This is a genomic window from Dyadobacter psychrotolerans, from assembly GCF_004349265.1.
Taxonomy (GTDB): Bacteria; Bacteroidota; Bacteroidia; order Cytophagales; family Spirosomataceae; genus Dyadobacter; species Dyadobacter psychrotolerans.
Genome location: NZ_SMFL01000002.1, coordinates 519,044 through 576,714, shown reverse-complemented (window position 1 = coordinate 576,714; position 57,671 = coordinate 519,044). Strand labels below are relative to the sequence as shown.

The following is a 57,671-nucleotide window of genomic DNA, read 5'->3' as shown; positions in this document are numbered from 1 at the left end:
AAAATTTACGCTGTCCTGGCTAGTTTTGCTTTGATCATGCTCATTATCATTGTATTGCTTGTTAACAATACGATCAAACTTGCCATTTATTCGCAGCGTTTCCTGATTCGCAGTATGCAGCTGGTGGGTGCTACAAACGGATTTATACAAAAACCCTACATTCTCAGAGGTGCTATTCAGGGACTTACCGGGGGCATTGTAGCCGGAGGGTTATTAATTGCATTACAGCAGGTGGCAGTCAGGAATGTAGAAGGATTGGCTGTTTTGCAGGAATATAATAAAATAGCGATACTCGTTGGTATAGTAGTAATACTGGGAATTGCGATTGGCATTGCTAGTACCTATCAGTCTCTTGCGCGCTACCTTCGTATGGCACTTGACGATCTTTATTAAGTCATAAATCAGAATTTAACACAAAAAATATGAATAACAACAGGAACAACCTTCCGTTTACGACCACCAACTATGTGACCATGCTGATTGGTCTTGCAGTCATTTTGGGAGGATTTTTAATTATGACCTTCGATACCGAAGAATTCGGCTTTGGCACCCTGGGTTTAACTGTTGGACCGCTGATCGTTGTGGTCGGTTTTGTGATTGAATTTTGGGCTATCTTCCGTAAACCGGCTAATTCATGAGTATTTGGCAGGCCATTATTTTAGCGATCGTTGAAGGCATAACAGAGTTTTTACCAGTATCTTCTACCGGCCACATGATTATCGCTTCCTCGTTCATGGGGATCAGTCATCTGGAGTTTACCAAAATGTTCACCGTAAATATACAGTTCGGTGCTATCCTTTCAGTTGTTGTGCTTTACTGGAAGCGCTTTTTTCAGTCCACAGATTTTTATTTCAAATTATTCGTTGCGTTTCTTCCGGCGGCTGTCCTTGGATTTTTACTCAACGACTTGATTGACGCCATGCTGGAAAATGTTGTGGTTGTTGCCATTTCACTTTTAGTAGGTGGTATTATTCTTGTTTTTATCGATCGCATTGCAAACGACACAACTGGCGACAGAGAAATTTCTTACTTTGATGCTTTGAAAATCGGCTTTTTTCAGTGTATTGCGATGATCCCGGGTGTTTCCCGTTCGGCATCCACCATTATTGGAGGCATGCTTCAGGGTTTGTCGCGTAAACAGGCTGCTGAATTTTCCTTCTTTCTTGCCGTGCCAACAATGGCAGCAGCAGGAGGTTATAAATTACTTAAGACTTACGATACAATTCAGTCGGAAGACATTAAGATATTGTTGCTGGGAAATCTGGTTGCGTTTGTTGTTGCCATGCTTGCAATCCGGTTCTTTATAAGTTTCCTTACAAAATACGGGTTTAAGGTTTTCGGTTATTACAGAATTATTCTGGGATTGGTACTGCTGGGTTTGCTGGCATCCGGTTACAAGCTGGACATCGTCTGACCGACCTTATAAATAGAATTTAATACGAATTCAAACCACAGAGCCCGCGTTCTGTGGTTTATCTTTTTCTTTAAAATAAATTTGGACTGTTGCTGAATAATCAGCTTCTGATTCATTTATCAAAATTATAAATTTGAATAACGAAACAATTATTCCGGACGAAGGCGAAGTCATTTTGATTAACAAACCCTTACGATGGACTTCTTTTGATGTTGCCAACAAACTCAAAAGAGGCTGTAAGTTTAGTAAAATCGGTCACGCCGGTACGCTCGATCCGCTGGCAACCGGTCTACTTATTTTGTGTACCGGCAAGAAAACGAAGCAAATCGATTCTTATCAGGCTCAGGAAAAAGAGTATACCGGAACATTTGTTCTTGGCAAAACCACGCCTTCAATTGATTTGGAAACAGAATTTGACGCTGAATTTCCCGTCGATCACATTAACGCTGAAATTCTGGAAAAAACAAGACAACAGTTTCTGGGACAAATTGAGCAGATCCCTCCTATTTATTCAGCGGTGAAGGTTGACGGTGAGCGGCTTTATAAAAAAGCCCGTCGCGGAGAAACTGCTGAGATCAAAAAAAGAACCGTAGAAATTTCACTTTTCGAAATAGATTCTTCCAATTTCCCATCAATTGATTTTAAGATTGTTTGTTCAAAAGGAACATATATTCGTAGTATTGTACGTGATTTTGGTCAGCTGGCACAAAGTGGTGCTTACCTGAGCGCGCTGTGCAGGACACGGATCGGTTCATTTGAACTGAGCAATGCCTGGGAGCTTACCGATTTCATTTATCAGAAAAGGATTGAATTGAAGTTACCTGTTGAGGAATGAATATCTACCATAGTCTGGATGCCTTTGAAAAATTAGATTTTGCCGTTGTAACCAGCGGAACTTTTGATGGGGTACACATCGGACATAAAAAAATACTTTCCCGGCTCAGGGAGATCAGCCAACTTTCAGGCGGAGAAACAGTTGTACTAACTTTTTGGCCTCATCCGCGAACCGTTGTTTCCGAAGACAGCCAGTCATTACAGCTACTTTCTACGATTGAGGAAAAGATAGAACTTTTTGCCCAGCTTGGTATAGATCATCTTGCCATTATTCCCTTCACAAGGTCTTTCTCGGAATTGTCTTCCGAAGATTTTATCCATCAAATACTGGTAGATAAAATTGGCACAAAAAAACTGGTGATCGGCTATGACCACCGTTTCGGAAAAAACCGGGAAGGAAGTTTTGAATTTTTAAAACAAAACTGTTCGCAGTATGGCTTTGAGGTGGAAGAAATCCCGCGTCAGGATATTGAAGATATGGCAATCAGCTCTTCCCGTATTCGTAAGGCGTTGGTGACTGGGCAAATTCACGAGGCGAATGAACTGCTGGGCAGGCAATATAACATTTCAGGGACGGTGGTTAAAGGAAAACAGCTTGGCAGGACAATAGGTTTTCCAACGGCCAACGTTCATCCGGATGAATCCTACAAACTAATTCCGCAGAACGGGGTTTACGTTATAAAGGCAACTTATAAGGATGAAACATTTAAAGGAATGCTCAACATTGGTGTCAGACCGACCGTAGATGGTACTTCCAAAACGATTGAAGCGCATTTGTTTGATTTTGATAAGGAAATATACGGAGAAGAACTTCAACTGGAATTGCTGCATTACCTGCGTCCCGAACAAAAATTTGACGGACTGCCATCTTTAATGGCGCGAATCAAACTGGATAGAGAAGAGGCTCTGGCTTTTTTTTCTAAAACAGAATAGCATATTTTGTAAAAATAAAAGCCGTGACAATCAGATAAAACTGAAAATCACGGCTTTTTCTTTTTTATGTAGAATTATTGTTTCACAAACCTGAACACATGCGTTTCATCAGCTCCTGATATACGGATCAGGTAAATTCCTGATTTGATGTTCGGCAGCGCGCGGTCAGCGCTTTTATTGATTTCAGATAACGAACCTTTGCCTGAAAGAAGCTTGACGCCATCCTGGCTTAGGATTTCATACTTCAAACTTTTTGCGGTTGCCATTCTTCCTGCAAGTTTCAGCGTCACATGATCTGTAACCGGATTAGGATAAACAGTAAGTTCGCGGTCAGCTTCGCCATTCAGTTTAACGGTAACAACTCTTGAATTGGTCGTTGTTCCATCCAGATCCAATTGTTTCAGACGGTAGTAAGACAAACCTTCCAAAGGCGCCGCATCCAGAAAACTATAAGTTTTTACCGTACTGGTATTTCCTGCACCATCGATAACCGCAAGATCTTCAAATGATACCGCATCCGCAGAACGTTGCACAGTAAAGTGACTGTTATTGATTTCAGAAGCCGTTTTCCAATTCAGCTGTATCTGTTTGTTCACTTCTTTGGCGGTGAAAGAAATCAGGTTTACTGGAAGAGCACCGGAGAAATTTACGCCGATTAATATCGGATCGTGGTCTGATGAACGGAATGGGCTTGATGCATCCGTGTAGGTAGTGTTGGTATATTGTAAAAGTGTAGGCTCATTAGAATTGATATTCCACTTTTGCACTGCCACTTTATCAGTCATAGAGGATGAAATGACCGCGTGGTCTAATGAACCCAGCGCTCCGTTGAAAAGGTAGGAATGTGCTGTTGAGGTACTGGCTACGACAAGTCCGCTTGCACGCAACAGATCCAGTGGATCCTCTTCAAAATAGGCATTGTAGTCACCGACACTTACTATACGGTCAGATCCGCTGGTTGTTACCAGTGCATTTATAAAAGTAACAAGTGCAGATGCCTGAGCTTTACGGGTTGCATTGTAAAAACCCTGACCGTCGCCATTATCTGCATCAGCACCCGTGCCTCCACTTCCTTTTGACTTAAAGTGATTTACTATAAAATTGAACTTTTCACTGGCAGTGGTAGTGAAAGTTTGTGCCAGAAACGGACGTTGTCCCGTAACCCCGGTTAAAGCCGCTGCGCCTTCGGGGAAAATGGTTGCATTCTTGTAAATAATTGCGCATTTGATTTCGTCGGTATTGCCGGTCTGGATTGATGAACCATCCTTTACAATTGAATAGGTATTCGCACCCATTTTAGCATTAAGACCATTAACCAAATCCTGAATTGCAGATAGTGTTCCTACACCATCATTCTCAATTTCCAGCAATCCAACAACATCCGCATTGATTTGAGAAATGGCTTCGATGATCTTACTACGCTGAATTGCAAAAGCCGCGGCCGTAGTTGCTCCTCTTGAAGTTGGAAAACCTCCACCCGATCCGTTTCCATTGAAATAATTAAGCACATTAAAACTTGCCAGTTTGATGGTGGCATTTGTAAATGTCGGCACTGTCGGACGAGGTGCACTAACAACTACCGGAGCATCCCCACCTGGTAATGGCTGAATACGATACTTCAGGAAGCCGTAGCCCATAATTCCTTTTAGAGAAGAAATGGAGCTATTGATCCGGATTGTTTTCAAAACGGGATCTAAGTAAGGAGTCGGTGAAGGATTTGACAATCCTGAACCGTCGTCCAAGACGATAACCTTGTTGGCATTAGCCGTTTCATATGCTGTTACCGCGGCTGCGTTTGAATTTCCCGGACTTGTTTCAAAATTGGTTCCTGTTTCCGGATTATCATTTGGATCCACAATTTGTGTGGCAGTGTAAACACTTCCTGACATAGAAAGTCCCAATTCACCATACTGTGCCAGAGAAAAATTATCCGATACCACAAGATCAGAAGTAAATTGCACGCGCATAGCTTCATATTTCTCCGCAGCAGCAATAGAATAGTTTGCATTATCGATTGACGAAAATGAAGGTGCTGGATTTCCGGACGAAATGATTGAAATGGCAGGAGCTATTATCGCCGCCTGGTTGAAAGAGGGGGAAGTATTGCTCTCATCGACGGTACCAGTAACCAAAACTTTATCACCAATTGCAACTGTTGGATTTGCCTGCGATACAAATATCCCTTCGGATGTATTTAAGTCTCCGTCCCAGTCTGCATCTTCTTCCTGAATGTAAAAACCTGGCGGGTCTAGAGTGCCATAAACTCCGGTTACAATGGCTTCTACCGTAAAACTTCCGGACGTTGCCATAGATCCTGTTCCCTGAATCGCACTAATTTTTGTAGTTGGGAACGCGGTAACACCATTTGCTGAAAGCGTAACTGATCCTGGTGTTGAACCACCACCACTAAAACTTAATAAGCCATTTACCGCACCGATTGCAGAAGGATTTACAACTACATAAACTGTGAAATTAGTCGATGTTGTTGGCAGCTCTGATTGTGTAAAGGTCAAGGAAGTACCAAAAGCCCCCGCTGCCGTTTTCGATATAGAAAAAGGTGATGCTGTGCTTATCGTTACATCCTCGTTGGTCAAATTATTGTATGTTAATATCAATGGTTTGACTCCAGAATTCAGGTTTACATATTGATTGGCAAAGTCCAGAGCAGCGGATCCGGAAAATAATCCGTCTGACGGTTCTCTGTTCGAAGTCGAATTCTGTGGATTTACTGCTGTCTGAACTACAAAATCCTGACCATTGTCGTTACTATCCCACCCATTTCCTTTCAGATAATCGCTTCCTGATGGGCCTAATAATGCCGCAGTTGAGGTAGCACTCACTTTTCTTTCTACCGAAGTGGCGTTGGCAGGCGTACCAGTAGGTCCCGTTCCCTCATAGGAAACCGTGGAACCATACCCTACAAAGTCAATAATAGTCGTTCCCGTTGGTTTGGCTCCGGATAAAGCGGCTGTGCATTGGCAAAGAATGACTTTTCCTGAACCTGCACCCATCATACTCGTTCCCGTCGCATCGGGCGTAGGAAGTGATGCCATCGTTGTTCCGGCACCAGCGGCCTGTTGAATAAGGTAATACCCTTTCGCCTTAATTTCACCAGACAATGCAACCGGGGCCCAACTGGTACCAGCAGCACTTGTGAATTGTACAGACCAATTATTTAGACTAATTGCTGTTGACGTTGGATTGTATAGTTCTATAAAATCATTTTTGAACGGAGCACCACCATTTCCACCCCCACCATAAACTTCACTGATCACCACATGATCAGCAGTTTGAGCTCGTACCTGAATCGGTGCATGGCATAATCCAAGCAATCCCACACATAAAAAAAGTAATTTTTGTTTCATTCGAAAAATCGAGTTTGTTAGATAAAAAATTTTGTAAAACTAAAACATACCCGGCCACCAGGCATTAACCCAGTATTAAGAATGGTATGGTCTGAAGAAGTTGTTGAGTATTTGCCTTAAAAAGTTGGAGAGGTTTGGCAAGCTTAACCCGGAGGTTAAGCCGGTGTTAAATAAGGAGACTCATAAAAGTTCAACACCGGTTGATTCAATAAATTTGGATTGCAGAAACCTTCTATCTTGTCATAGTTATTAGTTTAAGTGATATTTAATTACAGATATTTATCTACAAGATATGGCATTTGTTTTATTAAAATTAAGACTGAAATCAAAATACTTTCAGTTCCTTATATTGTAAATTTTTATCCTTAAAAAGCCATATTTTAACAAAAAAGACATATCTTAAAGGTACAGGATATTCCTGTGCTGGTATGTTTTTTTGATGAGCCGTATTAAAGAATCAACAATGAACCGTATAAAAATTTCTGCCCTTTCTCTGGTACTCATAATTTTAAATAGCATCTTTTCTTTCGCTCAGCGGAAGCCTATTTTGCTTAAAAATGTTACTCTGGTCGACGGAAGCGGCACAGCATCCCGGCAAGGGCTGGATATTCTTATTAAAAACGACCGCATTGCCCAAATTGGAAATGGAATATCCGGGAACGCCTTCACAACCATCAACTTATCCGGCAAAACAGTAATGCCCTCTCTCATCTCAGCTCATACCCATGTGGGAACATTGAAGGGCAACACCTCTAATGCGGAAAACTACACCCGAGGTAATGTTCTGAGGCAGCTAAAACAATATCAGGATTACGGAATTAATTCGGTTCTCGTGATGGGCACCGACAGACCAATGCTTTTCGAAACAGGATTGCGTGACTCAACTGTTGCAGGTCTGTTGCCCGGTGCACGACTTTTTTCAGCCGGTTATGGTTTTAATACTCCGGACCCGTCTCCCGGATCATGGATGAACCTGCTGTTCCGACCTGAAACCGCCGATGAAGTACCGGCAATGATTGAAATGCTCGCATTGAACAAACCAACTGTAGTTAAAATGTGGGTGGACGATCATGGTGCCAAGTCCGGGAAAATGAAGCCTGAGATTTATCAGGCAATTATCCGCGAAGCCCACAAAAGAAACATCAGGGTTGCAGCGCATTTATTTTATGTAGACGACGCCCTGGCACTTACTCAGGCCGGTCTGGATGTTATGGCACACAGCATTCGCGACAGAGAAGTTACTGATGAATTATTAAAGGAAATGAAAGCGAAAAATGTCATCTACATTCCTACGCTTTCACTCGATCACTATGCATATATTTATGCCGATAACCCGGCCTGGATTCAGGATGATTTTTTCAAATCTTCGCTTGAACCAGGTGTTTGGGAAATGATTACTGATAAAACTTATCAGGACAAAATCAGGAATGCTCCTGAGTACACAAAAAATAAAGAAGCAGCAAAAGTTGCCATGATCAACCTGAAAAAAATTGCTGATGCAGGAATTACTGTTGCACTGGGAACAGACTCCGGAGCATTCCCAATCCGCCCACAAGGATTTTCTGAACATTATGATCTGGAACTGATGGTTCAGTCAGGTATAAGCCCGGTTAAGGCGATTCGTGCGGGAACGGCAAACGCTGCGAAAGCACTTGGCATTGATGCTGATTTTGGAACGATCGTGGTTGGTAAAAAAGCGGATTTCGTTATTTTGGAAGCGAACCCGGAAAGCAACATTAAGAATACCAGAAAAATACATTCAGTCTGGAAGGATGGTAAAGAGGTGAGTAAAGGAATTTTAAACACCAGCAAAAAATGACTCCCGAATTGCATCACTTTGAAGATGATGGGATTATTCCGAATAATAAATTGCCACTGCTGATCTATCGGCATGCGTTTTCTGCGCGAAAAGAGGAAGGTGCACTTTGGCTGGAAAAACGATTTGCCGGTCAAAACTGGTCTAATTTCTGGCTAAACGGAATTTACAACTACCATCATTACCACAGCATCACACACGAAGTACTGGGCGTCTATGCCGGTAGTGCTTCTGTCCAGTTTGGTGGTGAAAGTGGAACAATCATAACCATTGACGCGGGAGATATTATCATTATCCCGGCTGGTGTGGGGCATAAAAATATTTTTTCTTCTGAGGACTTTGCCGTTGCCGGAGCTTACCCGGAAGGTCATTCTTATGACGTACTTAAAGGTGAAGCAGGTGAAAGACCTTTTGCAGACCAGAGAATTGCAGCCGTTCCAATTCCCGAATCGGATCCGTTGCTGGGAAAAAATAAAGGATTGTCAAAAATATGGTCTTAGATTTGAGGACCAATAATAACATAACAATGAAAATTGAATTTACCCGGCTGGATCACATCATGCTGTGCATTCCGGAAGGAAAGGAAGAAGAAGCCAGGAATTTTTATGGAAAGGTTCTAGGCCTGACAGAATTGAACGATCTGGGTTACACTATTCCGAACAACGCCATTTGGTTTCAGATTGGTGACATCCAGCTTCATATTCGTTCTGCAAATTTAACGGAGCAAGTTTCTCAGCGACATCCGGCCTTTGAAATTACAAATCTTGCAGCGGCAGAATTGGTTCTGGTATCGCACGGAATTTCTGTTAAACATGAAAGTGTAATCCCTGGCAGGAAGCGATTTTCATTTTGGGATCCATTTGGTAATCGTATCGAATTGATCGAATATTCGAATGATTAAGTCATATGTGCCGATACTTCAACGTATAAAAGTGGTCTGACTTTCTTTTGGATATTAAGTAAGAAGGTCAGGGAAGACCGTTGGCTAAACGAAAACATATATTCCGATCCTGAATCAATCAAAAAATCGTAAATGGAAAAAGTAATTCTAAATTTGCAATTGGATTCATCGCAGGCACAATACCATTTATGTTAAAAAACTTTTTAAGATTTATTATTATCATCACACTACTAGCCGGAGTTACAGAACTTATGTTAAGGTTTGGATTCGGCTTTTGCAATGCTCCCCTTTATATAAATGACCCGGATTTTGAATATATCTATGCACCAAATCAGGAAGTTACCCGATTTGGGCACCTGGTTAGAACCAATAGTTTGTCAATGCGTAGCGATGAGGTTTCTTCTTCGGATACCACAGTAATTCTTTTGGTAGGTGATTCGGTAATAAACGGCGGAAGCCTCACCGACCACGATAGCATCGGTTCGACCATGCTGGAAAAACGGTTTCTCAAAACCTTTGGCAGAAAAATCCGGATATTAAATATTTCAGCCGGCTCCTGGGGACCGGACAACATTGCCGCTTATCTTAAAAAATACGGTCTTTTTAAAGCGAAACTTATATGCCTTGTGACAAGTAGCCACGATGCACATGATATTATGTCCGGAGATAGTCCTGTTGGTAAAGATCCAACGATGCCGGACAAACAATATAAAGTTGCACTGGTGGAATTATGGGAAAAATACCACCTTATTTTTTGGTATCACCTGCTAATTATGATGGAGTCTTTTTCTGAACCTGATCAAAAGCTGGAGGAAGTAAAGGAAAAACTGGTTGCGTCTCTGCCGGAATCCGTCCGAAAAGATTCAATTAAAAAAATGGAGCTCAACGACGCAGGAATTCACAAACCAGGAGTAGGCTTTAATCCGGGCTATCAGCAGCTTTATGATATGGCGAAAGCGGATTCTATTCCATTTTTCATCTACCTGCATCCTGAAATATCGGAAGTGGAGCTAGGCCATTTCAATGACCAGGGACAGGAAATATTAGCTTTTGCAAAGGAAAGAAATATCAGGCTTATCAATGAATTTGATTTAGGAATAGATTTAAAATATTATCGCATAAAAGACGTGATTCACTACAACAACCAGGGACAGGTATTTCTTGCAAACAATCTGTATCCGCTTTTCTCTGAGTATCTAAAAAATAGGAATTGATGCGCATTCTTGTCGTTCACAACCAATTATGGGCTCATTATAAGTCAAAGCTGTTTAGTGAAATCAATAGCTGCCTGATCAGAAAATACCCGGACGCTGAATTTTTAGTTGCTCAAATTGCCTTGTACGAAGCGGCAAGAAGCGGCATGCGGGATCAGGACAATTTTGTTTACGAATATCCTTATAAGGTTTTGTTTGATACAAGTCTTGACAAAGTTGGTTTTAAAGATAGATTATTTGAACTGATCAAAACATTCGATCAGTTTAAGCCCACTGTTTTAAATGTAACCGGCTATTTCGATTGGGCTCAGGTTCTTTTAATGATATATGCCAAAACAAAAGGTGTAAAAATTGTACTGTCATCCGAATCATCCTCAGGGGATCATGGCCGCTCAGCGCTAAAAGAAAAAATCAAAAGCCGTATTGTTGGCATGGCTGACGCTTTCTTTTGTTTTGGAAAAACCTCTGTTGATTATATGATCAGCCTGGGCGTGAATCCTTCCAAAATTGCAGTGGACAACGCTGCTGTTATTGATGAGGATGTCGTAAAACTGAATTTTGAAGAATCAAAACGCTTATTTCAAAGCGAAATAGCCAGAAATAAAACCTTTGTTTTTGTAGGAAGACTGGCTGAGGAAAAGAATCTAAAAATGTTGTTATGTGCTTTTACAAATCTGCAAATCCAAGAACCGGATGCGAAATCCTGGAACTTGCTGTTTGTTGGCGATGGTCCTGAAAAACAGAATTTGGAAAAACTTGCACTAGACAGTCCTTTTCCAGACAATATCAGTTTTACAGGTGGTTTGCCATGGCACAGAGTACCAGCCTGGCTCGCCAGAAGCAGCGTTCTTGTGCTTCCGAGTAAGTCCGAACCCTGGGGGCTGGTTGTAAACGAAGCCATGGTCTGCAGCATGCCTGTGATCGTTTCTGAAAAATGCGGCTGTGTGCAGGATCTTGTTCAGGATGGAGGAAATGGTTTCACATTCAATCCTGACAAACAACATGACCTGGAAAAGGTATTACTGTTTTATATTCAAAATCAGGAGCAGATTGAAATCATGGGGGCGAAATCGGCAAATCTGATCAAACGGTTTTCTTCTAAAAAAGTAGCAGAAGAAATGGTCAGTTGCTATAACAAACTGTAATTGAGAGTTGTCTATTAGTAAAAGCGCACTATGTGCAGAAGAATATAAATATGCGAATTTTAAATATTTGCGCCTATACCTGGGCAATTGGCGGGCCTGCAAGAATTATTTATGACCACACAACCGAAGTACTTGCCCAGGGCCATCAGGTAGATATCCTGAGCCCGATGACTCCCGGCGAAAAAAGCTATCCGTTGCCCGCCGGAGCCCGGCTGATTGAATGTCCCAGATCAACGCCCATCAGCAACTACTACCGGGAATTTTCAATTGCAATGTATCGCTATCTGAAAGCGCATATTCAGGAGTATGATGTGATTCATATGCATGGTATATGGCATTTTGGAAGTCTTGCACCGTTTTTATTACCCAACCATGCCGTATTGGTGATAACCATCCACGGTCTGCTCGATCACTGGGCAGTGAACCACAGCAAATGGAAAAAACAGCTGGTTACACTTCTTTACCAAAAGCGACTATTAGGAAAAGCGGATCTGATTCAAATTAACAATACAGATGAAGAACAGGACGTAATCCGTTATCTGGGCTACCGGCCAAAGAATATGGTGATTGTTCCAAATGGAATGAAGGCGTCTGAATATGCCAACCTTCCGGAAAAAGGAATTTTCCGGAGTAAATATGGGATAGCAACTGATAAAAGGATGATCCTGTTTATGGGCAGGCTGAATATCAAGAAAGGTCTGGACCTGTTGCTGCCTGCATTTTTAAAAATTCATGAGCAGGTCCCGGAAGCTGTACTGGTGCTTGCCGGCCCTGACGACGGTTATCAAACACAGACAGAAAATTTTATCAAAGCGCACTGTCTTGAAAATAAAATCAAACTGGTCGGCATGCTTACGGATACAGTAAAAAAGGAAGCACTCTCCGATGCGGACATGTTCGCACTTCCCTCCTACTCGGAAGGCTTTTCAATAGCTGTTCTGGAAGCTATGACCTCAAAAGTACCAACACTTGTTTCCGACCGCGTAGGCTTTGGCGATTATATCAAACGATACGAAGCGGCCTATCTGGCACCTCTGACTGTTGAAGGTGTTGCGGAAGGACTTCTTAAAATATTGCAAGATCAAAATTACGCCGAAACCAGGGTAAAAAGCGCTTATAGAATGGTGACGGAAAACTTTGACATTAAGGTAGTTGCCAATCAATTATTGGAAGAATACAAGAAAGTAAAGAAAATCTGATTACCTTTGCGGCACGATAAAACGCGCTTCTAACAAAATAAAACCAGTATATAAGTTTGTATGATTGATCTGTCCGTCATCATTTTAACGCACAATGAGTCTCAGCACATTGAACGATGCATTAAAAGCCTTCAGCAGGTTACGGATAAAATCTTCATTGTTGATTCCTTCTCGACCGATAACACGGTTTCACTAGCAGCCTCTCTTGGAGCTATAGTTGTTCAAAATCCCTGGGTTTCTTATGCTTTTCAGTTTAATCATGGCATCCGTAGCAATCCGTTTCAGACTAAATGGCTGATGCGTATGGATGCAGATGAATATATTACTGCTGAATTAGCACAGGAACTTACCTCTTCCTTATCAGCCATACCTGAGCAGGTTACGGGCCTCTATGTGAAACGCCGCGTTTTCTTTATGAATCAATGGATCAGACGTGGTGGATATTATCCAATATGGCTTCTTCGGATATGGAGGAATGGCCTGGGTATTTGTGAAGAGCTATGGATGGATGAGCATATTAAAGTAAGCAGGGGTGAAACTGCGCAGCTTCAAAACGACATTGTTGACCATAACCTCAATAACCTGACCTGGTGGACGCAAAAGCATAATAATTACGCAATAAGGGAGGTAATCGATTTATTGAATATAAAATATAACTTTGGAAATACGCCGACGGTTGAACCCGATTTTTGGGGAAACCAGGAACAGCGAACACGTTATCTGAAAATCAAATACGCGAATCTGCCCCTGTTCACCAGGCCGTTTCTGTATTTTCTTTTTAGATATTTTATAAAATTAGGCTTTTTGGACGGTAAAAAAGGCCTTGTCTGGCACTTTTTACAAGGGTTTTGGTATCGGTTTCTGGTTGATGCCAAAATATTCGAAGTTTACCAAAAGGCCGGGAAGAATAAGCAGGATATCGTATCTCATTTTAGGACAGAATATGGAAAAGACCTTGCAAGCCCGCACCAATCTGTCCGCCTATAACAACAGCTGGTACAAACCAGGAAGCAGAGGAAAACAACTACTTTGGTATATCAGCTCCAGGCTGTTTATTAATACCTATTTGCCATTTCCAATGTTTGTAAAAAGATCTGTATTAAAAGCCTTTGGGGCACAGCTGGGAGTTAATGTTGTGATAAAACCAAAGGTGAATATCAAATACCCATGGTATCTGAAAATTGGAGATAACACCTGGATTGGCGAAAAAGTGTGGATAGATAACCTCACTTTGGTGACTTTACGGACAAATGTCTGTCTATCTCAGGGTTGTTTTTTGTTAACAGGAAATCATAATTACACAAAAAGTACTTTTGATTTAACGGTTAAAGAGATTGTCATTGAAGATGGAGCATGGATAGGAGCGCAGGCGACCGTTTGCCCGGGAGTTACAGTTGGCTCACATGCAGTGCTTACCGTTAATTCTGTTGCAACCGGCAATCTGGAACCTTACGCTATTTACCAGGGCAATCCGGCGAAGTTTGTTAAAATACGAAATTTGAATCAGTGAAAGTAACTATAATAACAGTTGTCTACAACGGCCGGAATACGATCTCATCATGTATAGATTCGGTTCTGATGCAGGATTACGACAATATTGAGTACATTATCATTGATGGAAAATCTTCTGACGGAACGATTGAAGTGATCCGGTCATATGAAAACAGGATTTTTCGGTTAATCAGCGAACCGGACAAAGGTATTTATGATGCGATGAATAAAGGCCTTGACCTCGCTACGGGAGATGTTATCGGGTTGTTGAATGCAGACGATTTTTATGAAAGCAAAACGGTGATTTCCAGCATCGTGGAAACTTTCAAAGCAACAGGAGCAGATGGTGTATTCGGAGATTTGCAGTACGTAGATGCGGCTGACCAATCAAAGGTGACCAGAAATTGGGTAGCCGGAATTTATAAAAAAGGTAGTTTTTTACACGGATGGATGCCTCCGCATCCAACTTTATTTTTGAAAAAATCGGTTTATAAAAACTTCGGTTTTTTCAGACTGGATATAGGAAGTGCAGCGGATTATGAACTGATGCTCCGATTTATTCATAAAGCAGGTATAAAAATTGCATATGTTCCTCGGATTTTAGTCAAAATGAGAGCAGGCGGTGTTAGTAACAGTTCTATTGCAAACAGGCTGGCAGCAAATCGAAATGACCGTAAAGCATGGACAGTCAACGGACTAAATCCTCATTTTTACACGCTGTGGTTAAAACCGCTGAGAAAGATATTACAATTTCTGTAAAGCTGTTAACAACTTTCAGTTTTTAAAATAATAAATAATTGATAACCAGTTAAATAATTTTCAATTGGTTTGAAATTACATCAAGTTTGAATTATAATAATGGTACGTTTCCTTTTAAAATGTCCTCTTTTCATCATCAATTAAAATGGATCTAAAACTACCTATGCAAATATTAAGTGACGGAAATTTCAACAGCATTGTACACCATGATGTGTATCAATGTATACTTTCGTTTTTGATTGCGTGTTTCTTGTCAATTATTTCGATTCCGGTCATTATTAACCTCTCTAACCTGTTACACCTTACCGCTAAACCAGGTTTCAGAAGTTCTCATGAGGCAGAAACACCTACCCTTGGTGGAATTGCGATCTTTGCCGCTACACTGATTGCTTATTTTCTTTGGCCGCATTCGGAAAATGTTTTGGATTCCAACACCATCAATCTTTCGATGACGGGAATTATCATTCTGTTTTTCCTGGGGCTTAAAGACGATATCCTTGCTGTAGATCCAACCAAAAAACTGATCATTCAAATATTCGCTTCGCTGATTCTTGTGGCGATGGGAAACTTCAAGGTCGATAATTTTTACGGAATATTTGGAATCAACTCAGTTCCGGATATTGTCAGCATCCCTCTTACTGTATTTATTTTTATCGCCATTATTAACGCAATCAATCTGATCGATGGTATTGACGGCCTTGCTGGTGGTATCAGCCTGATTGCCGGTATTGGCTTTGGAATCTGGTTCATCTTCAATGATCACTTTTCTTTTGGTTGTCTGGCTTTTGCGATGTCGGGATCACTGCTTGGATTTCTTCGCTTCAACTTCTCAAAAACAAGCAAGATCTTCATGGGCGACACAGGTTCATTGATCGTGGGCTATTTGCTTTCGATATTTGCAGTAGAATTCCTTTCTTTGAACGTGAGCTACCTGCACGACCCAAATGCCTATTTCAATGCACCAATCATCGTAATGGTTCTGCTAATTGTACCAATATTTGACACACTGAGGGTATTTATTGTGCGAATTGTGAAAGGCGGATCTCCTTTCATTGCAGATCGCAATCACATGCACCACATTCTTATCGACAATGGCTTAAACCACTTCTGGGCATCTTTTACACTTTGGATGGTAACCATTTTAAATACAACACTATTCTTTGCTTTTCACGGAGATATCACCAATACGGCTTCCATGTACATTTATATTGGCATGTTTGGTGCGTATATGATTTTTGCCTACTACATGAAAAAACGCGTCGCAGTACGGAATGAGAAAAAAAAACTGGCTGAAACTCATTCATTTACAAAAGAGAATATCTCCTCCGCACAAAAAGTTCTTCGTGACCTTTAAATACAAATGTCAAATTTGAGATAATTTGGCCAGTTTGTTAATGCCGTTGTATTGAATGTTTGTACCTTAGTGCGAACAATTGTCCAACAGGTATGAACAAAAAGATCAGAAAAGAAGACGCTCTTTATTACCACTCCAAAGGAAGACCCGGGAAAATACAGGTTATTCCAACCAAAGAGACAAACACGCAGAGGGATCTTTCCCTTGCCTATTCACCAGGTGTAGCTGAACCTTGTCTCGAAATCGCTGCAAATGTAGAAAATGCTTATTTATATACTGCAAAAGGAAACCTGGTTGCTGTCATCAGTAACGGTACTGCTGTTTTGGGCTTAGGCGATATTGGTCCGGAAGCTTCTAAACCGGTTATGGAAGGTAAAGGCTTGCTTTTCAAAATATATTCTGATATTGATGTTTTTGATATCGAACTGAACACAAAAGATGTCGACGAATTCGTAAGAACGGTCAAAATTCTTGAACCAACATTTGGTGGAATAAACCTGGAAGACATTAAAGCTCCCGAGTGTTTCGAAATTGAAGCACGTCTCAAAAAAGAGCTCAATATTCCTGTGATGCATGATGATCAGCACGGAACAGCTATCATCAGTGCAGCTGCCATGCTTAACGCTTTGGTACTGGTTAAAAAGAATATCGGAGATATCCGTGTGGTTGTTTCAGGCGCCGGTGCTTCGGCTGTGTCTTGTACAAAGTTGTACTTATCGCTTGGAGTTGATCCTCAGAAAGTAGCAATGTTTGACACAAAAGGCCATGTAAACAATGCCCGTACGGATTTGAACGAAATGAAGCGCCAGTTTGCAACGGATGTTGCTTACGGCTCTTTGGAAGAAGCAATGGTAGGTGCTGACCTATTCCTAGGTTTGTCAACTGCCGATATCGTATCAAAAGAAATGGTTATTTCGATGGCTAAAGACCCTATCGTTTTGGCGATGGCGAATCCTAACCCTGAGATTCCTTATCCTGATGCTGTTGCGGCCAGAGAAGATGTGATCATGGCCACGGGTCGTTCTGACTATCCTAACCAGGTTAACAACGTTTTAGGTTTTCCATACATTTTTAGAGGTGCTTTGGATGTAAGAGCAACTGAAATCAATGAAGAAATGAAACTGGCAGCCGTTCATGCTTTGGCAGAACTTGCCAGAAAACCTGTGCCGGACATTGTTAATCTTGCTTACAATGAAACCAATATTGTCTTCGGGCAAAATTATATCATTCCAAAACCGGTGGATCCACGCCTACTTACTACAGTAGCTCCGGCTGTTGCGAAGGCTGCTATTGCTACCGGTGTTGCAAGAAAGATTATTACCGACTGGGACGCTTACGAACAGGAGCTGTCTAATCGTTTGGGACGCAATGAACAGCTTTCGCGTGTTATCCTGAACAAGGCAAAAATTGATCCGAAAAGGGTTGTCTTCGCCGATGCAGAAAACATTCAGGTTTTAAGAGCTGCGCAGCAGGTGCGTGATGAAGGAATTGCAATACCCATTTTACTTGGAAATAAGGAAACAATTCAGAAGCTGATTTCTGAAAGCAAACTGGATCTAGGAGATGTTTCAATCGTTGATCCCCGTGCAGAAGAAAATGAGGCAATCATTGATGTGTACGCGAACAAACTTTACGAAAAAAGACAACGTAAAGGTTTAACTCCAATCGAAGCGCGCAGAACGATCTACTTTAAAAGTTATTTCGGTTCTATGATGGTCGAAAACGGCGATGCAGATGCGTTCATTTCCGGCTTAACGAGAACATATCCTGACACCATTCGTCCGGCACTTCATGTCATCGGAAAACAGGATGATGTAAATAAAGTGGCTGGGATGTACATTTTGCTTACTCCAAAAGGGCCGTTGTTTTTCTCGGATACAACTGTAAATCTAGATCCGACTGTTGACGAAATTGTAGAGATTACTGAGCTTACTGCCAGAACGATCGAACAGTTTAATATTCAGCCGCGTATTGCTTTGGTTACTTATGCAAACTACGGAAGCGCAGGAGGAAAAGATGCGGAAAAAATGAGCGCTGCAACTGCAATTCTTAAAAAGCGGAATCCAAACATGATTGTTGAAGGTGAAATGCAGGCTCATCTTGCGTTTAATACTTCTTTATTAAAAGAAAATCACCCGTTTAGTGCCCTAGTTGACGGTGGTGCAAATACTTTGATCTTTCCGAATTTGTCGGCAAGTAATATCGCTTACAACTTATTAAAAGAAGCGGCTGAACTGGAAACAATCGGGCCTATCCTTTTAGGTATGAAAAAACCTGTTCACGTTTTGCAATTGGGAAGTTCAGTGCGCGAAATCGTAAATATGGTAGCTATTGCTGTTGTGGAAGCGCAAATGAAACATTAATTTGAGTTTCTGTTGAAAGGTTTAAGTGAGCCGGTAACCTGCCGCACCAACCTTCTAGTCAGATTCGGTTTACTTCAAAGCCGTTCGCACACTGCGGGCGGCTTTGAATGTTTTAGGGCTATCTGCAAATTATTAAGATAAATAATCATTAATGCACGAATCTGTCCGACATTTCATCGATTGTTAGTAGATTTGATCAAATAAAATTCGTTACGCTTTATGAAAAAGATCTGCCTCGTTCTGTTATTCTGCCTGATGAAATTCTCAATTTATGCACAAGACTATTCCGACAAAATAACCCTGGTGATTCACGGTGGTGCAGGAACAATTACAAGAGCCAATATGACAGCCGATCAGGAAAAAGCCTATAGGGCAGTTTTAAATACAGCTTTGCAAAATGGATACGCCGTCTTAAAGAAAGGTGGCACAAGTATCCAGGCTGTTCAGGCAGCTATAATGGTCATGGAAGACTCTCCTCTTTTCAACGCGGGTAAAGGTGCGGTTTTTACAAACGAAGGCAAAAATGAACTGGACGCCTCAATCATGGAGGGAAAAACATTGAAAGCAGGAGCTATCGCCGGAGTGACTACCATAAAAAATCCGATTAGGGCTGCGATAGCAGTAATGGAAAAATCGCCGCATGTGCTTATGGCTGGAAAAGGAGCTGACCTTTTTGCCAAAGAACAAGGCCTGGAAATCGTCGACCCATCCTATTTTTATACCGAAGCCAGATATAAAGCATTACTTAAAGCGAAAGAAGAAGAAAAGATCGAGCTTGACCACACTGACGACACTAAAAAGGAAATTGAAAAAAGCCCCAAAACCGGATACACTAAACAGGAAAATTTAATTTTTACGGAGGGTAAAAAATTCGGGACTGTTGGATGCGTAGCCCTGGATAAGTTCGGAAACCTGGCAGCGGGTACTTCAACGGGCGGAATGACCAACAAAAGATACGGCCGTGTAGGTGACGCCCCAATCATTGGAGCAGGAACATACGCAAACAATGCAACCTGTGCAGTATCTGCAACAGGTCATGGCGAATTCTTTATCAGATCCGTGGTAGCTTATGACATATCCGCCTTAATGGAATACAAAGGGCTATCCGTCAAAGATGCAGCTGATGAAGTTGTCATGAAAAAACTGGTAGAACGCGGGGGTGAAGGGGGCATTATTGCACTGGACAGAAATGGCAACATTGCCATGCCTTTCAACAGCGAAGGCATGTACCGGGGTTTTATAAAAGCAAACGGTACGAGCGAAATTCTGATCTATAAAGATGAGATAAGAAAATAGTAACTGTTGGTTATTTATTGTTGATTTCTTAAGCAGGAAACATACAAACTATGCCGGATTGATCGTTTTGATCTTATATTAATCAATGGATCAATTTCTGCTGTAATGAAATATATTTATAAAATTTCCCTTTTCTTAATTGCAGTTTTGTTTAGCCATTTTTCTCAGGCTACCCATCTTCAGGGAGGAGAAATCCGGGTTGCCCACGCCGGAGGACAAACTTATAAAATTTCCGTTCTGATTTATTTTGACATGATAAATGGCCCCGGCGCGACTGTTGCGCAGAACAATGTGCAAGTTTGTATGGGTGATGGAAAAGTTGTGACTTTTGAAAGATCATCATTCGAAGCATTGCCGGAAGGGAAAGGAATCTACGTAGGTAAATATGAAGGAAACTATACCTATGCTTCTTTTGGAACTTACCAGATTTCCGCCGCCTTGGAAAACCGTAATTCGGGAGTTTTGAATTTACAGAACGGAGATCGATATCCCATGTTTATCTGGACTGTGTTAACTACTGAAGTGCCAAACTCTACACCGGTTCTTCCCTACCTTCAGTTTCAGGCGGGTGTTCGTCAAATATTCACTGTTGACTTAAAACCTACAGATACCGAAGCAGACAGTGTAAGTTTCCGTCTGCAGAAACTGAGCAAGCCTTCGCCCGGAACCTGCGGGGTTCGCAGTATCGATCAGGAATTCATATATCCCAATGATGTAAGCAAATCAGGAACTTTTAAAATTGATCAGACAACAAGAAAACTAATCTGGAAAGCCCCTGAAAAAATAGGAAGTTATCTGTTTGCTGTTGTGGCGGATGAATGGAGAAACGGGATTAAAATTTCTGAAACCTACCGGGAGGGAACCATCAATGTGATAGACAAGCCGGGAGAAACTGTTGAAATTCCTCCTTATGAAGAGGCTGAAAGTAGTGCTGGTACAGGTCCCAAGCCAAATCCCGATTCCGAAAAAATTTCTATTGCAATTCAGGCATATCCTGTCCCAACCGATGATTTTATCAATGTGAAAGTACAGAGTAAAAACCGGTCGATCATTACCTTGCAGCTGATTGATTTGCAGGGCAGGATTTTACAGCAGATCAGTTCACGCTCGGCCGAAATTCTTTTCCAGGAACAATTTGATGTACGTGATTATGCGAGCGGAATCTACTTGATCAGAGCAGAAAATGATACTGAATCTGTAACGCAAAAAATTATTCGATAACAAACGATCGCCGGATGTTTCAGTAAAACATCCGGCTCTTTATTTCTCCGGCTTTTACTGCCATCTTATTTTTCCCGTGCAATACCCATCTTCCGGTAATAATACCAATTTATTATTCAGATTAAACACCTGTTTTATAGGCTATTACTATCCATTTGTTTTGATATCTGTATTACAGTTAATGATGTTTTAATGGTAACATCAAAAAATTGGCGTCTTAGAGTATATAGGCATCAAATCCTCCTTTACAGGTCAGAAGCGCTAAACAAAACGGGTAGAACTTTAAGTTTCATATAAAAAAATAACACCGAAAATTGAATTTCGGTGTCACCAATTTATCATAGGTTAATTATAATTCGGTAAAACGGCTGGTCAATGATCAGTCGTTTTCTTTTAATTAACGAAGGTGATAAATATTTCTTACAGTTGGATAACTGTAATGTGAAATCTTGCAAAAATAAAGTTGGAAAAAGGTTAAATTAAGGTGCCAGCTGTACTGCTGTTATTTTGTCCTGAAACAATCGGCTTCTTAAAAGCATTTCCTTAATCATATCAGCATGCGTGTATGTGATCATATGACCAGCATTTTCAAGAAAAATGTATTGTGATCTTTTACTTCTGATATGTTTCTTAGCAAATTCAATATTTGAAGGATCAGCTATCCAATCATTGCCTCCCTGGATCACAGTTGTACGAACATCAAGATTCTGCCACATAGGCAACAGTTTTCTGAGCTCATCCGCATGACTGTATTTCTCAGCTGTTGCTGTATTAAATTCCCCAGGTAAAAAAAGCTGCACAAGCGCGTTCCTACCCCACTTCGAAAACCAATAAAACTTTTCTTTTTCCGGATCTATAACCGGAGATACCATAATCAGCTCTTTAATTTTTTCCTGAGCCATGGAAACAAATTTGGCAGCAATAGGTGCGCCATACGATCTGCCAAGCACAATTATTTTTTGACTGGAATGATTTAACGCAAGTACGGGTAACAGAGCACTTGCCTGTAATTCAATAGAAGTAACAGATCTGCGTTTTTTAAGCCTTGATTTCCCATAGCCTACCCGATCCACTGAAACGATGTGAAATTGCTTCTGCAAATCGGGATCATCCATAATATTCATATATCCCCATAAAGAGCCTGGGGCACCATGAATTAGTAAAAGCATCGGCAATGTGTCGGCACCTACACTGGCCACACATAATGAAAGTGTGTCGTTTCTGATAATCTTCATTTGCGGCTTGACTTCCTTCGACGCATAGTGCTTCCTTACCTGCTTTGCCGAAATGATATATCTGGAAAAACAGGAAGAGAGAGAAACTGATAAAATCAGGATGAATAAAGCGGAACGAAAAAATCTCATAACGGACATAGGAACAAACATAACGTTGCAGCGGTACCAAAGCCATTTACTTCTAACCTCAATATACTATAAAAAGCAGTGAACTAAATTTGATGGATTTATTTTTTCCAACAATTGCTAAAAATTCAACATTTCTCTGCTTTTATTTGTTAAACAATAAAAAACAGTGCCAGTTACCACCGGTTCCTTTCAGGAGGACATTGAAAAAGGGAATAAATGACAGTTAATACGCAAAACGCATTTTTGGAACGCCTTGTTCAGCAGAATGAGATGTATAAATACAAACTGCCCTCCCGCCAGGATCCCGGCAAATTTGTTCAGCAGCTCATTAATTTTCTTTTCCCCATCAGCAAAGATTGTCAGCAAAATGAACAGCCAAAGGATATTTCAATTGCTTATGCAGACCTTCGAAAAAAACTGGGCTGTATGCTGGAACCGTTGATGCCACAAATGGAGGCTGGTAAGGAAGACCTGCTGGATTGCGTTTTTGATCAGATACCGGCGATTTATGAAATGCTTTTAAACGACGCAAGATCTATTACTGATAACGATCCGGCGTCTGTAAGCATAGAAGAAGTTATTGCTTTGTACCCTGGTTTTATGGCCATTGCTACCTACCGTATCGCACACGTTATGGCATTAGCTAAAATCCCGCTTTTACCCAGAATGCTCACTGAGTTTGCACATAGTCAGACCGGAATTGATATTCATCCCAATGCGGTCATCGGACATTCATTTTTTATTGACCACGGAACGGGAATTGTAATTGGAGAAACAACGCATATTGGCAACAACGTCAAACTTTATCAGGGCGTAACGCTGGGCGCAACACATGTTTCCAAATCGCTGGCATCAAGAAAAAGACATCCTACGATTGAAGATAATGTAGTGGTGTATGCCAATGCCACTATTTTAGGAGGTGATACTGTTATTGGCCACGACTCTATTATTGGCGGAAATGCCTGGATTGTAAGAAGCGTACCCCCACATTCTCAGGTCTACCACCAGAGCAAAGTAGAAGTACGCCAGCAAATGACACCTGCGGTTACAGAAGGCTCTTTATAAACCTTCTTACGCTATCCATGTAAACGGATTCAGCCTGCGCCAGTGCATAACGAGGCTGGGTTGTCATGGTAATGGATATAAAACCGTAGGTTAAACACCACCATTCATAGTATGTTTTGGTTACAAGCTCTCCCGCTTTTGGCCGAACTCTTGCAATCATTTCCCAAACAGGATTCCCTTTGATGTTCATCGTATGGGAATATACTTTTTTCGAATCGCAGTAAGCTCCTTCGATGTTGAACATCACCTGGAATACTTCCGGATTTTCAACAGCAAAATTCCAGATCGCCTGAGCTACTGCTGCCAGCTGTTTTTCGGCGTTTCCAAAATGACTTTTTATCTTTACAAACTCAGCCTGCAGAAAGTCAAATCCTTCGATCCGGATTGCTTCCAGAAGCTTGTCTTTACTTTCAAAATACTCGTATAATATCGGCGGGCTATATTCAATAACCTCCGCAATTTTTCGAATAGAAACGGCAGTCCAGCCGTCTTCCCGGGCGATTTCTTTGGCTGTTTTGACGATGTCGGATCGCACCTGTATTTTCAGCCGCTCTCTTCGCTCTACTATTCCCATACTTTTATATCTTTATTTGTTGAGAATCAAGTTACATACTTTCAAATATAATCATATAGTCCTTACTGCTCAAGAGCTAAGTAACTCAGCAAGGTAAAATAAGGTTGATTTCCAAAGGAAAAATAAAGCAAAACAGCCTGGCGATTCTCCTGAGGCAGAAAACTGAATGTAATATTTATAAAAAATATTCTACCCGGGAGAATAAATTTATTCGTTTTTGCGACTGCCTGCTGCGTTTTTTTCCAACTTCTCTACCAGTTTATAATTGGCATCCTGCGCTCTGAACTTCGCCCGTGTATCTTCCGTAATTCGTAAATTATTCTGATACATATCCAGTCTTACAGATTTCTGATTATCATTCAGGTAATTTCTCAGCACTTGTCTTATTTGATTCTTCACATTTTCATCCAAGACCGGAAAGCAAATATCTATTCTGCGATGCAGGTTGCGAAACGTCCAGTCACAGGAAGAAAGAAATACCTCGTCATTACCGCGATTTCCAAAATGAAAAATCCGGGTATTTTCTATGTAACGGTCCACATGCCTGCTGACAACAATGTTATCGCTAAGCGAAGGCAAGCCGGAAATAAGACTACAGCTTTCACTGATAATTATGTGAACAGGTATTCCAGCCTGACCTGCCTGATATAATTTATCGATAAGAATATGGTCCTGTAACTGGTTAACCTTAATTGTAATAAATGCCTTTAAACCCGCATTAAAATTAGCTATTTCTCTGTCAATCAAATCCAAAAGTCTCTTTTGAAGATTGAACTGCGTAACCATCAAAAAATTAAAAGGGAGGTATTTGTACTTCTTTGGCTCGTCCTGTGTAAACAAATAACCGAATAACAATTCGAGTTCGTTGGTTAACTCACGATGGCTCGTCAGCAACGCATGGTCAACAATTTCCCGGCTTGTTAATCTGTAAAATCCCCCTGTGCCTAAAAATGCATAACGCTCCCACCCTTTCTGAATTTTACGTTTTACAAGCGCCATTTTCGCATGAACTTTTAACCCTGGTAAGCTCAGCACGATTTTAACACCGGCATCACGCATACTCTTGGACCAATGCAGATTTTCGTGTATATCAAGTTTACTATTCAGTTCGATGTAAGTTATCACACGCTTACCATTTCGCGCAGCACTTATTAAAGAATTGAGAATAAAAGAGTTAGGACTTATCTTGTAAAGTGAAACATGGATTTCCTTTACAAATGGATCTGTCGCTGCTTCATTAAAGAAACGCACAATAGGCTCAAAGGAACTGTAAGGCAAATGAAAAAGCTGATCCGCTTTCTGAATAGTCTCGAATATGGATACCTGATCTTCAAAGTCAGGGTTACGTAGCGATTTTTGAGCCGAATAATCGAATTTCCTGGCCAGTGCAGGAAAACGAGTCAGATCCTGCATAAAAAGATAGGGTCCTCTCTCATGAAATTCATTCATCGGAATGGCCGCTTTGCTAAAAAGATAGCTGCGCATTTCCAGAGGCATACCTGTTTGGTAAAAATATTGTGAAGGCTGCACAAAATTTCGCTTCTCCAGCTGTTTTAAAATGCGCTGTGAAATCTGGGAAGAATACTCATCTTCAATCATCAGCTCGGTATCCCTTTCAGCCCGGATCGCATAACTATCCAGAATGTCATAGCCCGGAAACAGGATCGATAGATTTTGCTGTATGATATCCTCAATAAATGCGACGTATTTTCTGCCTTCTATTTCCGGAAGTTCAAGGAAGCGACCGAACGGTTCGGAAGGTATGTTAACAGTCGCATACCAGTCTTCGGTATGACTTTCAGGACGATTTAGCTTTACCACCAGGTAAAGTTGCTTTGTTTCGAAAAACACAAGCTTCGAATTCCGCCTTCCATCCATAAAAATCGGCTGGAGGTGTCGGAAGAGTTTATTGATAAAAAACTTTCGGATAAAAGACAGATGTTCTGCGGCAAACTGCTCCTGGTAATACAAATGCACACCCTGGTCATGTAATGCGGGCAAAATACTGCCGGTCAGAATATCGTTAAATTCCCGAAGCTGATTTTCAAGAGTTTCGTAAACATGTTCGAGCAGCGACTGAGGATAGATATTGAGCTTCGACCTTATATCGCTGCTTACCTCGCCCATTGCCAACAAGTTTGGAATCCGAACCCGGTAAAACTCCTCAGTCTGATATGAATACAAACCGAGAAACCGCAATCTTTCCCTTAAAGGCACACTCTCGTCATTCGCCTCAAGCAACAAACGGTAATTATTGGAAAGCCAGCTTAGGTTTATATCAAAGTAAGGATAAGCAACGTCAATCATTTTTGCAGTCAAAAAAGATTAGAATTTCGACACAATATAAAGACATTTCGTGGGTAAGGGTATAACTTTGTAACATTAAAATAACGGCTTATGGTAATGTACCACCGTTTTATATGCGATTAAATCAGTAAATAATAACCTATGCGCTATCAATTATTAGGCCGTTCAGGGCTACGTGTTTCAGAATTATGTCTGGGAACGATGACTTTTGGAACAGACTGGGGATGGGGTGCCAACAAGCAGGAAAGCTTTAAAATTTTTGAAACTTATGCCGCCGCCGGAGGCAATTTCATAGATACGGCTAACAGATATACGGAGGGATCATCGGAGAAATTTGTTGGTGAATTCATTGAGAATGACCGTGATCACTGGGTATTGGCCACTAAATTTACGCTTAAAGACCGGAACGATGATTTAAATTTTGCAGGAAATCATCGTAAAAACATGATGCGTTCAGTCCTTGCCAGTTTGAAGAGACTAAATACAGAATATATCGACTTGTTGTGGGTTCATTTGTGGGACAACACAACACCCACGGAAGAGGTAATGAGAGGGCTAGACGACCTGGTTACCCGCGGTCTTGTGAATTATATCGGAATTTCTGATACGCCTGCCTGGATCGTTTCACAGGCTAACACCATTGCTGACTTCCGTGGCTGGAACGCCTTTGCAGCAATCCAGTTCGAATATTCATTGTTACAGCGTACTCCGGAAAGAGACCTGATTCCAATGGCCAGAGCACTCGATCTGGCTGTTACTCCATGGGGGACAATTGGCGGCGGCGCATTGACCGGAAAATATTTGCGTGAGGAATCCGGAAGAGTACCGGAAGATAGCCCCAGGAGAAATGAACATAGTAGTAAAATTGCCCAAACTGTGGTAGAAGTCGCTAATGAACTTGGCGTAACACCGGCTCAGGTTGCTGTGAATTGGTCAAGACAGCGTCAGCAGGTAATGATTCCGATTATCGGAGCATCAAAGGCTACACAGTTGCAGGATTCTTTAGGATGTCTGACATTCCGGATCCCTGATGAACTGCTGCTAAAACTAAATGAAGCGAGTAAAATCGAACTTGGTTTTCCTCACGAATTTTTAAAGTCCGACGGAGTGAAGGAAGAAGCCTTTGGCGGCATGTTCGAAAAACTGGATAACCACCGATTATAGATATTTTAAAATGACAGCAAACGAAAAATCTGCTGTCATTTTAAAGTTTATTTGGCCCACTGATCAGGACTCAGTCTCCATTTATTCAGACTTTCAAGCTGGGATTCTGTCACGTAATTATGTTCCAAAGCGGTTTCTATCAAAGCTCCGTAATTACAGATCGTACTTAGCTTCACATCTTTTTCACGGAAATTCTGTTCAGCAATTTCAAAGCCATAAGTAAAAATGGCCGCCATTCCTGCAACCTCAATTCCAGCCGAACGAAGAACATCAACCACTTTAAGAGAACTTCCGCCTGTTGAAATTAGATCTTCAACGATGATAACAGACTGACCTCTTTCCAAACGCCCTTCAATCTGGTTTCCCATACCATGTTTTTTCGGCTCAGGACGGACGTACGCAAAAGGCAGTTCGAGTATATCAGCCACCAATGCGCCCTGAGCAATGCCCCCGGTTGCAACACCAACCACAGCCTGAACATCCGGATACTGCTGACGAATCATTTCTGCAAGAATTTTCTTGATGTAAGTTCTCGTGTCGGGATAGGATAAAGCTACACGATTATCGCAGTAGATAGGTGACAACCATCCTGAACTCCACTGAAATGGCTCGTCGGGACTTAATTTAATTGCTTGTGCTTCCAGAAGTAATTCCGCTACACGTTTGCTGGTATCTTGATCGTTTGGCATTTTATTCTTCCTTATCTTCTTTTTTGTTGTTAATAATAAGCAGTTTATCAATCCGGCTTCGATCCATATCGACGACTTCAAATTCAAAATGTTTCCAGCTGAATTTCTCACCAACTTTTGGTATGTTTTCCAAAATGTGTAAAACAAATCCGCCGAGCGTGTTAAAGCCATCCAGAGAACGCCTTTCCGTTTCCGGCATGTTCAGACTAAAATATTGCAGAAAGTCATCAAATGGCAATTGCGCATCAACAAGGAAACTTCCGTCCTCTCTTTTTACAATCTCGGATGCTTCCTCAATGTCTTCCGAAATATCTCCTACCAATGCATCCATAATATCATGCATGGTAATTACACCCAGCAAACCGCCGTACTCGTCTACAATTATTCCAAAGTAAACACGCTGTTCTTTGAATTTTTCCAAAGCCTGATAAGCCCGGTTGCTCTCAGGCAGATAAACAGGTTCCCTAATGATTGCATTAATATTTGAAAGTTGCTCCTCAATATTGGTGGCTATCAGGTCTTTAACATAAATCAGACCCACTACATCATCCACGGTATCTCGGCAAACGGGATATATCGAGTGACGGGATTCGAAAATCTTGGCCTTGTTTTCTTCTATTGTATCTTCTATATCCAGCCAGACAATTTCCTGACGGTTGGTCATCAGCGAAGTAACTTTTCTGTCGCCTAACTGAAAAACGTTATGAACAATTTCCTGTTCAATTTCTTCAAAAACACCGCCGGATGTCCCTTCCTGAATCAAATTCTTTATCTCTTCCTCTGTAACCGAATTTTCGCTTTGTTTGATATTCAATATTTTAATGATCAAATCACTTGAAAAACCTAGCAAACTGATAAATGGTGCAGTAATCTTTGAAAGGAGGTTCATGGGTGTGGCCATAAACGTCGAAATGGCCTCAGGATTAGCCATTCCGATTCGCTTGGGTACCAGCTCTCCTAAAACCAGGGATAAGTACGTAATAAAAACCAGAACCGTTCCAACCGCAAGCGTATGGCTGTATGGCTTGAGAATAGCAAAGCCTGCAATGAACGCTTCAAAATCGGAAGTGATGTTGTCACCACTGTACATACCGGTCAACAATCCGATGAGCGTAATACCTATCTGGACCGTGGAAAGAAACCTTGTTGGAGAATTGGCCAGATGCAGAGCGGCCTTTGCGCTTGAGTCGCCGTTTCTTGCTGCTGCTTCCAGACGGGACTTTCTTGATGAAACAAGTGCGATCTCAGACATGGAAAAGATACCATTGAGAAGCACTAAAAGTAAAATGATTAGGAGTTCCAAGAACAGTTTATTTATTAATACCACAAATTTATCAATAATAATCACTGTCTAAACTAAACTCTTTACTTAATTTTGCCCGGGAATTAACATAATACCTTCTAAATGATTATTTTCTTTGACGATCGTCCTTTCAAAATTGTTAGGACAAATCAGCTTACTGAGGCTGAAACAGCACAGTTTGACCGTATTGTGGATTTAAGACTGACCAAACTTCAAAAGAGTATCCTGTCCGGCCATGTTCTTTTTCTCAATGCTACGGCAGCCACGGTTGTTCAGCTTATTGAGCAACTTGAGAAGGAAATGCCTGCCGACCTACTTTCTATAACGATGGCAACACGTGAAAAGTCAGAAGTGGAAGAAAAAATCAAAGGTATGTTTAAGGTAATAAAGGCAGCCGGCGGTGTGGTAATTAAGGATGGGAAATGGCTTTTTATGTTCCGCAGAAAAAAATGGGATCTGCCAAAAGGCAAACTTGACAAAGGCGAGAATTCCAAAGAGGCAGCTGTGCGGGAAATTCGGGAAGAAACTGGTGTCAAGGCGGTTATTCATGACAAAATTTGCACAACCTGGCATACATACAGTCTAAATAACAACAGGATTTTAAAACGTACAAAATGGTACGTTCTTGACTGCAAAGATGATTCGGCTATGGCTCCTCAGGCAGAAGAACAGATTGAAAAACTGAGCTGGCTGACCCAGTCAGAAGGCCAGTCTATTCTGGTTAATTCATTTAGTTCAATCCGTTACGTAGTCGAAAGTTTACAAAAAATGCAGGGCGTAAAGGAAAAATAATTACCTCTACCAATGTAAGCTACCGGAATAAATATATCTCAAAAGAAAAAACCAATGATCTGCAAAGACTTAGCTTTTAAGTTCATTGGTTTTTTCTTATTTCGAAAGTTGAAGACAACCGATGATGTTAGTTCGTAGCAGTTACCTACATTTCTTTGTTCAGTTTATTCAGTTCGGATAATGAGTAAGGCAAAAAGTCATCCACATCCTGCCCGTAACGATGTAAATCCCGGATTATACTTGAACTGATCGGAGCGAGATTCGGAGAGGTGATTAAAAATACGGTTTCTATCTCAGCGTACACGTAACGGTTCACCTGCGAGATCCCGTTTTCATATTCAAAATCAGTAGTATTTCTAAGCCCTCTGAGCAGAAAAGTGGCACCAAGCTGCCTGGCGGTGTGTGCTGTGAGGTCGTCATATGTAATTACCCGCACATTTTTTTCATCTTCGAACGTCCGCTCTATCAGCTCCTTCATCACTTCCAAAGGAAAATAACGTTTTTTCGTCGCATTATTTCCAATTCCGATTACCACTTCGTCGAAAAGCCTCAGCCCCCGTAAAATAATATCTTCATGTCCTTTTGTAAACGGATCAAAGGATCCCGGAAATAATGCAATACGCTTCATAAGAGCTGATTTAAAGGTCATTAGGCCACTTAATCCTGAAAATGGCAGTTAAGCAATTCAGGAAGATACAAGATATGTGTTGAAAAGACCAAAATATCTGTGTCCGGCAATCTCCGCACACTGCGGGCTATACTTTAAAGTAGTCGGGCTCTTGCCGATCTGAAGGTTTGGAAAAAATTTGGATAGTTCCGCAAACAAATCCGAGGACGGTGACACTTCTCCATATGCTAAAACCTTAACCTCTTCCTGATGAAAATTTAGCTGGTTGAGAGTGAATAGCATAATATACACCAACTCCTGCGGCTGTGTGAACCTGAATCGGTTACAGAGTATCAGCTGCTGACCTTCGCTGACGATTAACGTAAAATAATCTTTTTCAAAAAAGGCAGAAACAATTCTTATTTCCTGCTGCTCGGCATGACTGACAAGTGAGCCGATAATCAAAGGACTTGTCAGGTGATAAAATGTAATATTTGAATTTTGGAAATGATTGATCATCCAGTCGTACCAAAGCTTTGGAATACTGAAAACATTATAAGCATGCACAATCGGCAGTTCATGGTAAAGTACGCGTTCATCTGCCGGAACTGCGTCTCCCAGCGAAAATTTAAGATAATCACCTGCCGAATCACTGTCAAAAACCAGCTTGGGAATTAAGCTGAATGCATTTGAATTGACAGCAATTCTAACGTTTTTCCAGTGGTTTGATGACCAAAGCAAATGACCAGTAAAGATTTTTTTCAGCCGTTCAAAAACATCGCTTTGACTTAAAACCATATCAAAACTGTAATCTTCCAGCCAGATGCATTCCATGTTCTCGTCCCGGATAATACAGAACCTGATACGCCTTTCATCCACTTCAATGCAGAGTGTACAAAAAGGTATCGAATCGGAGTCAAATGAATTATCTCCTACCAAAAGCGTAGGTATTATTTCAATTGCCTGGTTATCAGCTTGCATCAGGTATTTCTATTTAACTTAATTTCTATTTTAAACAACACCACTCAATCTGAAGAGATCCTCCGGAGCACTGACCTTTCTGAATATGGCATGAACCGATTGATCCGGCAGTGCATTAATTTCTTTAAAACTTAAAAATCTTACTTCCTTAATAATCTGTTCCGATCCGGAAAATTCCGGATCTCTCCCTATTTCAAGCCCACCCTGCCAGGATAAAACATTAAAAAATAACTCGATTGCGTGTAAAGGTGGCCGAATGAATTCATGCATAAAAAGCATTCCGCCAACTTCGATAATTAAACCGGTTTCTTCTTTAAATTCTCTTTTTAAACATTCAGTCACACTTTCACCAAATTCTAACCCACCACCCGGCGGACTCCAGAATTCAGATCCGTAAAGAGCATGATTGATCAGCAATACTTTATCTTCTTTTATGCAGATGCCACACGCACGTACGCGTACTTTGTTTCCATACACCGCGGTTACGTTCTGCGCCGGAGTTTCCAATTGTCTGACCTTTTTTGGGGGGCAAAGATAGCCAACCCCGCACACATGACAAGCGGTTATTCACCGAACCCTCAAAAAGATTCAGTTTTACTTAAAAACACAAAATTTAAATTTATTTATAAGCCCGTTAACCCTAGGAATAAGGATTGCCCGATATGTAGCTTTCAAGCGATTTGATATGATCTTTTTGCTCTCTTATAATCGCTGAGACAATATCGTTAATTGAAATAATACCTACCAGTTCTCCATTTTGGTTTACAGGTAAATGCCGGATATGTTTGTCGGACATTATCTGCATACATTCTTCAATTTTTTGATCCGTTTCGACAGTAATCACTCGGCTTGTCATAACGTCCCGTATAAGTGTATCTCTGGAAGCCTTTCCTTTCAGGATTACTTTACGTGCATAATCACGTTCCGAGAAAATTCCGATCAGCAGCTCGTCTTCAAGAACCAGAACAGCACCGATGTTTTTTTCTGACATTAGCTCCAGTGCCTCATAGACTGTATTGTCCTGGGTGACGGAGTACAACGCATTGACAGGCTTGTTGCCCATTACTTGAAATACTTGCATAAAAGTTCAGGTTACTGGGTTGGAAAGGATAACTCAAAACCTAATATAGGAACTTAGTATATTAAAATGCAATTAATTCAAAGTATATTTTTGTAACCGTATCCAAACTTTGATATTCGGTTTCCTTGTCTTAGATTCGTTATCATGGAAACAAATCAACTTCTTCCTTCACAGCTTCTGGTCAAGCGGTTCCCTTTCAGACCCACCGAAGGGCAGCTGCGTTTCTTTCAGCAGACCAACGACTTTTTAATAGAGGAAAAAGGTCTGGAGCGTTACCGCGACTGTTTTTTATTAAAAGGATATGCCGGAACGGGGAAAACGACAATTATTAGTACCCTCATTAAAGTAATCAAAAATTACGGTTACAAATCTGTCCTGCTCGCACCAACCGGCCGTGCAGCGAAGGTTATGTCTAATTATTCGGATAAAATTGCACTGACCATACATAAGAAAATATATAAACAAACCTCGGATGCCTATTCGGGAAGTCTCAGCTTTCAGCGTCAGAAAAACTATCATGACAATACGCTATTTATTGTTGATGAGGCCTCAATGATAACAGACGAAGCCGAATTTGGTAACCGGAGTTTACTCGCTGATTTGATCGATTTTGTTTTTGAAAATCCGGGAAATAAATTGATGCTCGTCGGTGACGTAGCCCAGCTTCCACCTGTCGGACAGGAACTTAGCCCGGCTTTGGACAGGGAATATCTGGAAAAGAAATTTTACATGTCGGTCTTTCAGGAAGAACTGAAAGAAGTAATGCGTCAGGATGAGCAATCCGGGATACTTTTTAATGCGACGGAATTACGAAATCAGCTGGCTGAAAAGGAACCGGCGATAAAAATTACGACTAAGGCATTCCGCGACATGTTCCGCATGACCGGAGAAAAACTTGAAGAAGGATTAAGGTATGCCTACGATAAATTCGGTCAGGAAAATACTATCATTCTTACCCGTTCCAACAAGTCTGCGGTTCAGTATAATGAATATATCCGGCGAATGATCAATTTTTCGGAAGAAGAACTCGATGCTGGCGACAGACTAATGGTGGTGCGAAACAACTACAATATCCTGGATGAAGATTCTCCTGCCGGATTTATTGCAAACGGAGATTTTGTTGAGCTTTTAAAAATAAGAAAGACGCAGGAAATCCACGGTTTCCGGTTTGCCGACGTAATCCTGAGACTTTCAGATTATGAAAAACAGCCAGAATTTGATGCGAAAATAATTTTGGACACGCTGCACTCCTCCTCCCCTTCCATGACCAATGAGGAAAACAGAAAGTTATACGATAGTGTCCAGCAGGATTATTTTGATATTAAATCAAAAAAAGAAAGAATGGAAGCGCTGCGAAAAGATCCTTTTCTGAATGCGTTACAGGTTAAATTTGCTTATGCATTAACAACACATAAATCCCAGGGCGGGCAGTGGAGTGCGGTGTTTATTGATCAGGGCTATTTGCCGGAAGAACAAGTCAACAATGAATTTATCCGCTGGCTTTACACTGCCATTACCAGAGCAACAGATGAAGTTTTCCTGATGAATTTCCACCAGTATTTTTTCAAGTAAAGCTAATGTGCCGCGGCCCTTTTCAGACGATCATTTATGGCAAGTCCCAAGCCAGTCTCCGGCGCTTTTTCAGCCCAGATCTCTTCAATATCAAGTAAATCAAGCTCTCTTAAATAAGCAAACAAATTTCTTGCTGCTTCATTTAAATTGCCGGCCGGACTTAAAATCCGCTGATATTTGACAGCACCATTAGCAGTTTTTTTGTCAAACAACAACGCAGCCACCCCGCTTCCGGCAGACTCGATTTCACTTTTTGTTTTGATAAAAAAGGGTTTTCTCGGCGCATAATGACTTTTTAGCATACCCGGTGCCTGAGGGTTTGAAGAGGAATGTTTCATGATATTTACCTTGCCCACCACTCTTTCAATTTCATCAACAGAAAGTCCACCCAGCCGGAAAACTGTTGGAACATCATCTATAAAGCCAATAATTGTTGATTCTATTCCTACACCGCAAAGCCCGCCGTCCAGAATATAAGGGATTTTATCTCCCAGCTGAGCGTTCACATGTGCCGCTTCCGTTGGACTGATGTACCCAAATGGATTAGCACTTGGCGCAGCCAGCGGAAAATCAAGCTGACTAAGCAATTCCAGTGTTAGTGCATGATTGGGAATTCTGACAGCCACCTGATCCAACCCGGAGGTAACCAAATCAGGAATATTATTTTTCTTTGTCAAAAGAAGTGTTAACGGTCCTGGCCAGAAAGCTTTTGCCAGTTCCATTGCCTGCGGGGGAATTTCAGTAACGAAATCTTTTACTTTTTCCAAAGCGTCCGTGTGTATAATCAACGGATCAAAGGCAGGGCGATTTTTAACCTCAAAAATAGATAAAACTGCTTTTTCGTTAAATGCGTTTGCAGCCAAACCGTACACCGTTTCGGTAGGAATAGCCACCAGATCTCCTTTTAAAAGAAAATGTTTTGCAAGCGAAATGTCATTACCTGTTGTTGCCAAAATAACTATTTTTTCAAAGCGCAAAGGTACGGAAAAACGTTTTTAAAAATGACTGGTACATATTGTTATTATGATCGTACTATTTATATGAAAGATGGAGCGTTTAGATTCTTTTTAAATAGGTCTAAAATAATTTGCTTAAGCATCTGTTATAAGATCTGTGTTTATATTTAATGATTAAATGGTATTTAAACTAACCCTGTTTTATGTTTGAAATCAAAGAACAACCGGCTGTTTTTGATGTCGTTATTATTGGCTCGGGAGCGGGAGGTGGAATGGCAGCATATCAACTTGCAAAAGCCGGTGCCAAAGTAGCACTTCTGGAAGCAGGCGGGTATTTTGATCCTGCTGATCCTAAGTATATTACGCAACTAAAATGGCCATGGGAGTCTCCAAGACGCGGAGCAGGAAACCATCGTCCTTTCGGTGATTTTGACGCCGCCTGGGGTGGATGGGAATTGGATGGAGAACCCTACACGCGTAAAAGTGGCACACAGTTTGACTGGTTTCGGTCGAGAATGCTTGGTGGCAGAACCAATCACTGGGGACGGATCTCACTGCGCTTCGGACCAAAAGATTTTAAGCGTAAGAGCATAGATGGCCTCGGTGACGACTGGCCGATCGGTTATGATGATGTCAAACCATATTACGACCAGGTTGATAAGCTCATCGGCGTTTTCGGAACCGTTGAAAATTTGGACAACGAGCCGGATGGGATTTTTCTTCCCCCTCCAAAACCACGTCTTCATGAGCTTTTTCTGCAAAAAGCCGGTAAAAAAGCGAACATTCCGGTTATCCCGTCACGGCTTTCCATTCTGACAAAACCAATTAACGACCAGCGTGGCGTTTGCTTTTATTGCAGCCAATGCAGCCGCTCCTGCCAGGCTTATGCGGATTTCTCGTCTTCATCAGTACTGGTTATTCCGGCTGTGAAGACAGGAAATGTTACGCTCATCAACAACGCGATGGCGCGGGAGGTACTTACCGATCCAAATACAGGATTGGCAACCGGCGTATCGTATGTTGACCGTGAGAAACTGACAGAACATACTATAAAAGGGAAAGTGGTCGTACTTGCAGCGAGCGCGGGAGAGTCTGCACGTTTACTTTTAAACTCAAAATCTGAAAGACATCCAAACGGACTGGCAAATTCCAGCGGTGTTGTTGGACGATATTTGCATGATTCGACAGGTGCGTCCAGAGGAGCATTTCTTCCGCATTTGATGGACCGGAAACGGTATAATGAAGATGGCGTTGGCGGAATGCACGTTTATACTCCCTGGTGGCTTGACAACAAAAAACTGGATTTCCCACGTGGTTACCATATCGAGTATGGTGGTGGTATGGGAATGCCTGGTTACGGTTTTGGTTCAGGTATTGAAGGAATGAATGGCAAATATGCAACCTCTGCCGGTGTTATGAAACCTGCTGGTGGATATGGAGCTTCGCTTAAAGAAGATTACCGCCGTTTTTATGGTGCTTATATTGGTATGGCAGGAAGAGGTGAAGCCGTTCCGAGCTATGATAACTATGCAGAGATTGATCCCACGGTGGTTGACAAGTACGGTATTCCGGTTCTACGGTTCCATTATAAATGGACAGATTATGAAATTAAGCAGGCCAAGCACATGCATGAAACCTTTGAAGAAATCATTCATTCACTGGGCGGTGTGGCAAGCGGAACCAAGCCAGGCGCTGACACCAATTATGGTATTGCAGCTCCCGGGCGAATCATCCATGAAGTTGGAACCGTCCGTATGGGTGATGATCCGAAAACCTCTGCACTTAACAAATACTCACAGGCTCACGACGCTAAAAATGTATTTGTGGTAGACGGTGGTTCGTTTGTTTCTCAGGCAGATAAAAACCCAACCTGGACGATCCTGGCCCTGTCATGGAGAGCTTCGGATTACATTATTGACCAAACCAAAAAGAAAAATATTTAATCATCTGACAGTTAATTTCATCAGAATATGAAACGCAGAGATTCATTAAAAGCATTAACACTCAGTTCCCTCGGACTAGCCGGCATGAATCCGCAGGTTGCCATGGCTGAGCAGAGAGAATTGGACTCACCGCCTGAAACACCGATTAAAATTCCTGGCGGAAGGCAAAAAGAAGAAGCCATCCGGGATGCGAGATTGATGAAGGAAAAATTCTTTACCGTATCTGAGCTGGCAACAGTGAAGGTGCTTTGTGATATCATCATTCCAAAAGATGCAAAATCAGGAAGTGCATCAGAAGCTGGGGTTCCGGCATTTATCGAATTTATAGCAAAGGATATGCCGCAAAACCAGGTTCCGCTTCGGGGCGGTTTGAAATGGCTGGATATTGAATCGAATAAACGCTTTAAAAAAATATTTACACTTTGCAGCAAAGAGCAGCAGCTGCAAATTGTTGATGACATCGCCTATCCTGAAAAAGCAAAACCTATGTACAGCCAGGGGGTAGCATTTTTTAATCTGATGCGGAACCTGACAGCATCTGGTTTTTACACGACCCGTATTGGAATAGACGACATCGGTTATGTAGGTAATACGCCTAACGTTTGGGAAGGCCCACCGGCAGATGTGATTAAACAATATGAGAAGTATATAAGCTGAAATTTTAGTTTGGCAAAAACGAAAATACCCGCTGACTTTGTCCAACGGGTATTTTCATTATTTAAGTGTAAAAAGTCAAAAAGACCTTAATTTCTAATACAACTTCTGACGCTGCGCTTTCACGGTCTCATCTTTCAGGAAGTCGTCATAACTCATTAGTTTATCCAAAATCCCTTTTGGTCCGATTTCGATAATTCTGTTTGCGATTGTATGTACAAACTGGTGATCGTGAGAATAGAATAAGAGACATCCTGAGAAGTCAATCAAACCATTATTTAGAGCTGTAATTGATTCAAGATCAAGGTGGTTAGTCGGATCATCGAGTACCAAAGCATTTGCACTTGAAAGCATCGTTCTTGACAACATACAACGTACTTTCTCTCCTCCCGATAACACTTTTGCTTTTTTCAATGCCTCTTCTCCTGAGAAAAGCATCCGGCCAAGGAAGCCACGAATAAAACTCTCATCTTTTTCTTCGGAATACTGACGCAGCCAGTCGACCAGATTCATATCAACATCAAAAAATTTCGTTGGATCCTTCGGAAAATATGATTTAGTAATTGTAACTCCCCAGGTGTAGGTTCCTTTATCAGCTTTTTCAATTTCGTTGATAACATCAAAAAAGCCACTGATCGCATTCACGTTCCGGCTAACAAATGCAATTTTATCACCTTTGTTAATATTAAAACTCAGGTTATTGAAAAGTACCGTGCCGTCTTCGGCAGTCTTGGAAAGTCCTTCAACCCGCAGCAACTGATCTCCTACTTCACGTTCCGATTTGAATGCGATGTATGGATATTTTCTTGAAGATGGTTTGATATCGTCAATTGTCAGTTTTTCAAGCAACTTAGAACGGGATGTTGCCTGTTTAGATTTAGAAGCATTGGCACTGAACCTTCTAATAAACTCCTCCAGTTCTTTCCGTTTGTCTTCCGATTTTTTATTGGCATCCTGACGCTGTTTTAGAGCAAGCTGACTTGATTCATACCAGAAAGAGTAATTTCCAGAGAACATCTGTACTTTACTAAAATCAATATCAACAACGTGCGTACAAACTTCATCCAGGAAATGCCTGTCGTGGGAGACAACAATCACGGTATTTTTGAAATCAGCAAGGAAGTTTTCCAGCCATAAAACCGTCTCAACATCAAGGTTGTTGGTAGGTTCATCCAGCAAAAGTACATCCGGGTTACCGAAAAGCGCCTGTGCTAAAAGTACACGGACCTTATCACTACCATTCAGGTCACTCATATTTGCTGTATGAAGTTCATCAGGAAGGCCTAATCCGCTCAACAACTGAGCTGCTTCGGTCTCAGCTTCCCAACCGTTCAAATCTGCAAATTCAGCTTCCAGGTTTGCCGCCTTTTCACCATCCTCATCAGTGAAATCTTCTTTTTCATATATCGCCTCACGCTCCTTCATAATTTTATAAAGGCGTTCGTGACCGATTATTACGGCGTCCATTACCGTGTAAGCATCAAATTCAAACTGATCCTGTTTCAGGAAGGTCATCCTTTCGCCAGGGTTCATGCTAACCAAACCGGTTTGAGGTTCAATTTCGCCTGAAAGAATTTTTAAAAACGTCGATTTACCCGCTCCGTTCGCTCCAATCACTCCATAACAGTTGCCCGGGACAAATTTTATATTTACTTCATCAAACAAAACCCTTTTACCGTACCTGAGCGATACGTTCGAAACCGTAATCATCTTAAAACTATTTTTTATGAATGAAGCCGCAAAAATACGAAAATTAAAGGGATTTTGCATACCTTAATCTGCCTTAATCCTCCCGTTCTGTTATGAAAAGTCAACATCTTTTTGCCGCGTCCTATATTTTTATTACCCTGCTGGAAATTACTGCGGATATAACCGGACACTATTGGTTGGTGTATGTTACCAAGCCAATGATTTTAATATTACTCATGTTTTACGCACAGCTAGTGCCTGACCAGAGAAAGCCAGGTAACCGTAAATTCTTCCTGCCTGCGCTTTTCTTCGCCTTGTTGGGAGATATACTACTGATGATCAAAGAAACTGATCTTTTTATACCGGGGCTGGCCGCCTTTCTGATTATGCAGATTTTATATTGTATCAGTTTTATCTCAGATATTCGTCCTCCCCTTTCTTTCGCTTCCATATGGTCTAAAATTCCTTTCATTGTTTTTGCCCTGGCGCTTTATCTGATTTTGTTACCTACTTTGCCGGATTTAATTATGAAAGTTTCTGTGGCAGTCTATGCATACAGCATTGCAACGATGACCTGGCTTGCGTGGCTGAGGAAGACATCGGTATCGGCAAGTTCCTTTTATATGGTATTCGCCGGTGCACTGCTTTTTATGATATCCGATTCGTGCATCGCGATTCACCGTTTTTTGATTCCGATTCCGCTCAATACCGTTTGGGTTATGGGAACCTATGCTGCTGCACAGTATTTCATTATGATGGGTTATCTCAAAACAAAACAGGCCGGTGATTAAGCCGGCCTGTTTTACTATATATATTTTCTATACCATCAGGGAATCACACGAAGTGTATGTGCTCCTTTACCTACACTGATTTTAGCGACCTGCTTTTTTAGAGACGGCGTTTCTCCTTTTGTGACTGTCCAGAACTCAACACCACCTGCGCCGGTTCCGTATTCCAGATATTCCATCACCGATACGGCCAGGTTTGATCCGTCTTTATCAAAAACTACACTTTGAGGTGCAATACCTTCGAAAGGATAATCGGCAACTTTTGTTAAAGCGCCGGTTGCTCCTATTTTGTACAAAGTCAAAGCACTACCGGATCCCGCTCCAGCATCTGTCCAGGGAGAACCGCTTTTACCGGAACTAACTGCCGCGAGCAATGTTCCGTCTGGGCTTACGGCAAAAGAACTTGCATTAGAGCCAACGGCAGTTTGTCCTGCCACTTTGTGTTCTATAGAGCCGTCCATTGAAAAATCTATGACAAATATTTCTCCATCACCCGCACCTTTGCCCTTTGCTCCTTTTGAATCAACTACAAAATAATGTTTCCCGTCCGCCGAAAATTTCCCAAACGAAGGATCTGTTCCTACTTTAACAGGTTTACCAACCAACTCCACATTTTTTAGCTTACCCGCTTCTCTAATGACTCTGTACAATCCCACTTCATTGGCATTATCCAATGTGAAGGCAATAAAATCACCCGAAGGATGCCAGGTCAGGTCTATGATTTTGCTTGTTGAATCAATGCCTGCCGGTAAGTTCAGGAACCTTGCAGGCTTTCCATCCGCAGCGGCCTCAATAAATACCAGCTCTTTACCTTTATCGCTGGTAGAAATAATCAGCTCATTTTTATTTATATCAATTGATGTTGGCTTTTTTCCAACAGGAAAACCAAACTTGGCTTTTGGCCCAGCCATATTAGCAATATCTACCACATAAAGCTTTTCACCAACCGGAAATTCTGTTGCAGCATCTTTAAATTCGGTTACACCATCCTCGGGACGAACCCTGTTTTCAAGTACATAAGCAAGACCCCCTGTCGCAGGGACCGCAATGGTTTTAGAATATCCGAGGGCTGAGTTGGAAATAAGGGCTGTTCCCATTCCCGCACTACCTCTTTGAATAGGAAACTTAATTGTTGTTAACTGATCTTTGGCAGTATTATCTCTTAGCAGTTTACCATCAACCAATGCAGAAGCCGACAAATCTGCATCCGAAATTACCACCAGACCTTTTGCATTAAAATTAACGGGCGATTGGGCAACAGTAGGAACCGATCCCAATGCCACCAAACCGGCAAACAATGCTACTTTTTTCATAGATAAGAAGTTTAGTTAAATAAAGCTTGTTACTAGAACGCCAATAGTCGGCAAAAAAGTGAAGCCAATGGCGTTAAAACAGAATAAAAAAGGTTTTTGTTTGAAGCGCAATTTAAGCCGCCCTTGTTTAAAGAGCAAACTTAAACCGTATTTACACCGTTGCATCTGCCTAAATTAATCAGCGAGAATCCAAAACACCTGGCTATAAACAAGAAAACCCCGGTAAAAAATACCGGGGTCAGAATCCTGTAAAGATGTCTTATGCTGCGATCGCCAATCCGTTAATTAGCTTAGCTAATTTAGATTTTTGGTTAGAAGCTTTTTTCTTGTGAATGATATTTTTCTTAGCCAAACGATCCAACATAGAAGAAACAGTTTTGTATACTTCTACAGCCACAGCCTTATCAGTCGTTTCACGCAATTTCTTGATGTATGAACGGGTAGTTTTGTGTTGGTAACGATTACGCAAACGCTTTGTCTCGTTGGCACGAATTCTCTTTAATGCAGATTTATGATTTGCCATTTTATAATAATGATATTTTTCTTTCTCGAATTGGTTTGCAAAAATAGAAAAAGCTTCTTGAAATGCCAAGTAATGATGAAAAAAATATTGCTAACACATAAAATTTTATTTCGGCATACGCTGTACGTCTGACGAAAGATATTCTTCCAGCCGGCTTTGTAGCTCACCTATTGGAATATTACCATGTAGCTCACCTTCGACTGCCACTGAAATACGGCCGGTTTGCTCCGAAATCACAATCACCACGGCGTCAGTAGCTTCACTCATTCCCATAGCCGCGCGATGACGAAATCCAAGTGACGAAGGAACATCTACCCCATCTGCAACAGGAAGTACGCAGCGTGCTGCTTTGATACGGCCATCAACGATCACAATCGCGCCGTCATGCAATTCACTATATTGATTAAAAAGAGAAACGAGCAGCGGTTTGGAAACCCTGGCATCAAGGAATTCACCTGTTTCAACAAACTTACTTAAATCATCCCGTTTGTTTACCACAATCAGAGCACCAGTAAAATTAGCAGCGATCGTTTTACTGGCATCAACAATCTCTTTCAAATTCTTTGTTTTTATATCCAGAATTGAATTCCTAAGAATTTTTTTCAGGAAACCATTATTGGTGTGTATGGTTGATTTACCTATTATTAAAAGGAACCGACGAATTTCCTGCTGAAAAATAACAATCAATGCTACGGCTCCAACACCCATAAAATATTGTAAAATGGCCGTAAGCAAACCAAGCCCAAGCCCCTTTACAACCAGATAGAAGACATAAACAAACAAATAACCCAGAAAAACGCGGCTGGCAATACTTCCTCTTACCAGGGTGTAAACCTGATACAGAAGAACTGAAACCAAAAACACATCCAGGATATCCGCCCAATTAATATTCAAAAAACCCACACGCATAAAAAAATCAATATTATTTCGCGACTAAATTACTCTTTTTTCTCCATAGGTTGAGTAGCCATCCATAGTTTTACAGCTTCTGCCGCCGGCTTCACATCGTGCACCCTGAGAATAGAAGCGCCATTTTGCAAAGCTATTGTGTTCAATACTGAGGTTCCATTCAAGGCCTCACCGGCATTTATTCCCAAGGTTTTATAAATCGTTGCTTTGCGTGACAGACCAACAAGCAGCGGGTAACCTAACTGATGAAATTCAGACAGATTAGCCAGCAGCTGAAAATTTTGCGGAATGTTTTTGGCAAAACCAAAACCAGGATCCAACAAAATGTCGGTAACACCTTTTTGTCTTAACAAATCTATCTTTGACTTCAAATCCTTTATTACATCGACAACCACGTTATTGTATTCCGTGAGCATATTCATAGTTTCCGGTGTTCCCCGCATGTGCATAAGAATATAGGGAACGCCGAGCATCGCAACCATATCAAACATACTTTCATCAAGAATCCCTCCTGCTACATCGTTAATGATGTCTGCCCCCTGCTCTACCGCCCTTTTTGCAACCTCAGAACGAAAAGTATCAATAGATATGATCAAATCCGGGAAATTTTTACGCAACGGTCCGATCACGGATTCAATTCTTTCAATTTCCTGCGCAAATGAAATCTCTTCCGCACCTGGCCGGGTGGAATATCCTCCTATATCAATAATTGAGGCACCCTCCTGTTGCATAATGCCAACCCGCTCAATTACAGCATCCAGCGAAGTTACCCGGCTTTCGGCATAGAAAGAATCGGGTGTACGGTTCAAAATCCCCATTACGAGTGGTGTCGAGAGATCAATAAGCTCTCCCCTGACATTAATCGTTTTTTTATTAACTTGCGACATATAAAATCATTGGAAGAGAGGTCGCCGGCATATCATACCAAACCAGCAACACTCACCCATTCTTTATTGAAATTAAATATTGATAAATTACCAGGCTTAACATATTGCAAACCTTGAAATCGACAGAAGCGGAATATCAGGAAATCATTCAGTATTGCCAAGACCTTTTTGCAAAAAAAAATAAAGATTACGGAACTTCCTGGCGTATTCTGAGAATTCCGTCCATAACGGATCAAATCTTCATCAAAGCCCAGCGCATCCGTACAATTCAGGAAAAAGGTTTCCAGAAAGTTGATGATGATATTTCTTCTGAATTTATAGGAATTATTAACTACTGCGTGATGGCGCTGATCCAGATCTCGCTCGGTGATTCAAAAATAGAAATTGATACCGAGGGGCTGACGGATCTTTACAACGCGCAGGTGATTGAAGTTAAAGAACTGCTCTTTAATAAAAATCATGACTATGGTGAGGCATGGAGAGACATGCGTGTTAGCTCCATGACCGATATTATTCTGATGAAATTATTAAGAATAAAACAAATTGAAGATAATCAGGGCGTCACATTGGTTTCCGAAGGCGTAAAAGCCGGATATCAGGATATGATCAATTATGCCGTTTTTTGCCTTATAAAATCAAACGCATTACAAACCAATTAGGACAGTTTTCTGCCACAATTTGTCCAACTGGTTAACCTACTCCGGAAAATGAAAATTCTTGCACAAGCTTCCCGCGTCATAGTCGGTTTGTTATTTATCTTTTCAGGACTCATTAAGCTGAATGACCCTGTCGGTACCCAATATAAACTCGAAGAATATTTTGAGGTTTTTGCCGCCGACCTTCCAGCGTTACACGACTTTTTTATGTCGCTGGTTCCTCTTGCCTTGTATTTTTCTGTATTCTTATGTACAGCTGAGGTTGTTTTAGGAATTGCACTTCTGGTTGCTTATAAACCGAGAACAACCTCGCTTTTCCTCTTACTGATTATTATTTTCTTTACATTCCTTACATTTTATTCTGCTTACTTTAATAAGGTAACCGACTGCGGATGTTTTGGAGCTGCTATTAAATTAACACCGTGGACGTCCTTTGGCAAAGATTTGTTCCTGCTGGCTCTGATTCTCGTTCTGGTTTATTATAGAAAGAAAATCAGGCCGCTTCCAACAGGAATGATTGTGGTCATTTCAACAATTGCCTCACTGGGTATTGCCGTCTACGCACTTCGCCACTTACCTATTCTTGATCTTCTTCCTTATCGGGTTGGAGCCAATATTCCTGCGCAGACCAAACCGTCTGAACCTTTGCGGTACCTGTATGTTTTCGAAAAAGATGGAAAGAAGTATGAATATGAGCAGTATCCGACCGACACAACGCTCGTATTTAAGGAAATGATCGTTCTTAATGAAGATGCAAAAGCGAAGATTACAGACTACAAAGTTTGGAACGACGCAGGTGATTACACGGAAGAAACTTTTAAAGGCAAAAAGTTATTTTTGATCATAAAAAATTTCACCGATATCAACACTGCTGCTTTGCCGGACATCAGCAAATTGATCAACGGTATAAAAAACAAAGGCGTAGAACCCATCGTTCTGACATCGGGCGACAGCGGTGAAATAGTCGAATTTTTGAAAGAGCACCAGCTTACTGTGCCGTTTTATTATGTAGATGCTACTGTTTTAAAAACTATCTCACGATCCAATCCCGGTCTTTGGCTTTTAAAAGATGGTGTTGTAAAAGGCAAATGGCATTACAACGACACCCCGACGGCGGAAGATGTGATTGGGTTGGTTAAATAACTAGGTTTTGTTGGGTCAATGAAAAATATAATTCTTGTAGGAATGATGTCCTCTGGCAAATCCACCCTTGGAAAAAAGCTTGCGCGCTACCTTGGCTATCGGTTTGTTGATCTGGATAAACTTATTGAACATGATCAGGGCATGGACATTCCAAGCCTTTTTTCTCAAAAGGGAGAAACATATTTCCGTGAAATTGAAAGCAGAATATTAAAACAGACCATTCCCAACAACCGTCTGGTTCTAGCCTCCGGAGGAGGAACGCCCTGTTTTTATGACAATATGGATTTTATAAAAAATTCAGGAGTAAGCGTATTTTTAGACGTACCAGCATCAGAACTTGCGAGAAGAATAGAAAATCATGGTAAAGATGACCGCCCGATTCTGTCAGGTGCAACATCAATTGAAGCTGAACTGACAAAAAAAATTGAAGAACGACGACCTTACTACGCTCAGGCTGACGTAACGATTGAAGGCAAAACAGAGGTGACAGAATTGGTAGAAGCGATTTCTTCCTTTTTATAAAAATGGCCGAAATCGTGATGATTCCGGCCAAACTCTTGACAGTAGTTTAATTTCCTTTTAGAAAAAAGTACCCACTGATAAAACGACATTTACCGCCCGGTTGGAAATGTTAACTGACGAGTAATCTGCTGCGTTGTTTAACACATAAGGGGTATAAGCAGATTTGTAAGTATTTAAAGTTCCGGAGATGTCAGCAAAAAAACGGTTGCTTCGAACACCCACCCCGGCAGACAGCAATAATTTACTTCGATCGACGCCATCTGTATGAAGGTAAGGATCTGACAGATAAGCAATCCCAAGCCTGCCGCGAAATAATCCAGCCCTATACTCTCCTCCTACCCGTACATTCACACCACTTTTGTAAGTGTCCTGAATTTCAGTTTTATTATCATCATTAAATTCCTTATTTAAAGCATCATCAGAATTGAATTTAGTTCTGGCGCGCATCGCTCCATATCCCACGTATTCAAGTGAGCCGGTAATAAAGCCCTTATCCTTAAAAAAGTAAGTAAGCCCGGCTGAACCACGAAGAGGACTTGTAATGGAATACTCAAAATCATTGGGCACAAGGGAAACCATTTCTATGGTTGGTCCTACATCTTGTCCCTGATCATTTCGTATTGAACCGTTAATATAATCAGCTGTAACGTATTGATTGAAAGTCTCTCTGATGCGCATAAAAGTCGGAGACGTTAAAGCTCCGCCTATCTGAATTACAGGTGAAAATTTGTAAATGATTCCAAAAGTCGCATTCACTCCGTTGCCTGTAACTGTCAGATTTTCTCCTTTTACTGATGACCGAAAAACTGTTGGATTGACAAAGCTGTCTTCGAACGAATTAGTGTAAGAATATTTGATACGGTTAAAACCAACAGACCCGCCTACATAAAGTTTATCATTATAATTGCCGGCATAGGCCAAAGTCCACTGCGTATTTGCACCAGTCGCATCAAATTGACCGGACTGGTTACTAACCTTATCGCTGTCATCCCTTGCGTAAGGAGCACCAGAACCCTCGGTGGTCGAAATAAACTTTGTAGGATAAATCATTTGCAGATTATAGTAAGCATGATCCACATATCTTACGGTCTGCATGTTATCGTAAAATTCATCATCGTAATCTTTATCACTCCAGCCAACCCTGTCGGCATCCTGCACGACCTGATCTACGTAAGCACTTTTGTTATTAACCCCGGAATATCTAAATGAATTTTGTAAAGACTGCTGACGGGAATAGGAAATACCAAACGAAGATCTTTTCCACTTCCGTTGAAAATCAGGTTTACTGGTTATGATAAGAGAAGCATTGGAAACATTAAAATTAGATTTATTTGCAGACGTTGTATTTCCGATATACTGGCTTTCCGTATTAATATTTGACAACGACGGGCTTAGGGAAAACTCCGATCTGTTGTAAAAACCAAGTCCCGCCGGATTCCCGCTAATGGTAGCGGCATCTCCTCCCAAAGCTGTATGATTACCTCCCAGCGCCTGAAAACGGGCTGTCCCGGTCTGGTTAATTTCTGAATAACGAAATGCATCAGTTGCATACTGTGCAAAAACCGACGATCCCATTACTAAACTTAATACTAATCCTCCGCAAGCACCTTTTATTGTCATGATTATAAAGAAACTAAAAGTATATTTTGACTTCAATTTAAAGGAAAACCCTGCAAAATTATGACGTTTTGCAGGGTTTAAATGTATTCAATATTATGGGATTTTTATTCTGTTTAAGAATCAACCTAAGATCATCTTGGCCCTCTTGAAGAAGAACGTGAAGCACCACCCCCACCGCTGCTTGCAGGAGCACTTGGCGCACTGTAACTCCGTGACGGAGCACTATAAGAAGGCGTAGGTGCACTGTAAGTTCTCTGCGGAGCCGAGTACGATTCAGAACTTCTGCTAGGAGCAGAGTAAGAGTTTGAACTCCTTGAAGGACTGCTGTAATTAGACTGACTTCTAGCAGGGGAGCTATATGAACTGCTGCTTCTCGACGACCGTGGCGCTGTATAATTGCCCGATGCTACTCCGTCAGCAGAATAGTTGCTTGAAGAAGAACGTGGGCGCGAATAATATACATTGTTTCCTTCACTCGCAGTGCGGCCCGCCGATTCAGCACTTGTTCGGCCGCCTGAGTAAGAGTCCCCACGTCCGGAGGAAGATCTTCCTGTTCTCGGCGAACTGTAAGTATCATTACCGGAAGCAACACTGTTTGCAGCTCTTCTTGAACCTCTTTCACTCGTATTAGACGATGATCGATTGTTTACAAAACCAGAGTTGTAACGTTCGCTGCTTCTTGAACCAGCAGAACGCGGTCCGTAAGTACGGGACAGCCCCTGACGTTCATAGTTATTGTTTACAACGATAACAGGACGACTGTATGCCCATGGATTGTATCCATATCCGTAACCACCACCATAGTAACTATCGTACATTCCGTATCCGCCATAACCACCAAAACCATACATGCTACCATAAGGGCTATAACCAAACGGACTGTAACCAAAAGGATCATATCCAAACGGACTGTATCCCATCATGCTTCCGTAACCCAACATGCTACCATAACCAAACGGTGAGTATCCAAATCCGCCCATCATGGATCCCATCCCAAATCCCAGATAAGGGCTCATACGGAACATGCTCCCAAGGCCAAATCCGAAGTTCATACTAATGGAGTTTCCCGGCCAAAATGAACCTATACCGTTACCATAAGAAAGACGTGATGCCTGAGAGAATCCATCATTAAATCCCGCATTGTAACCTACATCCGTTCCGGAAGTAGCTCTGTTAATACCTCGTGAAGAAACATAAGATTCATCATAATAATCACTTGTTCCTGACTGCTCATCCTGCGTACTCGCGTAATCCGGATTATCTGTACGGGAAAGGGATTGTTCCGTATTGCGATAGTCATTTACAATTCCGGCACTTGGACCGCCACCGTAAAGATCATCATAACTACCTGATTTTGAAACGTAGTTATTGTTTGTACATCCCCAAGCTCCCAACAGCACTAACAAAGACAAATATTTTGCTCTATTTATCATAATCATGGCTTTAAAGGGTTAGAATATTTTTAGCTAAAATACGTATAAATTTTATTCCACACATGGTTACTTAACATCTATGTGGTGACATTAATTCCAAAGTTAACCAAAAAAACTATATTTGCAACGTCTTAAAAAGCCGGTATCTCATATTGTTATACTCCTTTACATTTATCAAATAATCCAACGAATGAGTAAAGCCCTGCCAACCCGAAGTGAAAACTACTCCGAATGGTACAATGAATTAGTGAAAAGAGCCGATTTGGCTGAGAATTCCGCAGTAAGAGGCTGTATGGTGATCAAACCTTACGGATATTCAATCTGGGAAAAAATGCAGCGTGCATTGGATGATATGTTTAAGGAAACAGGCCATCAAAATGCTTACTTCCCGCTATTTATACCAAAATCATATCTGAGTAAAGAAGCCTCACATGTGGAAGGCTTTGCTAAAGAGTGTGCGGTTGTTACCCACTACCGGCTTAAAAATGATCCCAACGGAAAAGGGGTAATTGTTGACCCGGATGCAAAGCTGGAAGAAGAACTGATCGTGCGGCCAACCTCAGAAACGGTTATCTGGAGTACATATAAAAACTGGATTCAGTCCTATCGTGATTTGCCCCTGCTGATTAATCAGTGGGCAAACGTTGTGCGCTGGGAAATGAGAACCCGCCTTTTTCTAAGAACCGCCGAGTTTTTATGGCAGGAAGGTCACACAGCACACTCCACTTCGACAGAGGCAATCGCGGAGACCGAGCAGATGCTGGACATATATGCTACATTCGCAGAAGAATGGATGGCACTTCCTGTTTTGAAAGGAATCAAAACACCAAACGAAAGGTTTGCCGGAGCAGTGGAAACTTATTGCATAGAAGCACTTATGCAGGACGGAAAAGCTCTGCAAACAGGAACATCACATTTTCTTGGCCAGAATTTCGCAACTGCATTTGATGTAAAATTCCAGGATAAAGACGGTAAACTTGAATACGTTTGGGGCACATCCTGGGGCGTAAGCACACGTCTGATGGGTGCTTTGATCATGGCGCACTCTGACGACAGCGGCCTGGTACTGCCTCCCAAACTGGCTCCGATCCAGGTGGTGATTGTACCCATCTATAAAAATGAAGAACAGCTTGCTGCAATCACAGAGAAAGCCGAAGAGATCAAAAAGCAATTAAAGAAAATGGGCATCAGTGTCAAGTATGACAACAACGATGCGTACAAACCAGGCTACAAATTTGCCGAATACGAATTAAAAGGCGTTCCGGTACGCCTGGCGATGGGTGCACGCGATCTTGAAAACGGTACTGTCGAAGTTGCCCGTAGAGATACAAAAACAAAGGAGACTGTGTCTCTGGAAGGAATTGCGGCTTTTATCGGCGATTTGCTGGATAATATTCAGGAATCTATTTACAATAAAGCACTTGCTTTCCGCGAGGAAAATACGTTCCGTGTTGATTCATTTGACGAGTTCAATCAGGTACTGGACACCAAGGGAGGTTTCATTCTTGCACATTGGGACGGTACACCGGAAACCGAAGAAAAGATCAAGGAAGAAACAAAGGCGACCATCAGGTGCATTCCGTTGAACGCACAGCAGGAATCTGGTGTTTGCATTTACTCCGGAAAACCATCTTCACAAAGAGTTGTGTTTGCCCGGGCCTATTAAGCTTTTGCCGGTATGTTATTATAAGTACTACCGGATTATTTTTTAAACCAAATAACGATTATACTGAAATGAAGCAAGCACAAGCAGGAGATAATGTAAAAGTTCATTATAAAGGGACTCTTCCTGACGGACAACTTTTTGACTCTTCAGAAGGGCGCGAACCATTGGCATTCCAATTGGGAAGCGGACAAGTGATTAAAGGATTTGATGACGGCGTGACCGGCATGGAAATCGGTGATAAAAAAACGATTCATATTCCAAATGAAGAGGCATACGGACCTGTTAATGAAGATATGATCATTAATTTTGACCGCGCACAGATTCCTTCTGACATACCTTTGGAAATCGGAAGCACGCTCAATATGCATCAGGATGGAAACGGACAGGTGATTCCTGTTGTGATTAAAGAGGTATCTGAACAATTTGTGTTGCTCGATGCTAACCATCCGCTTGCCGGACAAGATTTGATTTTTGAACTAGAACTGGTAGGAATCAATTAAGACTAATATTTAAGTAAATCGGTTTGTCAGGAGGTCTTCCCGATGCCTGACAGACCGCTTTTATTTTGTCCATTTTAAACTGAAAGCTTCCGGTTTGCTTTTGTTTAACTTTAACAGAATCTGTTTTACCGCCAGATCATTAAGCATTCTTTCAGCTCTTTTCTCAGAAATATTGATGATCCGTGAAAACGCTTTTGCGGTGACCGAATCTGTCGCCTTTAAATAGCTGATCAGTGATTTCACATGCCTTGAAGCAAGCAGTTTCTCAGTGTCTGCATCCGGTTCCCCCTGAATTAAAAGTTTCGGAATCGGAACACTTTTATCTTTCATCCTTACATAAATGATCCGCTCATTTTTTTCATTGACGGCATAATGCGGCTTATCGGCACTTTCGTCTACTTCAATTCGTATCACTTTCTTCCCATCAAGCAACTCCGTGTAAAAACGAAGCAAAACAGGTGTTTCAATCAACTGTCCGGCCGCCCGTTCCAGTTTCTGCAGTTCGGTAAGTTCAGAAGTGACACCCAGTAATTCCCCCGAGTTACCCACCCCAACGAGTAATATCCCTCCGGAAGTGTTAGCAAAAGATGAAATGGTTTTAGCAATTTTAAAGGGACTATCTATGGTTCTTTTAAATTCAATTGCCAACCCCTCACCCGACTTTATAATTTCAATTGTACTCTTTCTTTCTGACATCTAAATTTCATTAATCAATACTAAATTAGGAAGAATGCTGAAAGTAAGCAATCCGGGCGGCAGGGATCTTAAAAGTAAAATCACAGTCTGTCCTGCTTTTGAGAACAGCAAATCACGTTTTAATATTAAATTATTATAAAATATTACAAACTATTTGCTTTTTGTATTTTATGCCTTTATTTTTGAATCAAATATAGTTAGTGCGTTAAGTTATATGAAATCAAACTCTATCCGTTGGCTTGTCGTATTTATGGTATTTATCGCAACAGGTCTTAGTTTTTTGGACCGTCAGGTTTTATCGATAGCGATCATCAAAATACAAAAAGAATTTGCTTTTACGGATGTAGAATATGGCTGGGTGAATACCAGTTTTCTACTTAGTTATGCGTTCATGTTCACCCTTGGAGGCTGGCTTATCGATCGTGTCGGAGCTAAAAAAGGACTGGCGGTAGCTGTCGGTGTGTGGTCTGTTGCGAATGCATTTCATGGGCTGATGACGAGTCTTCCGCAGCTACTTGTATTTCGTTTTTTTCTGGGATTGGGAGAAGGTGCCTGCTTTCCCGGGGCTGCAAAAACGGTTTATGACTGGTTTGATAAAAAGGAAAGAGCATTTGCAAACGGCATCGCAATTGGCGGCTCGGCGATCGGCGCAGTGATTGCTCCACCGCTGACGATCTGGATTTCCCAATACTATGGATGGCGTGCCGGATTTGTCATCCCAGGCATTATCGGGATCGTTTGGGTAGCGCTTTGGCTTTTGATATCCTGGAAAAAAGATAATCTTAACACAATGGCTAGCAAAGAGATAGAACCTAAGACTACAATTTCTCTGACTTCTATTCTCCGTATCAAACAAACCTGGGTTTTCATACTAATAAGGTTTTTACTGGACCCGGTGATGTATTTTATGATGTTTTGGATCCCCAAATATTTGAGTGAAGTAAGAGGTGTGTCTTATGAACGAATCGGAGGTTTATTCTGGATTCCCTTTCTGGCGCTGGGTGTTTCAAATATTCTGGGAGGAGTGCTTTCCGACAAACTCGTGAAATGGAAATTTAGCATTAACAGGGCGAGGAAATCTGCGATGGGTTTTGCAGCACTTTTGACCTTGGCCGTTCCACTGACGGCTTATGTGTCATCGGTTGAAGTGGCAGTCGGACTGATGGCTTTGTACATGTTTGCACATGGTTGCTGGATCACCAATTACATCACCTCAATTTCTGATATTTTCGGTAGCACAGCAACCTCAACCGTGGTAGGATTATCCGGCACAGCAGGAGCTATATCCAGTTTACTATTGAATCCTATGATCGGAAAAATCATCCAACAATACTCTTATAAACCATTATGGGTCGCATCGGGACTGCTCTACCCTATTGCTTTTATAGCTTTTGTCCTTTTGATTCCCAAGATCACACCTCTGTTTAGTTTAAACACAGGTGTGATTCAAGATAATATAGTTACAGAAGAAGCCTGAATCCATTTTTTATATAAATAAAAAATTCTTTTTTTGCATAAAATTCTTAGTGCGTTAAGTACATTTACAGAAACATAAAAGATATGATAAACAACTCTCCAAGTGAAAATGGCCTGATGAGCGCTGACATCGTTGAAAAGCGAAAGCAAACCAGACCCAGAATAGGTGTGTTTGGTGTAGGATACTACAAATACTGGAGTCAGTTTGAAGGCTTACTGGAAGACATGCTTCAAAAACAGGCTGTATTTATAGAAAAGATCCAAACTGGTTCTTATGCCGAAGTTATTGATTTTGGCTTGATTGATGATGTTCATAAGGCGTATGATCTCGTACCAAAACTCAACGCAGCAAATCTGGATCTGATTTTTTGTGACATGGTAACCTATGCGACATCAAATACATTTGGTGTCGTAATCAGAAACATTAACGTGCCAATTGTGCTGGTCGCGCTGCAGCCGGATAAAGCCATGGATTATTCACGGGCTTCCACCTACATGCAGCTTTACAATGATGATATTTGCTCTCTCCCCGAGTTTGCGGGTGTAGCGGCCCGTATGGGCAAAAAAGTTCCGGACATGATCATCGGGACACTTTATGACGATCCGCAGGCAGACGCCGAAATAGAAGAATACTGCCGGATTGCTGCTGTCTTACACGATTTAAAGAGTGCCAGGATCGGCCACATAGGTCATCCGATCGAAGCCATGCTGGACATGCATTCTGATTCCACGATGCTCACTGCGCATTTCGGTGCTCACATTGTACAATGCGAAGCGCATGAAATTGTAACGCAATATCAAAATTCAACAGCAGATGAAATAGATCCTGTAAAAGAACGCATCCTGGAATTTTTTGATACGCCAGATCCGGTATCCGACCCGATCTCAGAAAAGCTCAGAGACTCAGATCTTGAAATAGCTGCGCGGGTTACCGTAGCGCTGGAAAAGTTTATAGAAGAGAAAAAACTCGACGGTTTAGCCTACTATTACGAGGGCCCTGAAAACAGCGAAACCCGTACGGTGATGTCTAATCTGATTGTAGGAAATTCTTTACTGACAGGTGCAGGATTCCCTATGTGCGGAGAATCAGATTTGAAAACCTGCTTTGCCATGCTGATTATGGAACGTTTAGGGATTGGCGGTAGCTTTGCCGAATTCCATCCGGTTGATTTTAAGGAAGGTTTTGTACTGGTTGGTCACGACGGGCCACATAACGTTGCAATTGCGGATGGGAAACCTGTTTTACGAAGTCTGACCAAGTACCATGGAAAGCCAGGTTTTGGTGCAGGAGTCGAGTTTAAAATTAAGGAAGGGCCAATTACGATGCTGAGTATCAACTCAACTTACGATGGAAAGTTTAAATTTGTAATAGCTGAGGGTCAGTCTGTTGAAGGACCTATCCCACCAACAGGAAACACCAATACACGAGGATTTTTCAAACCAGACGTAAGAACTTTTCTGCAACGATGGATGAAAGAAGGACCCACGCATCATTTTGCTTTGGGAATCGGTCATCACGCGAAGGCGATTGCCAAAATTGCCGGTTACTTGAATCTGGAGGCTGTTATAGTAGATCTGAGAGAATAAGTTAAGAAAAACAAGGGTGTCATTCTCGCGTGATGACACCCTTGTAATCTGCCTCACGCGACCGGATTAACCCTAAAAATTTCCAAACCGATGAAATACGTTTTACACCAAAAGCTACCGCCATGGTTTATGTGCGCGATGCTAACTTTATTTCTATGTACCGGAAAGCTTCTGGCCCAGAATGGATCTAAAATTTCCGTTTCAGGAAAAATTCTGGCTGAAAATGATAACAGCCCCCTTGTAGGCGCCACAATTACAGAAAAGGGCACAACCAATGGCACATCTTCGGATGCAGATGGGAAATTTAAAATAACCATTTCACAGGGTGCTGTGATTGTAGTAAGTTTTATCGGCTATAGTCCGCAGGAGGTTAACACGGCCAATCGCACGACGGTTGATGTAATACTGAAAGCGGATCTTCAGCAATTACAGGACGTGGTTGTGGTAGGTTACGGAACCCAGAAAAAGTCGACACTGACCGGCTCCGTTGTGTCGATGAAGACAGATGAAATTATCAAGGCTCCTACCAGTAATGCCACCAACAGTTTGACAGGTCGTTTGCCCGGAGTATTTGTGGTCCAAAGAAGCGGAAAACCAGGTGACAACCAGGCTGATATTTTTATACGTGGCCGCGCAACAACCGGAGAAAGTGCGCCGCTGATTATCGTTGACGGAGCCGAAAGACCTTCATTTGGTGATATCGATCCCAACGAAATAGAGACGATTTCAGTTTTAAAAGATGCTTCAGCAACAGCACTTTTCGGGATCAAAGGAGGTAACGGGGTTATTCTGATCACGACCAAAGTTGGTAAGGAAGGCAAGCCGCGTATCAGTTATACAGGCAATGTCGCAATACAGACCTACACCAATTTACCTAAAACGTTAAATGCCTTCACGGCTGCAAGCCTGCTAAACGAAGCCAATGCAAACGTTGGCAAAGCGGCTGCTTTTACGGAAGCGGAACTTCAAAAATTCCAGGACCATTCCGACCCATACAAATATCCTGACTTCAACTGGTTTGACTACCTGACAAGAAAATACTATCCTCAGACACAGCACAATATCAACGTTTCGGGCGGAACTAAAATAGCTAAATACTTTGTATCCGTTGGTTACCTGTTTGAAGACGGGATCCTGAAAAAATTTGATAATCCTTACGGCTACTCAACTACGCCCAAATATGACCGGTACAACTTCCGGTCCAATGTTGACCTCAACCTGAGCAAAGACCTGACTGTTTCCGTTAAACTGGGCGGGCGCCTGGAAGAGCGTTATGCTCCCGCGGGTGATCCATTTTATGCCAATGCGGAGTTTGAATATCTGCTATCGCGGGTAAATGGTATTCCGGCATACGCCTATGTGCCCTTTTTACCGGATGGTCGTTTTATGGAAAACCCGAATGCCGGCGTAAACCTGACGAATCCGTTAGGCTGGATTTCCCGCAGAGGTTATTATATTCAGCAAAACAATTCCATTGAAAGTACGCTTGCTTTGGATTACAAGCTCGAAAAACTTGTAAAGGGACTATCATTTCGAACTCAGTATGCCTACGACGCTTATTTTATCGCCAACAGAAGACAGCAGGGCACTTTTACTTCTTACTACATCAACAAACAAACGGATGAAATCGTAAAAGGAAACAGTTCGTTCAGTGATGCAGATACGCCGCTTGGGGTGGTTACGGCCACTTACGATGGCACGGTAAGTTATAATCTCCAAAGCAGTTTGAATTATAACAGGACTTTTGGTCAGCATTCAGTAACTGGTTTGGCTCTATTCCAACGTCAGGCAAGACGCGTTGTAGGTGCTCAGCCAGCATATGCATCACAAGGACTTGTAGCGAGAGTCGCTTACAGTTTCAAGGACCGGTATTTTGCTGAATTCAACGGAGCTTATAACGGATCTG

52 protein-coding genes (2 of these 52 running past the window's edge) are annotated in these 57,671 nt (G+C 41.6%); 33 read left to right on the top strand and 19 right to left on the bottom strand.

Features of this window, described 5'->3' with window-relative positions; all coding sequences use genetic code 11:
- The 5 genes from E0F88_RS06180 to E0F88_RS06160 all read left to right on the top strand — a co-directional run.
- Nucleotides 1-393: the end of a cell division protein FtsX gene (locus tag E0F88_RS06180; protein ID WP_131957340.1), read on the top strand. 486 nt of this gene lie to the left of the window's left edge; 393 of the gene's 879 nt are visible here — the last part of the coding sequence; its start codon lies beyond the left edge, outside the window; its stop codon occupies nt 391-393.
- A gap of 29 nt (nt 394-422) precedes the next feature.
- A complete protein-coding gene (locus E0F88_RS06175) occupies nt 423-638 on the top strand; it encodes a DUF3098 domain-containing protein (RefSeq protein WP_131957339.1) in 216 nt (71 codons plus the stop codon).
- Nucleotides 635-1,414 carry an undecaprenyl-diphosphate phosphatase gene (locus E0F88_RS06170; RefSeq protein WP_131957338.1) on the top strand — a complete coding sequence of 260 codons (780 nt, stop codon included), beginning with the start codon at nt 635-637 and terminating at the stop codon, nt 1,412-1,414. Before E0F88_RS06175 ends, E0F88_RS06170 begins: the two co-directional genes overlap by 4 nt.
- A gap of 133 nt (nt 1,415-1,547) precedes the next feature.
- Nucleotides 1,548-2,249, top strand: coding sequence for a tRNA pseudouridine(55) synthase TruB (gene truB / locus E0F88_RS06165; protein ID WP_131957337.1), 702 nt, complete (start codon nt 1,548-1,550; stop codon nt 2,247-2,249).
- Nucleotides 2,246-3,181 carry a bifunctional riboflavin kinase/FAD synthetase gene (locus tag E0F88_RS06160; protein ID WP_131957336.1) on the top strand — a complete coding sequence of 312 codons (936 nt, stop codon included), beginning with the start codon at nt 2,246-2,248 and terminating at the stop codon, nt 3,179-3,181. The genes truB and E0F88_RS06160 overlap by 4 nt, the downstream gene beginning before the upstream one ends.
- Nucleotides 3,182-3,255: 74 nt before the next feature.
- Here E0F88_RS06160 and E0F88_RS06155 read toward each other — a convergent pair whose 3' ends face one another.
- Nucleotides 3,256-6,546, bottom strand: coding sequence for an ExeM/NucH family extracellular endonuclease (locus tag E0F88_RS06155; RefSeq protein ID WP_131957335.1), 3,291 nt, complete (start codon nt 6,544-6,546; stop codon nt 3,256-3,258).
- A 463-nt stretch (nt 6,547-7,009) separates the two neighbouring features.
- Here E0F88_RS06155 and E0F88_RS06150 point away from each other — a divergent pair, with 463 nt between their 5' ends.
- The 13 genes from E0F88_RS06150 to E0F88_RS06090 all read left to right on the top strand — a co-directional run bounded on the left by E0F88_RS06150 (nt 7,010) and on the right by E0F88_RS06090 (nt 21,305).
- Nucleotides 7,010-8,365, top strand: coding sequence for an amidohydrolase family protein (locus E0F88_RS06150; RefSeq protein WP_131957334.1), 1,356 nt, complete (start codon nt 7,010-7,012; stop codon nt 8,363-8,365).
- The gene (locus tag E0F88_RS06145; protein WP_131957333.1) at nt 8,362-8,862 is read left to right on the top strand and encodes a cupin; all 501 of its coding nucleotides are present in this window, start codon (nt 8,362-8,364) and stop codon (nt 8,860-8,862) included. The genes E0F88_RS06150 and E0F88_RS06145 overlap by 4 nt, the downstream gene beginning before the upstream one ends.
- A gap of 26 nt (nt 8,863-8,888) precedes the next feature.
- On the top strand, nt 8,889-9,263 hold the full coding sequence (locus tag E0F88_RS06140; RefSeq protein WP_131957332.1) for a VOC family protein: 375 nt from the start codon (nt 8,889-8,891) through the stop codon (nt 9,261-9,263).
- Nucleotides 9,264-9,451: 188 nt separating this feature from the next.
- Nucleotides 9,452-10,477, top strand: coding sequence for a hypothetical protein (locus E0F88_RS06135; RefSeq protein WP_131957331.1), 1,026 nt, complete (start codon nt 9,452-9,454; stop codon nt 10,475-10,477).
- The gene (locus tag E0F88_RS06130) at nt 10,477-11,622 is read left to right on the top strand and encodes a glycosyltransferase family 4 protein (protein WP_131957330.1); all 1,146 of its coding nucleotides are present in this window, start codon (nt 10,477-10,479) and stop codon (nt 11,620-11,622) included. The genes E0F88_RS06135 and E0F88_RS06130 overlap by 1 nt, the downstream gene beginning before the upstream one ends.
- Nucleotides 11,623-11,672: 50 nt before the next feature.
- On the top strand, nt 11,673-12,821 hold the full coding sequence (locus E0F88_RS06125) for a glycosyltransferase (RefSeq protein ID WP_131957329.1): 1,149 nt from the start codon (nt 11,673-11,675) through the stop codon (nt 12,819-12,821).
- A 60-nt stretch (nt 12,822-12,881) separates the two neighbouring features.
- Nucleotides 12,882-13,808, top strand: a complete 927-nt coding sequence (locus E0F88_RS06120) for a glycosyltransferase family 2 protein (RefSeq protein WP_131957328.1) — start codon at nt 12,882-12,884, stop codon at nt 13,806-13,808.
- A complete protein-coding gene (locus E0F88_RS06115; protein WP_131957327.1) occupies nt 13,765-14,331 on the top strand; it encodes a WcaF family extracellular polysaccharide biosynthesis acetyltransferase in 567 nt (188 codons plus the stop codon). Before E0F88_RS06120 ends, E0F88_RS06115 begins: the two co-directional genes overlap by 44 nt.
- Nucleotides 14,328-15,071 (top strand): glycosyltransferase family 2 protein, encoded by a 744-nt coding sequence (locus E0F88_RS06110; RefSeq protein ID WP_131957326.1) that lies wholly within the window; start codon nt 14,328-14,330, stop codon nt 15,069-15,071. Before E0F88_RS06115 ends, E0F88_RS06110 begins: the two co-directional genes overlap by 4 nt.
- Nucleotides 15,072-15,216: 145 nt before the next feature.
- Entirely contained in the window at nt 15,217-16,425 is a 1,209-nt protein-coding gene (locus E0F88_RS06105; RefSeq protein ID WP_131957325.1) for an MraY family glycosyltransferase, read from the top strand.
- 92 nt (nt 16,426-16,517) lie between these two features.
- The gene (locus E0F88_RS06100; RefSeq protein ID WP_131957324.1) at nt 16,518-18,788 is read left to right on the top strand and encodes an NADP-dependent malic enzyme; all 2,271 of its coding nucleotides are present in this window, start codon (nt 16,518-16,520) and stop codon (nt 18,786-18,788) included.
- Nucleotides 18,789-19,007: 219 nt separating this feature from the next.
- Complete coding sequence (locus tag E0F88_RS06095; RefSeq protein ID WP_131957323.1) at nt 19,008-20,084, top strand: isoaspartyl peptidase/L-asparaginase family protein; 1,077 nt, start codon at nt 19,008-19,010, stop codon at nt 20,082-20,084.
- A gap of 105 nt (nt 20,085-20,189) precedes the next feature.
- Nucleotides 20,190-21,305: a T9SS type A sorting domain-containing protein gene (locus E0F88_RS06090; protein ID WP_131957322.1), complete on the top strand. Its 1,116-nt coding sequence runs from the start codon at nt 20,190-20,192 to the stop codon at nt 21,303-21,305.
- A gap of 479 nt (nt 21,306-21,784) precedes the next feature.
- Here the strand turns inward: E0F88_RS06090 and E0F88_RS06085 are convergent, their stop codons facing one another.
- Nucleotides 21,785-22,669, bottom strand: coding sequence for an alpha/beta fold hydrolase (locus tag E0F88_RS06085; protein WP_229213689.1), 885 nt, complete (start codon nt 22,667-22,669; stop codon nt 21,785-21,787).
- A 216-nt stretch (nt 22,670-22,885) separates the two neighbouring features.
- Between E0F88_RS06085 and epsC the strand changes: the two genes are divergently transcribed.
- Nucleotides 22,886-23,734 carry a serine O-acetyltransferase EpsC gene (epsC, locus tag E0F88_RS06080; RefSeq protein WP_131957320.1) on the top strand — a complete coding sequence of 283 codons (849 nt, stop codon included), beginning with the start codon at nt 22,886-22,888 and terminating at the stop codon, nt 23,732-23,734.
- On the opposite strand, the gene E0F88_RS06075 is transcribed toward epsC, so the two are convergent.
- Together E0F88_RS06075 and ppk1 are read right to left on the bottom strand one after the other, a co-directional pair.
- Nucleotides 23,715-24,308: a TetR/AcrR family transcriptional regulator gene (locus E0F88_RS06075; protein WP_131957319.1), complete on the bottom strand. Its 594-nt coding sequence runs from the start codon at nt 24,306-24,308 to the stop codon at nt 23,715-23,717. The genes epsC and E0F88_RS06075 overlap by 20 nt on opposite strands.
- A 207-nt stretch (nt 24,309-24,515) precedes the next feature.
- Nucleotides 24,516-26,615 (bottom strand): polyphosphate kinase 1, encoded by a 2,100-nt coding sequence (ppk1, locus tag E0F88_RS06070; RefSeq protein WP_131957318.1) that lies wholly within the window; start codon nt 26,613-26,615, stop codon nt 24,516-24,518.
- Between the two features lie 141 nt (nt 26,616-26,756).
- Between ppk1 and E0F88_RS06065 the strand changes: the two genes are divergently transcribed.
- Entirely contained in the window at nt 26,757-27,779 is a 1,023-nt protein-coding gene (locus E0F88_RS06065; protein WP_131957317.1) for an aldo/keto reductase, read from the top strand.
- A gap of 47 nt (nt 27,780-27,826) precedes the next feature.
- On the opposite strand, the gene pyrE is transcribed toward E0F88_RS06065, so the two are convergent.
- Entirely contained in the window at nt 27,827-28,468 is a 642-nt protein-coding gene (pyrE, locus tag E0F88_RS06060; RefSeq protein ID WP_131957316.1) for an orotate phosphoribosyltransferase, read from the bottom strand.
- Between the two features lies 1 nt (nt 28,469).
- Entirely contained in the window at nt 28,470-29,771 is a 1,302-nt protein-coding gene (locus tag E0F88_RS06055) for a hemolysin family protein (RefSeq protein WP_131957315.1), read from the bottom strand.
- Between the two features lie 102 nt (nt 29,772-29,873).
- Between E0F88_RS06055 and E0F88_RS06050 the strand changes: the two genes are divergently transcribed.
- Nucleotides 29,874-30,563: an NUDIX hydrolase gene (locus E0F88_RS06050; RefSeq protein ID WP_131957314.1), complete on the top strand. Its 690-nt coding sequence runs from the start codon at nt 29,874-29,876 to the stop codon at nt 30,561-30,563.
- A 145-nt stretch (nt 30,564-30,708) separates the two neighbouring features.
- Here E0F88_RS06050 and coaD read toward each other — a convergent pair whose 3' ends face one another.
- The 4 genes from coaD to E0F88_RS06030 all read right to left on the bottom strand — a co-directional run bounded on the left by coaD (nt 30,709) and on the right by E0F88_RS06030 (nt 33,214).
- Complete coding sequence (coaD, locus tag E0F88_RS06045; RefSeq protein WP_131957313.1) at nt 30,709-31,191, bottom strand: pantetheine-phosphate adenylyltransferase; 483 nt, start codon at nt 31,189-31,191, stop codon at nt 30,709-30,711.
- Between the two features lie 57 nt (nt 31,192-31,248).
- A complete protein-coding gene (locus E0F88_RS06040) occupies nt 31,249-32,151 on the bottom strand; it encodes a DUF3822 family protein (RefSeq protein ID WP_229213688.1) in 903 nt (300 codons plus the stop codon).
- Nucleotides 32,152-32,181: 30 nt separating this feature from the next.
- Nucleotides 32,182-32,658, bottom strand: a complete 477-nt coding sequence (locus tag E0F88_RS06035) for an NUDIX domain-containing protein (RefSeq protein ID WP_131957312.1) — start codon at nt 32,656-32,658, stop codon at nt 32,182-32,184.
- 133 nt (nt 32,659-32,791) lie between these two features.
- Nucleotides 32,792-33,214, bottom strand: a complete 423-nt coding sequence (locus E0F88_RS06030) for a CBS domain-containing protein (protein WP_131957657.1) — start codon at nt 33,212-33,214, stop codon at nt 32,792-32,794.
- Nucleotides 33,215-33,376: 162 nt separating this feature from the next.
- Here E0F88_RS06030 and E0F88_RS06025 point away from each other — a divergent pair, with 162 nt between their 5' ends.
- Nucleotides 33,377-34,804 (top strand): ATP-dependent DNA helicase, encoded by a 1,428-nt coding sequence (locus tag E0F88_RS06025; RefSeq protein ID WP_131957311.1) that lies wholly within the window; start codon nt 33,377-33,379, stop codon nt 34,802-34,804.
- 2 nt (nt 34,805-34,806) lie between these two features.
- On the opposite strand, the gene E0F88_RS06020 is transcribed toward E0F88_RS06025, so the two are convergent.
- Nucleotides 34,807-35,757, bottom strand: coding sequence for an L-threonylcarbamoyladenylate synthase (locus tag E0F88_RS06020; protein ID WP_131957310.1), 951 nt, complete (start codon nt 35,755-35,757; stop codon nt 34,807-34,809).
- A 206-nt stretch (nt 35,758-35,963) separates the two neighbouring features.
- Here E0F88_RS06020 and E0F88_RS06015 point away from each other — a divergent pair, with 206 nt between their 5' ends.
- Together E0F88_RS06015 and E0F88_RS06010 are read left to right on the top strand one after the other, a co-directional pair.
- Nucleotides 35,964-37,703: a GMC family oxidoreductase gene (locus E0F88_RS06015; RefSeq protein WP_131957309.1), complete on the top strand. Its 1,740-nt coding sequence runs from the start codon at nt 35,964-35,966 to the stop codon at nt 37,701-37,703.
- A gap of 27 nt (nt 37,704-37,730) precedes the next feature.
- A complete protein-coding gene (locus E0F88_RS06010) occupies nt 37,731-38,360 on the top strand; it encodes a gluconate 2-dehydrogenase subunit 3 family protein (protein ID WP_131957308.1) in 630 nt (209 codons plus the stop codon).
- 93 nt (nt 38,361-38,453) lie between these two features.
- Here the strand turns inward: E0F88_RS06010 and E0F88_RS06005 are convergent, their stop codons facing one another.
- Nucleotides 38,454-40,067: an ABC-F family ATP-binding cassette domain-containing protein gene (locus tag E0F88_RS06005; RefSeq protein WP_131957307.1), complete on the bottom strand. Its 1,614-nt coding sequence runs from the start codon at nt 40,065-40,067 to the stop codon at nt 38,454-38,456.
- 92 nt (nt 40,068-40,159) lie between these two features.
- On the opposite strand from E0F88_RS06005, the gene E0F88_RS06000 reads away from it, so the two are divergent.
- Nucleotides 40,160-40,837 (top strand): lysoplasmalogenase, encoded by a 678-nt coding sequence (locus E0F88_RS06000; RefSeq protein ID WP_131957306.1) that lies wholly within the window; start codon nt 40,160-40,162, stop codon nt 40,835-40,837.
- A gap of 35 nt (nt 40,838-40,872) precedes the next feature.
- On the opposite strand, the gene E0F88_RS05995 is transcribed toward E0F88_RS06000, so the two are convergent.
- The 4 genes from E0F88_RS05995 to folP form a co-directional block, all read right to left on the bottom strand.
- Nucleotides 40,873-42,147 carry a lactonase family protein gene (locus E0F88_RS05995; protein WP_131957305.1) on the bottom strand — a complete coding sequence of 425 codons (1,275 nt, stop codon included), beginning with the start codon at nt 42,145-42,147 and terminating at the stop codon, nt 40,873-40,875.
- A gap of 259 nt (nt 42,148-42,406) precedes the next feature.
- The gene (gene rpsT, locus E0F88_RS05990) at nt 42,407-42,670 is read right to left on the bottom strand and encodes a 30S ribosomal protein S20 (protein ID WP_131957656.1); all 264 of its coding nucleotides are present in this window, start codon (nt 42,668-42,670) and stop codon (nt 42,407-42,409) included.
- Between the two features lie 105 nt (nt 42,671-42,775).
- Nucleotides 42,776-43,579, bottom strand: a complete 804-nt coding sequence (gene cdaA / locus E0F88_RS05985) for a diadenylate cyclase CdaA (protein WP_131957304.1) — start codon at nt 43,577-43,579, stop codon at nt 42,776-42,778.
- Nucleotides 43,580-43,608: 29 nt separating this feature from the next.
- Complete coding sequence (folP, locus tag E0F88_RS05980) at nt 43,609-44,466, bottom strand: dihydropteroate synthase (RefSeq protein WP_131957303.1); 858 nt, start codon at nt 44,464-44,466, stop codon at nt 43,609-43,611.
- Nucleotides 44,467-44,579: 113 nt separating this feature from the next.
- Between folP and E0F88_RS05975 the strand changes: the two genes are divergently transcribed.
- From E0F88_RS05975 to E0F88_RS05965, 3 genes are read left to right on the top strand one after another with little or no spacing between them, the layout of a single operon-like run.
- Nucleotides 44,580-45,125 carry a DUF1599 domain-containing protein gene (locus E0F88_RS05975; protein ID WP_165940004.1) on the top strand — a complete coding sequence of 182 codons (546 nt, stop codon included), beginning with the start codon at nt 44,580-44,582 and terminating at the stop codon, nt 45,123-45,125.
- A gap of 48 nt (nt 45,126-45,173) precedes the next feature.
- The gene (locus E0F88_RS05970; protein WP_131957301.1) at nt 45,174-46,265 is read left to right on the top strand and encodes a BT_3928 family protein; all 1,092 of its coding nucleotides are present in this window, start codon (nt 45,174-45,176) and stop codon (nt 46,263-46,265) included.
- 18 nt (nt 46,266-46,283) lie between these two features.
- Nucleotides 46,284-46,787 carry a shikimate kinase gene (locus E0F88_RS05965; RefSeq protein ID WP_131957300.1) on the top strand — a complete coding sequence of 168 codons (504 nt, stop codon included), beginning with the start codon at nt 46,284-46,286 and terminating at the stop codon, nt 46,785-46,787.
- Between the two features lie 57 nt (nt 46,788-46,844).
- Here the strand turns inward: E0F88_RS05965 and E0F88_RS05960 are convergent, their stop codons facing one another.
- Together E0F88_RS05960 and E0F88_RS05955 are read right to left on the bottom strand one after the other, a co-directional pair.
- Nucleotides 46,845-48,407 carry a hypothetical protein gene (locus E0F88_RS05960; protein WP_131957299.1) on the bottom strand — a complete coding sequence of 521 codons (1,563 nt, stop codon included), beginning with the start codon at nt 48,405-48,407 and terminating at the stop codon, nt 46,845-46,847.
- Nucleotides 48,408-48,538: 131 nt separating this feature from the next.
- Complete coding sequence (locus E0F88_RS05955) at nt 48,539-49,846, bottom strand: hypothetical protein (protein ID WP_131957298.1); 1,308 nt, start codon at nt 49,844-49,846, stop codon at nt 48,539-48,541.
- Nucleotides 49,847-50,030: 184 nt separating this feature from the next.
- Here E0F88_RS05955 and proS point away from each other — a divergent pair, with 184 nt between their 5' ends.
- Nucleotides 50,031-51,506 carry a proline--tRNA ligase gene (gene proS / locus E0F88_RS05950; RefSeq protein WP_131957297.1) on the top strand — a complete coding sequence of 492 codons (1,476 nt, stop codon included), beginning with the start codon at nt 50,031-50,033 and terminating at the stop codon, nt 51,504-51,506.
- Between the two features lie 68 nt (nt 51,507-51,574).
- Nucleotides 51,575-52,006: an FKBP-type peptidyl-prolyl cis-trans isomerase gene (locus E0F88_RS05945; protein ID WP_131957296.1), complete on the top strand. Its 432-nt coding sequence runs from the start codon at nt 51,575-51,577 to the stop codon at nt 52,004-52,006.
- Between the two features lie 60 nt (nt 52,007-52,066).
- Here E0F88_RS05945 and E0F88_RS05940 read toward each other — a convergent pair whose 3' ends face one another.
- Nucleotides 52,067-52,702, bottom strand: coding sequence for an AlbA family DNA-binding domain-containing protein (locus E0F88_RS05940; protein ID WP_131957295.1), 636 nt, complete (start codon nt 52,700-52,702; stop codon nt 52,067-52,069).
- A 214-nt stretch (nt 52,703-52,916) separates the two neighbouring features.
- On the opposite strand from E0F88_RS05940, the gene E0F88_RS05935 reads away from it, so the two are divergent.
- The 3 genes from E0F88_RS05935 to E0F88_RS05925 form a co-directional block, all read left to right on the top strand.
- On the top strand, nt 52,917-54,179 hold the full coding sequence (locus E0F88_RS05935) for an MFS transporter (RefSeq protein ID WP_131957294.1): 1,263 nt from the start codon (nt 52,917-52,919) through the stop codon (nt 54,177-54,179).
- Nucleotides 54,180-54,262: 83 nt separating this feature from the next.
- Nucleotides 54,263-55,765 carry an L-fucose/L-arabinose isomerase family protein gene (locus E0F88_RS05930; protein ID WP_131957293.1) on the top strand — a complete coding sequence of 501 codons (1,503 nt, stop codon included), beginning with the start codon at nt 54,263-54,265 and terminating at the stop codon, nt 55,763-55,765.
- Nucleotides 55,766-55,855: 90 nt separating this feature from the next.
- On the top strand, nt 55,856-57,671 hold the 5' portion of the coding sequence (locus E0F88_RS05925; protein WP_131957292.1) for a SusC/RagA family TonB-linked outer membrane protein. 1,319 nt of this gene lie beyond the right edge of the window; 1,816 of the gene's 3,135 nt are visible here — the first part of the coding sequence; the start codon lies at nt 55,856-55,858; the stop codon falls past the right edge of the window.

Coding starts and splice junctions, on each gene's coding strand:
- E0F88_RS06065 (WP_131957317.1), top strand. CDS start 26,757: ATGCGCTATCAATTATTAGGCCGTTCAGGGCTACGTGTTTCAGAATTA.
- E0F88_RS06040 (WP_229213688.1), bottom strand. CDS start 32,151: ATGCAAGCTGATAACCAGGCAATTGAAATAATACCTACGCTTTTGGTA.
- E0F88_RS06030 (WP_131957657.1), bottom strand. CDS start 33,214: ATGGGCAACAAGCCTGTCAATGCGTTGTACTCCGTCACCCAGGACAAT.
- E0F88_RS05930 (WP_131957293.1), top strand. CDS start 54,263: ATGATAAACAACTCTCCAAGTGAAAATGGCCTGATGAGCGCTGACATC.
- folP (WP_131957303.1), bottom strand. CDS start 44,466: ATGTCGCAAGTTAATAAAAAAACGATTAATGTCAGGGGAGAGCTTATT.
- E0F88_RS06160 (WP_131957336.1), top strand. CDS start 2,246: ATGAATATCTACCATAGTCTGGATGCCTTTGAAAAATTAGATTTTGCC.
- E0F88_RS06005 (WP_131957307.1), bottom strand. CDS start 40,067: ATGATTACGGTTTCGAACGTATCGCTCAGGTACGGTAAAAGGGTTTTG.
- coaD (WP_131957313.1), bottom strand. CDS start 31,191: ATGAAGCGTATTGCATTATTTCCGGGATCCTTTGATCCGTTTACAAAA.
- E0F88_RS05965 (WP_131957300.1), top strand. CDS start 46,284: ATGAAAAATATAATTCTTGTAGGAATGATGTCCTCTGGCAAATCCACC.
- epsC (WP_131957320.1), top strand. CDS start 22,886: ATGACAGTTAATACGCAAAACGCATTTTTGGAACGCCTTGTTCAGCAG.
- E0F88_RS06125 (WP_131957329.1), top strand. CDS start 11,673: ATGCGAATTTTAAATATTTGCGCCTATACCTGGGCAATTGGCGGGCCT.
- E0F88_RS06075 (WP_131957319.1), bottom strand. CDS start 24,308: ATGGGAATAGTAGAGCGAAGAGAGCGGCTGAAAATACAGGTGCGATCC.
- E0F88_RS06095 (WP_131957323.1), top strand. CDS start 19,008: ATGAAAAAGATCTGCCTCGTTCTGTTATTCTGCCTGATGAAATTCTCA.
- E0F88_RS06090 (WP_131957322.1), top strand. CDS start 20,190: ATGAAATATATTTATAAAATTTCCCTTTTCTTAATTGCAGTTTTGTTT.
- E0F88_RS06050 (WP_131957314.1), top strand. CDS start 29,874: ATGATTATTTTCTTTGACGATCGTCCTTTCAAAATTGTTAGGACAAAT.
- E0F88_RS06175 (WP_131957339.1), top strand. CDS start 423: ATGAATAACAACAGGAACAACCTTCCGTTTACGACCACCAACTATGTG.
- ppk1 (WP_131957318.1), bottom strand. CDS start 26,615: ATGATTGACGTTGCTTATCCTTACTTTGATATAAACCTAAGCTGGCTT.
- E0F88_RS05995 (WP_131957305.1), bottom strand. CDS start 42,147: ATGAAAAAAGTAGCATTGTTTGCCGGTTTGGTGGCATTGGGATCGGTT.
- E0F88_RS05955 (WP_131957298.1), bottom strand. CDS start 49,846: ATGATTATGATAAATAGAGCAAAATATTTGTCTTTGTTAGTGCTGTTG.
- E0F88_RS05945 (WP_131957296.1), top strand. CDS start 51,575: ATGAAGCAAGCACAAGCAGGAGATAATGTAAAAGTTCATTATAAAGGG.
- E0F88_RS05970 (WP_131957301.1), top strand. CDS start 45,174: ATGAAAATTCTTGCACAAGCTTCCCGCGTCATAGTCGGTTTGTTATTT.
- E0F88_RS06000 (WP_131957306.1), top strand. CDS start 40,160: ATGAAAAGTCAACATCTTTTTGCCGCGTCCTATATTTTTATTACCCTG.
- E0F88_RS06105 (WP_131957325.1), top strand. CDS start 15,217: ATGGATCTAAAACTACCTATGCAAATATTAAGTGACGGAAATTTCAAC.
- E0F88_RS06170 (WP_131957338.1), top strand. CDS start 635: ATGAGTATTTGGCAGGCCATTATTTTAGCGATCGTTGAAGGCATAACA.
- rpsT (WP_131957656.1), bottom strand. CDS start 42,670: ATGGCAAATCATAAATCTGCATTAAAGAGAATTCGTGCCAACGAGACA.
- E0F88_RS06150 (WP_131957334.1), top strand. CDS start 7,010: ATGAACCGTATAAAAATTTCTGCCCTTTCTCTGGTACTCATAATTTTA.
- E0F88_RS05940 (WP_131957295.1), bottom strand. CDS start 52,702: ATGTCAGAAAGAAAGAGTACAATTGAAATTATAAAGTCGGGTGAGGGG.
- E0F88_RS06145 (WP_131957333.1), top strand. CDS start 8,362: ATGACTCCCGAATTGCATCACTTTGAAGATGATGGGATTATTCCGAAT.
- E0F88_RS06130 (WP_131957330.1), top strand. CDS start 10,477: ATGCGCATTCTTGTCGTTCACAACCAATTATGGGCTCATTATAAGTCA.
- E0F88_RS06100 (WP_131957324.1), top strand. CDS start 16,518: ATGAACAAAAAGATCAGAAAAGAAGACGCTCTTTATTACCACTCCAAA.
- E0F88_RS06120 (WP_131957328.1), top strand. CDS start 12,882: ATGATTGATCTGTCCGTCATCATTTTAACGCACAATGAGTCTCAGCAC.
- E0F88_RS06010 (WP_131957308.1), top strand. CDS start 37,731: ATGAAACGCAGAGATTCATTAAAAGCATTAACACTCAGTTCCCTCGGA.
- E0F88_RS06025 (WP_131957311.1), top strand. CDS start 33,377: ATGGAAACAAATCAACTTCTTCCTTCACAGCTTCTGGTCAAGCGGTTC.
- E0F88_RS06115 (WP_131957327.1), top strand. CDS start 13,765: ATGGAAAAGACCTTGCAAGCCCGCACCAATCTGTCCGCCTATAACAAC.
- proS (WP_131957297.1), top strand. CDS start 50,031: ATGAGTAAAGCCCTGCCAACCCGAAGTGAAAACTACTCCGAATGGTAC.
- pyrE (WP_131957316.1), bottom strand. CDS start 28,468: ATGCCAAACGATCAAGATACCAGCAAACGTGTAGCGGAATTACTTCTG.
- E0F88_RS06140 (WP_131957332.1), top strand. CDS start 8,889: ATGAAAATTGAATTTACCCGGCTGGATCACATCATGCTGTGCATTCCG.
- E0F88_RS06155 (WP_131957335.1), bottom strand. CDS start 6,546: ATGAAACAAAAATTACTTTTTTTATGTGTGGGATTGCTTGGATTATGC.
- E0F88_RS06015 (WP_131957309.1), top strand. CDS start 35,964: ATGTTTGAAATCAAAGAACAACCGGCTGTTTTTGATGTCGTTATTATT.
- E0F88_RS06135 (WP_131957331.1), top strand. CDS start 9,452: ATGTTAAAAAACTTTTTAAGATTTATTATTATCATCACACTACTAGCC.
- cdaA (WP_131957304.1), bottom strand. CDS start 43,579: ATGCGTGTGGGTTTTTTGAATATTAATTGGGCGGATATCCTGGATGTG.
- E0F88_RS05935 (WP_131957294.1), top strand. CDS start 52,917: ATGAAATCAAACTCTATCCGTTGGCTTGTCGTATTTATGGTATTTATC.
- E0F88_RS05960 (WP_131957299.1), bottom strand. CDS start 48,407: ATGACAATAAAAGGTGCTTGCGGAGGATTAGTATTAAGTTTAGTAATG.
- E0F88_RS06085 (WP_229213689.1), bottom strand. CDS start 22,669: ATGAGATTTTTTCGTTCCGCTTTATTCATCCTGATTTTATCAGTTTCT.